Source organism: Actinocrispum sp. NPDC049592 (assembly GCF_040675465.1).
Lineage (GTDB): Bacteria > Actinomycetota > Actinomycetes > Mycobacteriales > Pseudonocardiaceae > Kibdelosporangium.
Genome location: NZ_JBFAPA010000033.1, coordinates 1 through 53,335, shown reverse-complemented (window position 1 = coordinate 53,335; position 53,335 = coordinate 1). Strand labels below are relative to the sequence as shown.

51 protein-coding genes and 1 pseudogene are annotated in these 53,335 nt (G+C 68.9%); 32 read left to right on the top strand and 20 right to left on the bottom strand.

Annotation, left to right across the window (positions count from 1 at the left end):
* Positions 1-608 (top strand): DUF222 domain-containing protein (locus AB0J95_RS50180; protein WP_364773746.1); only part of this gene is annotated, 608 nt, incomplete at its 5' end.
* 228 nt (positions 609-836) lie between these two features.
* Here AB0J95_RS50180 and AB0J95_RS50175 read toward each other — a convergent pair.
* The gene (locus AB0J95_RS50175; protein WP_364773745.1) at positions 837-1,226 is read right to left on the bottom strand and encodes a nuclear transport factor 2 family protein; all 390 of its coding nucleotides are present in this window, start codon (positions 1,224-1,226) and stop codon (positions 837-839) included.
* Positions 1,227-1,310: 84 nt separating this feature from the next.
* On the opposite strand from AB0J95_RS50175, the gene AB0J95_RS50170 reads away from it, so the two are divergent.
* From AB0J95_RS50170 to AB0J95_RS50160, 3 genes are all read left to right on the top strand, one after another.
* Positions 1,311-1,841 carry a helix-turn-helix domain-containing protein gene (locus AB0J95_RS50170; RefSeq protein ID WP_364773743.1) on the top strand — a complete coding sequence of 177 codons (531 nt, stop codon included), beginning with the start codon at positions 1,311-1,313 and terminating at the stop codon, positions 1,839-1,841.
* Between the two features lie 110 nt (positions 1,842-1,951).
* Positions 1,952-2,890, top strand: a complete 939-nt coding sequence (locus AB0J95_RS50165; RefSeq protein WP_364773742.1) for a hypothetical protein — start codon at positions 1,952-1,954, stop codon at positions 2,888-2,890.
* A 136-nt stretch (positions 2,891-3,026) separates the two neighbouring features.
* Positions 3,027-3,608 carry an NAD(P)H-dependent oxidoreductase gene (locus tag AB0J95_RS50160; RefSeq protein ID WP_364773740.1) on the top strand — a complete coding sequence of 194 codons (582 nt, stop codon included), beginning with the start codon at positions 3,027-3,029 and terminating at the stop codon, positions 3,606-3,608.
* On the opposite strand, the gene AB0J95_RS50155 is transcribed toward AB0J95_RS50160, so the two are convergent.
* On the bottom strand, positions 3,605-3,961 hold the full coding sequence (locus AB0J95_RS50155; RefSeq protein ID WP_364773739.1) for a DUF1844 domain-containing protein: 357 nt from the start codon (positions 3,959-3,961) through the stop codon (positions 3,605-3,607). The two genes, AB0J95_RS50160 and AB0J95_RS50155, sit on opposite strands and share 4 nt — an antisense overlap.
* Before the next feature lie 305 nt (positions 3,962-4,266).
* Between AB0J95_RS50155 and infC the strand changes: the two genes are divergently transcribed.
* The 5 genes from infC to AB0J95_RS50130 all read left to right on the top strand — a co-directional run bounded on the left by infC (position 4,267) and on the right by AB0J95_RS50130 (position 9,537).
* Complete coding sequence (gene infC / locus AB0J95_RS50150; RefSeq protein ID WP_364773754.1) at positions 4,267-4,845, top strand: translation initiation factor IF-3; 579 nt, start codon at positions 4,267-4,269, stop codon at positions 4,843-4,845.
* A 72-nt stretch (positions 4,846-4,917) separates the two neighbouring features.
* A complete protein-coding gene (gene rpmI / locus AB0J95_RS50145; RefSeq protein WP_364773737.1) occupies positions 4,918-5,112 on the top strand; it encodes a 50S ribosomal protein L35 in 195 nt (64 codons plus the stop codon).
* 59 nt (positions 5,113-5,171) lie between these two features.
* Entirely contained in the window at positions 5,172-5,543 is a 372-nt protein-coding gene (rplT, locus tag AB0J95_RS50140) for a 50S ribosomal protein L20 (protein ID WP_033389397.1), read from the top strand.
* Positions 5,544-5,572: 29 nt separating this feature from the next.
* Entirely contained in the window at positions 5,573-6,349 is a 777-nt protein-coding gene (locus tag AB0J95_RS50135; protein WP_364773735.1) for an RNA methyltransferase, read from the top strand.
* A gap of 38 nt (positions 6,350-6,387) precedes the next feature.
* On the top strand, positions 6,388-9,537 hold the full coding sequence (locus tag AB0J95_RS50130; RefSeq protein WP_364773734.1) for a S8 family serine peptidase: 3,150 nt from the start codon (positions 6,388-6,390) through the stop codon (positions 9,535-9,537).
* Here AB0J95_RS50130 and AB0J95_RS50125 read toward each other — a convergent pair.
* The 3 genes from AB0J95_RS50125 to AB0J95_RS50115 form a co-directional block, all read right to left on the bottom strand.
* Positions 9,531-10,922 (bottom strand): heme peroxidase family protein, encoded by a 1,392-nt coding sequence (locus tag AB0J95_RS50125; protein WP_364773732.1) that lies wholly within the window; start codon positions 10,920-10,922, stop codon positions 9,531-9,533. The two genes, AB0J95_RS50130 and AB0J95_RS50125, sit on opposite strands and share 7 nt — an antisense overlap.
* Before the next feature lie 313 nt (positions 10,923-11,235).
* Entirely contained in the window at positions 11,236-14,022 is a 2,787-nt protein-coding gene (locus AB0J95_RS50120) for a hypothetical protein (protein ID WP_364773730.1), read from the bottom strand.
* Positions 14,019-15,788, bottom strand: a complete 1,770-nt coding sequence (locus AB0J95_RS50115; protein WP_364773728.1) for an HSP90 family protein — start codon at positions 15,786-15,788, stop codon at positions 14,019-14,021. Before AB0J95_RS50115 ends, AB0J95_RS50120 begins: the two co-directional genes overlap by 4 nt.
* A gap of 233 nt (positions 15,789-16,021) precedes the next feature.
* On the opposite strand from AB0J95_RS50115, the gene pheS reads away from it, so the two are divergent.
* Both pheS and pheT read left to right on the top strand, forming a co-directional pair.
* On the top strand, positions 16,022-17,092 hold the full coding sequence (pheS, locus tag AB0J95_RS50110; protein ID WP_364773727.1) for a phenylalanine--tRNA ligase subunit alpha: 1,071 nt from the start codon (positions 16,022-16,024) through the stop codon (positions 17,090-17,092).
* Entirely contained in the window at positions 17,089-19,596 is a 2,508-nt protein-coding gene (pheT, locus tag AB0J95_RS50105; RefSeq protein WP_364773725.1) for a phenylalanine--tRNA ligase subunit beta, read from the top strand. The genes pheS and pheT overlap by 4 nt, the downstream gene beginning before the upstream one ends.
* A 1,195-nt stretch (positions 19,597-20,791) precedes the next feature.
* On the opposite strand, the gene AB0J95_RS50100 is transcribed toward pheT, so the two are convergent.
* The 7 genes from AB0J95_RS50100 to AB0J95_RS50070 form a co-directional block, all read right to left on the bottom strand.
* Positions 20,792-21,601: an LLM class flavin-dependent oxidoreductase gene (locus AB0J95_RS50100; RefSeq protein WP_364773724.1), complete on the bottom strand. Its 810-nt coding sequence runs from the start codon at positions 21,599-21,601 to the stop codon at positions 20,792-20,794.
* Between the two features lie 122 nt (positions 21,602-21,723).
* Positions 21,724-22,413 (bottom strand): DNA alkylation repair protein, encoded by a 690-nt coding sequence (locus AB0J95_RS50095; RefSeq protein ID WP_364773722.1) that lies wholly within the window; start codon positions 22,411-22,413, stop codon positions 21,724-21,726.
* A 39-nt stretch (positions 22,414-22,452) separates the two neighbouring features.
* Positions 22,453-22,986 (bottom strand): hypothetical protein, encoded by a 534-nt coding sequence (locus tag AB0J95_RS50090; RefSeq protein WP_364773721.1) that lies wholly within the window; start codon positions 22,984-22,986, stop codon positions 22,453-22,455.
* A complete protein-coding gene (locus tag AB0J95_RS50085; protein ID WP_364773719.1) occupies positions 22,983-24,281 on the bottom strand; it encodes a hypothetical protein in 1,299 nt (432 codons plus the stop codon). Before AB0J95_RS50085 ends, AB0J95_RS50090 begins: the two co-directional genes overlap by 4 nt.
* Entirely contained in the window at positions 24,278-25,063 is a 786-nt protein-coding gene (locus AB0J95_RS50080; RefSeq protein ID WP_364773718.1) for an ABC transporter ATP-binding protein, read from the bottom strand. The genes AB0J95_RS50085 and AB0J95_RS50080 overlap by 4 nt, the downstream gene beginning before the upstream one ends.
* Before the next feature lie 11 nt (positions 25,064-25,074).
* Complete coding sequence (locus AB0J95_RS50075) at positions 25,075-25,836, bottom strand: zf-HC2 domain-containing protein (RefSeq protein WP_364773716.1); 762 nt, start codon at positions 25,834-25,836, stop codon at positions 25,075-25,077.
* A complete protein-coding gene (locus AB0J95_RS50070; RefSeq protein WP_364773715.1) occupies positions 25,833-26,360 on the bottom strand; it encodes an RNA polymerase sigma factor in 528 nt (175 codons plus the stop codon). Before AB0J95_RS50070 ends, AB0J95_RS50075 begins: the two co-directional genes overlap by 4 nt.
* Before the next feature lie 143 nt (positions 26,361-26,503).
* Between AB0J95_RS50070 and AB0J95_RS50065 the strand changes: the two genes are divergently transcribed.
* Entirely contained in the window at positions 26,504-27,292 is a 789-nt protein-coding gene (locus AB0J95_RS50065; protein ID WP_364773714.1) for an alpha/beta hydrolase, read from the top strand.
* 314 nt (positions 27,293-27,606) lie between these two features.
* Here the strand turns inward: AB0J95_RS50065 and AB0J95_RS50060 are convergent, their stop codons facing one another.
* The 4 genes and pseudogenes from AB0J95_RS50060 to AB0J95_RS50045 all read right to left on the bottom strand — a co-directional run bounded on the left by AB0J95_RS50060 (position 27,607) and on the right by AB0J95_RS50045 (position 31,391).
* The gene (locus AB0J95_RS50060; protein WP_364773713.1) at positions 27,607-27,801 is read right to left on the bottom strand and encodes a hypothetical protein; all 195 of its coding nucleotides are present in this window, start codon (positions 27,799-27,801) and stop codon (positions 27,607-27,609) included.
* A 1,217-nt stretch (positions 27,802-29,018) separates the two neighbouring features.
* Positions 29,019-29,705, bottom strand: a pseudogene (locus AB0J95_RS50055) (IS5 family transposase).
* Positions 29,706-29,722: 17 nt separating this feature from the next.
* Positions 29,723-30,463, bottom strand: coding sequence for a class I SAM-dependent methyltransferase (locus AB0J95_RS50050; RefSeq protein ID WP_364773712.1), 741 nt, complete (start codon positions 30,461-30,463; stop codon positions 29,723-29,725).
* 40 nt (positions 30,464-30,503) lie between these two features.
* On the bottom strand, positions 30,504-31,391 hold the full coding sequence (locus AB0J95_RS50045; protein WP_364773711.1) for an RNA polymerase subunit sigma-70: 888 nt from the start codon (positions 31,389-31,391) through the stop codon (positions 30,504-30,506).
* Between the two features lie 39 nt (positions 31,392-31,430).
* Between AB0J95_RS50045 and AB0J95_RS50040 the strand changes: the two genes are divergently transcribed.
* The 13 genes from AB0J95_RS50040 to argH all read left to right on the top strand — a co-directional run bounded on the left by AB0J95_RS50040 (position 31,431) and on the right by argH (position 44,586).
* The gene (locus AB0J95_RS50040) at positions 31,431-32,465 is read left to right on the top strand and encodes an amidohydrolase family protein (protein WP_364773710.1); all 1,035 of its coding nucleotides are present in this window, start codon (positions 31,431-31,433) and stop codon (positions 32,463-32,465) included.
* Between the two features lie 65 nt (positions 32,466-32,530).
* Positions 32,531-33,529, top strand: a complete 999-nt coding sequence (locus tag AB0J95_RS50035; RefSeq protein WP_364773708.1) for a hypothetical protein — start codon at positions 32,531-32,533, stop codon at positions 33,527-33,529.
* A 114-nt stretch (positions 33,530-33,643) separates the two neighbouring features.
* On the top strand, positions 33,644-34,876 hold the full coding sequence (locus tag AB0J95_RS50030) for a glycosyl hydrolase family 8 (RefSeq protein WP_364773707.1): 1,233 nt from the start codon (positions 33,644-33,646) through the stop codon (positions 34,874-34,876).
* A gap of 114 nt (positions 34,877-34,990) precedes the next feature.
* Positions 34,991-35,509 (top strand): DinB family protein, encoded by a 519-nt coding sequence (locus tag AB0J95_RS50025; protein WP_364773705.1) that lies wholly within the window; start codon positions 34,991-34,993, stop codon positions 35,507-35,509.
* An 80-nt stretch (positions 35,510-35,589) separates the two neighbouring features.
* On the top strand, positions 35,590-36,231 hold the full coding sequence (locus AB0J95_RS50020) for a hypothetical protein (RefSeq protein ID WP_364773704.1): 642 nt from the start codon (positions 35,590-35,592) through the stop codon (positions 36,229-36,231).
* A gap of 63 nt (positions 36,232-36,294) precedes the next feature.
* A complete protein-coding gene (gene argC, locus AB0J95_RS50015; RefSeq protein ID WP_364773702.1) occupies positions 36,295-37,323 on the top strand; it encodes an N-acetyl-gamma-glutamyl-phosphate reductase in 1,029 nt (342 codons plus the stop codon).
* The gene (argJ, locus tag AB0J95_RS50010) at positions 37,323-38,486 is read left to right on the top strand and encodes a bifunctional glutamate N-acetyltransferase/amino-acid acetyltransferase ArgJ (RefSeq protein WP_364773752.1); all 1,164 of its coding nucleotides are present in this window, start codon (positions 37,323-37,325) and stop codon (positions 38,484-38,486) included. The genes argC and argJ overlap by 1 nt, the downstream gene beginning before the upstream one ends.
* Positions 38,483-39,403, top strand: a complete 921-nt coding sequence (argB, locus tag AB0J95_RS50005; protein ID WP_364773701.1) for an acetylglutamate kinase — start codon at positions 38,483-38,485, stop codon at positions 39,401-39,403. Before argJ ends, argB begins: the two co-directional genes overlap by 4 nt.
* A gap of 26 nt (positions 39,404-39,429) precedes the next feature.
* Entirely contained in the window at positions 39,430-40,560 is a 1,131-nt protein-coding gene (locus AB0J95_RS50000; RefSeq protein WP_364773751.1) for an acetylornithine transaminase, read from the top strand.
* A complete protein-coding gene (gene argF / locus AB0J95_RS49995) occupies positions 40,554-41,474 on the top strand; it encodes an ornithine carbamoyltransferase (protein ID WP_364773749.1) in 921 nt (306 codons plus the stop codon). The genes AB0J95_RS50000 and argF overlap by 7 nt, the downstream gene beginning before the upstream one ends.
* The gene (locus tag AB0J95_RS49990) at positions 41,471-41,980 is read left to right on the top strand and encodes an arginine repressor (protein ID WP_364773700.1); all 510 of its coding nucleotides are present in this window, start codon (positions 41,471-41,473) and stop codon (positions 41,978-41,980) included. The genes argF and AB0J95_RS49990 overlap by 4 nt, the downstream gene beginning before the upstream one ends.
* Entirely contained in the window at positions 41,973-43,169 is a 1,197-nt protein-coding gene (locus AB0J95_RS49985) for an argininosuccinate synthase (RefSeq protein ID WP_364773699.1), read from the top strand. The genes AB0J95_RS49990 and AB0J95_RS49985 overlap by 8 nt, the downstream gene beginning before the upstream one ends.
* A 16-nt stretch (positions 43,170-43,185) precedes the next feature.
* Positions 43,186-44,586: an argininosuccinate lyase gene (gene argH, locus AB0J95_RS49980; RefSeq protein WP_364773697.1), complete on the top strand. Its 1,401-nt coding sequence runs from the start codon at positions 43,186-43,188 to the stop codon at positions 44,584-44,586.
* Here argH and dhaL read toward each other — a convergent pair.
* The 4 genes from dhaL to AB0J95_RS49960 form a co-directional block, all read right to left on the bottom strand.
* Positions 44,576-45,184: a dihydroxyacetone kinase subunit DhaL gene (dhaL, locus tag AB0J95_RS49975; RefSeq protein ID WP_364773748.1), complete on the bottom strand. Its 609-nt coding sequence runs from the start codon at positions 45,182-45,184 to the stop codon at positions 44,576-44,578. The genes argH and dhaL overlap by 11 nt on opposite strands.
* A gap of 68 nt (positions 45,185-45,252) precedes the next feature.
* Complete coding sequence (dhaK, locus tag AB0J95_RS49970; RefSeq protein WP_364773695.1) at positions 45,253-46,251, bottom strand: dihydroxyacetone kinase subunit DhaK; 999 nt, start codon at positions 46,249-46,251, stop codon at positions 45,253-45,255.
* A complete protein-coding gene (locus AB0J95_RS49965) occupies positions 46,251-46,988 on the bottom strand; it encodes an aquaporin (RefSeq protein ID WP_364773694.1) in 738 nt (245 codons plus the stop codon). The genes dhaK and AB0J95_RS49965 overlap by 1 nt, the downstream gene beginning before the upstream one ends.
* A gap of 123 nt (positions 46,989-47,111) precedes the next feature.
* Positions 47,112-47,882: an IclR family transcriptional regulator gene (locus AB0J95_RS49960; RefSeq protein WP_364773693.1), complete on the bottom strand. Its 771-nt coding sequence runs from the start codon at positions 47,880-47,882 to the stop codon at positions 47,112-47,114.
* A 54-nt stretch (positions 47,883-47,936) separates the two neighbouring features.
* Here AB0J95_RS49960 and AB0J95_RS49955 point away from each other — a divergent pair, with 54 nt between their 5' ends.
* The 7 genes from AB0J95_RS49955 to tyrS all read left to right on the top strand — a co-directional run bounded on the left by AB0J95_RS49955 (position 47,937) and on the right by tyrS (position 52,900).
* Positions 47,937-48,326 (top strand): hypothetical protein, encoded by a 390-nt coding sequence (locus AB0J95_RS49955; RefSeq protein ID WP_364773691.1) that lies wholly within the window; start codon positions 47,937-47,939, stop codon positions 48,324-48,326.
* Entirely contained in the window at positions 48,310-48,579 is a 270-nt protein-coding gene (locus tag AB0J95_RS49950; RefSeq protein ID WP_364773690.1) for an HPr family phosphocarrier protein, read from the top strand. The genes AB0J95_RS49955 and AB0J95_RS49950 overlap by 17 nt, the downstream gene beginning before the upstream one ends.
* 61 nt (positions 48,580-48,640) lie before the next feature.
* The gene (locus AB0J95_RS49945; protein WP_364773689.1) at positions 48,641-49,228 is read left to right on the top strand and encodes a VOC family protein; all 588 of its coding nucleotides are present in this window, start codon (positions 48,641-48,643) and stop codon (positions 49,226-49,228) included.
* Positions 49,225-49,839, top strand: a complete 615-nt coding sequence (locus AB0J95_RS49940; RefSeq protein WP_364773688.1) for a DNA-3-methyladenine glycosylase — start codon at positions 49,225-49,227, stop codon at positions 49,837-49,839. Before AB0J95_RS49945 ends, AB0J95_RS49940 begins: the two co-directional genes overlap by 4 nt.
* 98 nt (positions 49,840-49,937) lie before the next feature.
* A complete protein-coding gene (locus AB0J95_RS49935; RefSeq protein WP_364773686.1) occupies positions 49,938-50,939 on the top strand; it encodes a cytochrome P450 in 1,002 nt (333 codons plus the stop codon).
* Positions 50,936-51,580, top strand: coding sequence for an epimerase (locus AB0J95_RS49930; protein ID WP_364773685.1), 645 nt, complete (start codon positions 50,936-50,938; stop codon positions 51,578-51,580). The genes AB0J95_RS49935 and AB0J95_RS49930 overlap by 4 nt, the downstream gene beginning before the upstream one ends.
* A 45-nt stretch (positions 51,581-51,625) precedes the next feature.
* Positions 51,626-52,900 carry a tyrosine--tRNA ligase gene (tyrS, locus tag AB0J95_RS49925; RefSeq protein WP_364773683.1) on the top strand — a complete coding sequence of 425 codons (1,275 nt, stop codon included), beginning with the start codon at positions 51,626-51,628 and terminating at the stop codon, positions 52,898-52,900.
* Positions 52,901-53,335 lie beyond the last annotated feature (435 nt).

Below are 53,335 nucleotides of genomic sequence, written 5' to 3'. Positions count from 1 at the left end.
AGCAGCGTCCCACCGACTGTGCCGACGACCGGAGTCAGGCTGAGCGCACCGCTGATGCGTTCGTGGAGACCTTGCGGATGGCCGCCCAGTGCCCTTCCAAGCCCACGAAGAACGGGCTGCGCACCCCTGTGGCCATCACGATCTCCTATGACGATCTGCTCAAGGACCTCGATGACCGCATCCTTGTCGGCCCGGACACCTACCTCACCGCCCGCGAGGCCCGGCGCATCGCGTGCGACAGCCACGTGTTCCCGGCCGTGCTGGGCAGCAAGTCTGAGCCCCTGGACATCGGTGTCAGTTCGTACACCGTCCCTGCCCACATCCGCCGCGCCTTGATCCTCCGGGATGGTGGCTGCGCCTTCCCCAGTTGCGGAGTACCCGCCAGTGCCTGCGACGGCCACCACATCATCCACTGGCGCAACCACGGACCCACCAAAATCGACAACCTCGTCCTGCTCTGCCCCCACCACCACCGACTAGTGCACCGCAGCGACTGGACCATCCAGATGCTCCAGCGCACCCCACAGTTCATCCCGCCCGCGTACATCGACCCGCACCGCCGCCCCAGAACCAACTCCGCCCGAAGACCCATACCCACCGCCGCCTGACCCCAGAGCCAGCAGGCGACCGGGCGCGACCCTCAACCCCGCGCCCCTGCCGAGGCCGCCGACGGGACCCATGTCAAACCGAACCGCGCCCCAACCCCGCGCGCCGAAAGACCCCGGTCGAACCGCCAACATCCCGGGGTGCCCCAGGACTTGAGCCGGGCGCGCCGCCGTGACCCGGCCACCCCGCAGGGCCGGAATCCCGGGGCCCAGCCAAAGCGCGAGCGGGGATCAAACGCCGGCGGCGACGAGTTTCATGGTGTCCTGGTACTCCCGCCACAGCACGGCTTTCCCGTCCCGCACCTTCAACACCCCGATGAACCGCGCAGAGTCCTGTTCCCCGGTGATGTTCGACCGCGCCACCAACTCGTACTCCACCACGATCACGTTGGGATCCGCGGTCTCGTGCAGCTCCAGGATGTTGCACGCCTCGAAGGTCACCGGCAGCGCCGCGCGTCCCGCGACCGCGATCTCGCGGAACGTCTGGCCACCTTCCACCCTCTTGGGCCTTCCCGGCCTGGCGAAGGGGTTCTCCACCACGAGGTCGTCGGACCACATGTCGTCCGAGGCGCCGTCCACCCAGTAGCTCCGCATCTTCTCGAACACCTCACGTGCGGACATCGCCATCCTCCCAGTTAAGATGAGTGCTGACTCACTTTCGGGCAAAGATAATGAGTCTCCACTCATGTTGTCAATGGAGGGGATATGCGGGCTGATGCCCAGCGCAACCGGGCGCGGATCCTGGCCGCGGCCGAGGAGGTGGTCGCTGAGATGGGGGTGGGGGCGTCCACTGAGGAGGTGGCGCGGCGGGCCGGCGTTGCCATCGGCACCGTGTTCCGGCACTTCCCGACCAAGGACGACCTGCTGACCGCCATCATGAAGCAGCTCGCCCTGCGGTTCGCCGAGGAGGTGGAAAGCCTTGCGCGGCAGGGGGATCCCGAGGCGATCTACACCTTCTTCGCCAACGTCGTGGCGCAGGCCGCCGCGAAGCGGACGGTTGTCGAACTGTTGGATGTGGACATTCAGGTGGGCGGCCAGCTGCAGCTCATGCGGGAGGCGATCGGCACTCTCCTGGTGAACGCCCAGCGCGGCAACACTGTCCGGCCCGGGGTCCAGCTCGATGAGGTGATGGCACTGCTGACCGCCACCAGTCATGCCGCGCTGCGCGGTGGCTGGTCCGATGATCTCCGTCGGCGCACGCTCGCCATCGTTTTCGCAGGCCTGCGGCCAGATTGAAAAATTCTTGGCTTCCGCTGAACCGCCCTCCGGCAGCGCTCGTGTTGTGGGTGAGCAACCACGGCCCCGCAGACAGCTAGGGGGTCTCAGCGGGAGAAAGGAACGTAGTCATGGCATCACGTGTGCGGCACGTCATCGCCGGCGCGGTCGCGATGGGCGCGATGCTCGTCACCGCGGCGTGTGGGGCCAGCCCCGCTACAACCAATGCGGCGAACCAGCGGGCGATCGAGCCCGCGGCCGCGCCGACGGGAACGATCTCCATTGACGACGCGCCGCCCGCGGCCGGTGGGGCTCAAGGCAACAACAACGGACTGAAGACCGCCGAAGCCGGTGCGCTCGGCACCATCGTGACCGACGCGCAGGGCATGACCCTGTACCGGTTCGACGGTGACAAGAGCCAGCCGCCGACCTCCGGCTGCACCGGCGCCTGCCTCGACGCGTGGCCTGCGGCCACCCTGACCGACGACGCTCAGCTCGAAGGCGTTGAGAAGAAGGCGATCGGTTTCATCGACCGCCCGGACGGCATCCGCCAGCTCACCATCAACAACTGGCCGATGTACAAGTACGCCAAGGACACCAAGCCCGGTGACGTCACCGGTGAGGCCGTCGGCGGCAAGTGGTGGGCCGCCGCCCCGAACGGCACCCGGGCCAAGGACAAGGTCAAGCCGGCCGCTGCCGGTCAGACGATCATCCGTGCCATGGACGTCAAGCCGTTCGGCAAGATCGCGACCGATGACAAGGGCATGACGCTGTACCGCTTCGACAAGGACACGGTCAACCCGTCGGTGTCGAACTGCGACGCGAAGTGCCTGGAGACGTGGCCGATCGTCAAGGCCGAGGACAACATCGTGGTCGAGGGCATCGACAAGGCGCTCGTCGGCTCGATCACCCGGCCGGACGGTCAGAAGCAGCTGACCCTCGGCGGTTGGGCGATGTACACCTACATCAAGGACGTCAAGCCCTGTGACACCAAGGGTGAGGGCGTGGGCGGTGTCTGGTTCGTGGCCTCGCCGGACGGCAAGAAGGCCAAGGACAAGATCGCCAAGTAACCACAGGTCATGTGGCTCGGCGCTGGCCTCCCCTCCTGCGCCTCACCGGCGCCGGGCCACAGTTGTTGGGTCCGACCCCCAACTCACACAAGGGCCCCGCGAGCGACGCTCGCGGGGCCCTTATCCTTTGTGGACGATGAAACAGGTCCACGTCGTCTACGCGCACCCGAGCCCGCGCGGTTTCACTCGCGAGGTTCTCGACGCGTTCCTGGCCGGGCTCACCGAAGCCGGCCACACCGCCACCGTCTCGGACCTCTACGCCATGGACTTCCGCGCGGACCTGACGGCCGAGGAGTACGAACGCGAGTCCGGCCACCGCCCCGACGCGCCCATCCCCGATGACGTCGCCGCCGAACACGCCAGGCTCAACGCGGCCGATGTGTGGGCGTTCGTCTACCCGGTCTGGTGGTCCGACTGCCCGGCCCGGCTCAAGGGCTGGTTCGACCGGGTCTGGACCGTCGGCGTCGCCTACAAACCCCTGACTCTCCGCAAAGCCACCCAGGCCCTCGTACTGTGCACGGCCGGTTACAGCGTCGAGCAACTCGAAGCCGACGGCTTCCACACGGCGATGAAGACCGTCATGATCAACGACCGCATCGGGGCACGCGCCGAGCGGAGCGAGTTCGTCGTGTTCGGCGGTTCGGTCGATCGGCCGAGCCGGCCGTCGACCAGGGCGGCCCACCTGGCCCGGGTCGCCCAGCTGGCGCGGGAGCTCTAGTAGACCGGGCCGGTGTACTTCTCGCCGGGGCCCTGGCCGGGCTCGTCGGGCACCACGGACCCCTCCCGGAACGCCTTCTGCAGCGACTGCAGGCCGTCGCGGATCGGCCCGGCGTGCGGGCCCAGGTACTCCACCGAGGCGGTGACCAGGCCGGCCAGCGCGGTGATCAGCCTGCGGGCCTCGTCCAGGTCACGGCGCGGGCTCTCGTCCGGGTCGGGGTCGGCCAGGCCGAGGCGCTCGGCCGCGGCGGACATCAGCATCACGGCGGCGCGGCTGATCACCTCGACGCTGGGAATGTCGGCCAGGTCACGCGCGTTGAAGTCGTCGGGGTCGGAAAAGACGGGGTCAGTCACGGTCTGGTACCCTTCCACGTGCGACCAGCCCCTGTGCGAACGGGGGCGGCAAGTGGAGCCCCGCTCCCACCCGAGTCACCGCCAGAGGTGTCCGGGTCCGGTCAATCGCGGCACCTGGCCTGGCCAGGGGGCCGCGCTCGGCGCGGCAGCGCCGTGGATCGGTGTAGGCAGCGGGCCCCGTGACGTCTGGAACCAGACGGCCGGGGCCTGACGCGTTTACTGGGGCCACCGCCGGCCGCCGCGTCGCCGCAGCTGAACAAAGGCACAGACGCGTAAGAACAGCGAGCTCGGAAAGAGGAGGCACCATCAGCTCCGAGTCACGTATCAACGACCGCATCCGGGTGCCGGAGGTCCGACTCGTCGGACCGAACGGCGAGCAGGTGGGGATTGTCCGTATCGAGGACGCGCTCCGCCTCGCCCAGGAGGCGGATCTCGACCTCGTCGAGGTCGCCCCGCAGGCCCGCCCGCCTGTCTGCAAGCTCATGGACTACGGCAGGTTCAAGTACGAGAGCGCGCAGAAGGCCCGCGAGTCCCGGCGCAACCAGGTCCTCACGGTGATCAAGGAGCAGAAGCTCCGGCCGAAGATCGACTCCCACGACTACGAGACCAAGAAGCGGGCAGTCGTCAAGTTCCTCGAGCACGGGAACAAGGTCAAGGTCACCATCATGTTCCGCGGCCGGGAGCAGTCCCGTCCGGAGCTGGGGTACCGGTTGCTGCAGCGGTTGGCCGACGACGTGGCCGAGTTGGGGGTCATCGAGTCCTCACCGAAGCAGGACGGCCGCAACATGATCATGGTGCTGGCGCCCCACAAGAACGCCAAGCCGCGGGGCAAGGCGAGCTCTCCGGACGCCCCGGAGACGCCGGACTCTGACGCTGCCGAGTAGCGCAGGGGCCCCGTTAGACAGACTGCCGACCGCCCGCCGTTAGCGCGGGCGGCGGCACGAGATGAGGACGACATGCCGAAGAACAAGACGCACAAGGGCACTGCCAAGCGCATCCGGGTGACCGGTGGCGGCAAGCTGAAGCGCGAGCGCGCCGGTCACCGGCACATTCTGGAGAAGAAGTCCAGCAAGAAGACGCGCAGCCTCGAGGGCATCACGGACGTGGCGGCCAACGACGCGAACCGCGTGAAGCGCCTGCTCGGCATCTGAGCGACTTCCCCCAGACCACCCGGCGGCTCGCCGCCCCTAGAGAGTGACAGGATGGACCCGTGGCACGCGTCAAGCGGGCAGTGAACGCCCAAAAGAAGCGCCGCACGACCCTTGAGCTGGCCAGCGGCTACCGCGGTCAGCGTTCGCGGTTGTACCGCAAGGCCAAGGAGCAGGTGCTCCACTCGCTGAACTACGCCTACCGGGACCGCCGTGCCCGCAAGGGTGACTTCCGGCAGCTCTGGATCACCCGCATCAACGCCGCGGCGCGCCAGAACGGCATGACCTACAACCGCTTCATCCAGGGCCTGAAGGTCGCGGGTGTCGAGGTCGACCGCAAGATCCTCGCCGAGCTCGCGGTGAGCGACCCGGCCGCGTTCACCGCGCTGGTCGAGGTGTCCCGCGCGAACGTTCCGGCGCAGGAGAAGGCCTGAGCGAGCGTTATTCACAACGACCCGGGGCGGTGCAGCTCTTCACCGAGCGCACGCCCCGGGTCGCTGCTGCGCGGCAGTTGACCAAGCGGGCCGGGCGGGAACGCGCCGGCCGGTTCCTCGCCGAGGGCGCGCAGGCGGTCCGTGAGGCCGTCCGGTACGGCCAGGTGCACGAGATCTTCGTGACCCAGCAGGCCGCCGAGCGGAACGCCGACCTGCTGTCCACTGTGGACGCTCTGGTGTCGGTGGTGACCGACAAGGCCGCCGACAGCCTCTCGGAAACCGTGACACCGCAAGGCATCGTCGCGGTGTGCGAGCTGCTCGACGTCTCGCTCGAAGAGGCCCTCGCCGCGCCCAAGCTGGTGACTGTCCTGGTTGGAGTGTCCGACCCCGGCAACGCCGGCACGGTCACCCGAGTTTCTGACGCCGCCGGCGCCTCAGCGGTGATCTTCGCGGGCGACACCGTCGACCCGCACAACGGCAAGTGCGTCCGCGCCTCCACCGGCAGTGTCTTCCACCTGCCGTTGGCTCGCGCGCGCAACACGACTGCCGTTTTTGACGCCTGCCGGGCCGCCGGTCTGCGCTTGGTAGCCGCGGACGGCTATGCCACGACCGATCTCTACGCCGCCGATCTGTCCCAGCCAACGGCATGGGTGTTCGGTAGCGAGGCACGCGGCCTGCCCAGCGAGATCCTTGACGCCGTGGACGAAGCCGTGCAGGTTCCCATCTATGGCAAGGCGGAGAGCCTGAATCTGGCCACAGCGGCGGCTGTTTGCCTGTACGCCAGTGGCTATCAGTTGAATTCATGATCTAGCCGCGCCGGTAGTCAACCCCTACCGTGGGTGATGTGCGAACCCTGCTCGCTGTCGGTCTGATCTTCACACTGGTTCCGGCCTTGCCCGCCGCGGCGCGGGTGGACCCGGCCCAGCACGCGATCACCCTGATCACGGGCGACCGGGTGGTGGTCAACGGCGGACAAGTGGCGCCGCTGCCGACTCAGGGCCGCACGGGAATCGCCTACCACACCTACGAACTCGCAGGTCACACGTATGTCGTCCCGATGGACGCGGCGGGTCTGGTGGCGTCCGGCCGCCTCGATCACAGGCTGTTCGACATCACCGCGTTGCAGGAGTTCGGCTACGGCCAGACCGCCGACATCCCGCTGCTCGTCGACAACGGCAAGGCGCGGACATCGGCTATCCGTGCGCCGAAAGGCCAGGCCTGGGCGTCGATCAAGGCGAGCACCGGGAAGGTGTGGCTGGACGGCAAGCGTAGGATCGACCTGGCCGAGAGCGTCCCGCAGATCGGGGCACCGGCCGCCTGGCAGGCGGGCTACACAGGCAAAGGCGTGACGGTCGCGGTGTTGGACACCGGGATCGACGGCACGCACCCCGACTTCGCCGGGCGGATCGCGGACACCCGCAGTTTCGTGTCCGAAAAGGACACTGACGACAAGATTGGCCACGGCACCCACGTGGCTTCGACGATCGCCGGCGCCGGGAGCAAATACCGTGGCGTGGCCCCGGATGCGACCCTGGTGGTGGGCAAGGTCTGTGAGGAGGACGGCTGCCCGGAGAGCGCCATCCTGGCCGGGATGGAGTGGGCGGCCCGCGAGAAGCGCGCGCAGGTGATCAACCTGAGCCTGGGCGGGCCGAACACCGAGGACGTCGACCCGCTCGAAGCCGCGATCGACAAGCTCACCGCCGAGACTGGCGCGTTGTTCGTCGTCGCCGCGGGCAACCAGGCGTTCAAACCCGAGTCGGTGTCCTCGCCGAGTACCGCGGATGCCGCGCTTTCCGTTGGCGCCGTGGACAAGAAGGACAACGAGGAGGCGTACTCCAACCTCGGCCCGCGCTTCTCCGACGGCGCCATCAAACCGGAGATCGCCGCACCGGGCACGAGCATCGTCGCCGCCCGCGCCACCCACAGCGACCTGCCCAAAGTCGACGGCATCTACACCAAACTGAGCGGCACCTCGATGGCCACACCGCACGTCGCCGGTGCTGCCGCACTCCTCGCCCAGCGTCAACCTGCTTGGCGTGCAACGGAACTCAAGTCTGCGCTGGTCTCCGCGGCCAAGCCGACCGCGAAAGGCGATGTGTTCGCCGAAGGCGCGGGCCGGGTCGACGTCGCCCGCGCGATCAAACAGGATGTCTTCGCCACGAACACCGTGAACCTCGGCCTGCAGCGCTGGCCGCACGACGATGACAAACCAGTCGGCGGCACGATCACCTACCGCAACGCCGGATCCGCGCCGGTCACGTTGTCCCTGTCGGTGACCGGGAGCGCGTTCTCGTTGCAACAGAACGAGATCACCGTCCCGGCGAACGGCGAAGCCGCCGCCACTGTCACTGCGGACACTCGCACAGGACCTGACGGCCGTCTGACTACACGTGTCGTCGCGACTTCCGGTGATCTCAAGCTCGTCACACCAGTCACGGTCAACAAAGAGGTCGAGAGCTACGACCTCAAAGTGACTCAGATCGGCCGCGACGGCAAGCTCTCACCGATCGTGGCGACCATGGTGCTCGGCATGGACTCGCTGGCCGCGGACACCCCGTACGATCCTGATGGCGTTGTGACTCTTCGCCGCCCCAAAGGAAAGTACATTGTGGATGGACTGTTGCCCGCCAAGGACAGCCTGAGCCACATCACCCAACCGCTGCTCGTCCTCGACCACGACACTTCCATTGTCTTGGATGCGCGCGAAGCCAAGCCGATTCACCCTGCTGTGAACGGGGTCGGCGGCGAGTACGCGCTGCAGGACGTTGGCCTGGTCCGGTTCTGGGACACGCCGTCCGGGCGGGCCGGGTTCCTCAGCGGGATCCAGGAGTTCGGCATGGACGCGCCCGCAAGTGCCTTCCACACCGCGCAGATCGGCCCGCCGATCCCGGAAAATGACCTGCGGGCCTGGGTGAATGTGAAGATCGCCGAACCGGGCGCCAAACACCAGTTCATCGACAGCCCGTACGTCTACCACCTGTTCTGGGGCTTCACCGGGACTTACCCGAACGGGTTCGCGCCCGTGGTCGAACAGTCCGACTTCGCCGCGGTGCGTCAGCACTACGACGCCATGAGCGCGGGGAAGTTCGGGATCGTGTGGTCGTTCGGGTCCACGGCCGAGGTGCAGCGCCGGGTCGGAGTCCCGCTCACGGTCACGCTCCCGTTTGAGCGTACTGAGTACTACCAGGCGCAAGGCCGGACCTGGTTGCAGAGCTTCGGGCAGGCCGTGAAACCGTTGTCGTTCCCCGACTTGAGCAACGTCGAGGAGAACACGCCGCAGATGCTCGCCGCCGGGTCGACTTCGGTGCGGCACTGGAACCGGGGTGTGTTCGGGCCTTCGTTCGCGCCCGCGGGTTCGCCTGACCAGTACAGCGCGGTCCGGCTGGACGACAAGATCATCATCCACGCACCGGGCTACTCCGACGGCGCCACCGACCGGCTGGGTTACCCGCTGGCGACCAAGTCCAGCCGGATCGCGTTGTACCGCAACGGTCAGCTCGTCGCCGACCGCAAGGACCTGTTCGACGACGTCTTCGCGGACCAGCCCGCCGAGCAGGCCACCTATCGCGCTGAGGTCGACCTGACCTTGGACGACACCAAGCTGCCGCTGTCCAGCTTCACGCACACCGCCTGGACCTTTGCCTCGGCGAGAACACCTGAGCGGCAAGCACTTCCGTTGATGACGGCGAGCATCTCGCCCAACCTGGACGGCCAGAACTCGGCCAAGGCCAACACTCTGTTCGTGATCCCGGTTCGCCTGCAACGCAATCCGGGCAGCACGCCGTCGAAGGTCACCGAAGTGACGGTGGAGTCCTCGTTCGACGACGGCGTGACCTGGCGCGATGTCCCCGTCTTCGCGGGAGACGAAATCTGGTACGGCCTCGAGACCAACTCGGCCGCACCAGGTTTCGCCTCCCTGCGGGTGACCGCAACCGATCAGGCGGGCAACAAGGTCGAGCAGACCTTCGTGCACGCCTACCGGATCGGTCACTGACGACGGCTGGCCGGGTCCACGCGGGCAAAGGTGAGCAGGTCGACCATCTTGAAGTCGCCCGTAGTGCGGCTCGGCAGCGTCGGCGTCCAGTTCGGTTGTGCGGCGAGGTAGGACTGCGAGTCCAGCTGCAGCAGGCCGATGAACACCTCGCCGACGATGCGCGCGCCGGCCCCAGCCAGGCTCAACCCGTCGCCGAGCACCTGGGCCTCTTTGAGCACGTAGTACCAAAGTGGCGTGCTGGCGTCGAAGCCGGCACCGAGCGGCTTCAACTCGGGGAAGCTGTCCGGGCCGAGCACCGGGATGCCCATCTGCCGCGCGATGTTCTGCCCGGACGGCAGCGACCAGGTCACGTGCCGGAGCAGATTCCGTTGCGGCAGCGCCGTTGGCGGGTCACCACTCGCGATGGCGCCGAGGGGCAGGTTGAACAGGGGAGTGGAGATGTGCGTGTCGATCCGCTTGTTGGGCTTGACCTGACCGTCGCCGAAGTCGAAGAACGTCTGCCAGCCAATGAACCGGCGTCTGGCGCGGGCCCGGCCACGCAGGTCCACCGGGTCGGCCTGGCCCTCGCCCGCCGGGTCGAAGATGAACCCGAAGAACGGGCCGCCGTTGTCCCCGGCCAGGTTCGCGCGGTAGGACGGGCGGACCATGCTGTGCCCGAACCGGTATGCCGCGCCCTGGAACTCCACCGGCATGAAGAACTGGCCGGGCGCGGGCCGGTAGAACCGGCGGCCGTGCTTGAGGATGTCCTGCGTCAGCCCGAAGCCGATGATCTGCGGCAGGAACTCGTGGACGATGATCCACTGGTAGTGCCAGGTGACGATCCGCTTGGCCTCGTTGAAGACGTCGTCCTCGGGCACTCGCTGCGATCGCACGAGGTCGACGACCCTGTTGTGGAACAACAGGAACGCGACCTGCAGCCCGGCGATGATCAGGTTCTCGTCGTTGCGCGGGTCGGCGATGATCGCCACCTTGTCCGCGCGGCGGGGCAGGTCCTCGAACTGGCCGCCGCTCTCCACCAGGAACTTCTTGCGGTCGGCGGGACTGTACAGCTCCGGGTTGGCGATGGGCCCGTTGCCGTACACCGAGTCGAGCGACAAAGTGGGAAACCGGGTGTTCGGCGAGCTTTCCGGCGGGGTCGGCACCCCCAGCCGTGAATTCATGTCGAATGTGAAGTCGTGGTCGACGAATTGGCCGAAAAACGTGGTCCCCGCCGTATGGAACGGGTTGTCGAGATTACCGGGCGACAGCTCCGGATTCGTGATGAGCCGGACCGGCCCCTCCTGCAGAGGGTCCTTCGCGTCCATCAACCCGCCGGGTCTGCCCAGCTCACGCAGGGCGTCCATGACCCGTTGCGTGGGTTGCGCGAACGGCGGGAGCTGGAACATCCGACCAAAGAAACGTGGGTTTGTCCCCGCGGTCTCCTCCGCGAACGACGTTCCCGGCAACGCTACTGCTGCGGCGCCTCCCGTGACACCACCGATGAATCCTCGTCGGCTCAACTGTGCAGGGTTGTGGTTCACGCGAGAATTGTCCCGTTTGGGACAATGCGTGCCAGTGACGAACAACGCCTAGGACTAGTGCCGATCCCCTAGGCCGTTCAGCCGCGCCGGGAACCTGAGCTGGGCAGCCATAGCCACGTCGGTGCATGCGGTCACCCGCACGCCCAGACTGTCACGGAAGCCATGCCGCAGCAGGGAATCAGTCCCGCAACCGGGCAGTGAGAGCACGGGCGGTGGTGTCCTGGTGGATCACCTTTCCCTGGGCTTCCAGGGACTTGCCGAGGATGTCGAGGACGCGGGCGACGATGCTCTGTGGCGTGTCGGGGGTCAGCAGGGGAATGGTTTCGCGGGCGAGGTTCTCCGCTTTGGCCGGGGCTTTGAGGGCCAGGTGGGCGCGGGCGGCGCGGACCATCAGGAAGATCTGCCAGTCGGGTTCGTCGATGCCGGCGACGAGCTCAGCCGCGTTCATGTTGTCCGCCAAGGACTCCGCGTGGCGACCCTGCTGTGCGTAGGTGTAGCCCCGCAGCTCCAGGACCTCCGCGGAGAGGCGCGCGGTGAGGTCGCCTTCGCCCTCCGGTACGTGGGACATCGCGCGCGCCAGGTGGGAGAGCGCCGTGGGCTGGTCGGTGTCGGCGATCGCGGCGGCTGCTTTCACCCAGGCGTGCAAGGCCTCGGTGGGCAGGCCCGCGAGTTCCCACAGTTCCGCGGAACGGCGGTGGCAGCGTTCGGCTTCGGCGACATCGTCCAGCGAGTAGTTGATCGCGCCCAGGCCCGTCCACACCATCGCCTGTGAACTGGCCGGAGCCGCGGTGATGTGCGAAAGCATCGCGGTGAAATGCTTCTTGGCCTCGCCGTACTCGCCCAGCTCGCCGCACACGGTCGCCAGCCGGTAGCGGACCGGCATCACCCGGTCCACATCGGACGGATCCAGCAGCCGCAACGCCTCCTCCAGCGCCTCGGCCGCCTCGACCAGCCGCGAATGCGCCAGATACCCCGAGGACAACAGGTAACAGGCCCGCGCGATGTCCGTCGCCGTTCCCTCCGCGCGACACACCGCCACGGTGTCGACGAGATCCGCCAGATGCGCGCCGGACCGGTCGAGGTTGTCCACAATGGTCATCCGGTGCAGCAGCACATCCGGCAGCCACGGCCCCGGGTGCGGTCGCGCGAACGAGACCAGTTCCGCCGCCACCGCAAGGGAAAGCTCGACATCCCCACGCACCTCGGCGATCGCCGCCCGCGCCCGCAGGCCGTGGAACCGGTCACCCGGCCGAAGCCCCGGCATGGCCAGCACCCGCGCCAGCAGGCTCTCGGCCGCGCCCAGATTCCGTTGGCGCCCTTCGTGATCCGCCATCTCCAGCAGGATCGAGGGCACCCGGTCGGGATCGGTCTCCTCGGCCAGATGCAACGCGTCGGCCAGCAACTCGCCCGCCCGCACGTGCTCGTGCCGTTGGTCCAGCAGTTCACACAGGATCAGCCGGACGAGAATGCGCCCGGTCGACGACGAGTACTTCTCGGCCGACTCCAACGCCCGTTCGGCCAGCTCGATCCCGCCGTCGAGGTCCCCGGCTTCGGCGGTGAGCACCCCGAGCCGGGCCGAGAACCGCGCCGCCTGGTCGTCCTCGCCCGCCTCGACCAGGCGGTGCACCGCGGCGGCGAGCTTGTCCCGGACATCGGCGGACCGCGCCTCGAACACGATGATCCGCCGCGCCGCGATCCGGGCGGCGAGATTGGCCGGCAGCAACGGATCCAGGTCCGCGGGCAGCGACCTCAGCAGCCGGTACCCGGTCAGGAAGTCGTTCTCCTCGTACGCCAGGTGCGCCTGGTAGGCCAGTTCCACCGGATCCGCGCTGACCGGTGAGGGCTCACCGGAGACGACCGGGTTGGGCACCGCGAGCGGCACACGCACGGTGTCGGGGGCGTCCAGAATGGACTGAATGCGCTCGGACTGGCGCCGGGTCCCGTTGCGCCGGTCGAACTCCACGGCGAGGTCACGGGCGGTGGTCTCGAGCCGGGTGCGAAGCTCCAGAGCGGAGACGGTCTCGGTGGCACCGCTGGGCAACGGGACGGTCAGCGGGACGCGCTCGGGGGAGTCGAGCCGGGACAGCAGCAGAGCGGCGCTGGCGGCGAAGTTCATCGTGCCGATCGGGCTGGTCGCGTGGTGCACCTGGTCCAGATGTCTTCGCAGCAGCTCCATCCCGCGCGGCACGTTCCCGGTCACCGCGCAGAACTCCAGGTGCAGGCCCACATAGCCTTGCCCGGCCTGCTCCCGCGACCGCCGGTACGCGGTCAGGTGCGCGTCCCGGGCGCGGTCGATCTCACCCAATGCGGTCAACGCGGGCAGCAGCGCGGTGAGCACCCCCTGCGGCTGCGTGCTGCACGTGAACGACCCGGCCAGCGCGGGTTCGGCGTGCCGCAGCGCCTCCTCGTACCGGCCGCGCGACACCAGGTGCTCGACCTGTTCCTCGACCACACACCCCGCGCAGTCGCTCATGTCGTCGCGCTCGGTGGCGATGAACCGGGCGAACATCTCGTCCGCCAGCTCGAAATCACCGATGTGGGCGGCGGTCAGCACCCGTTGGCCGTACACCGGTTGCAGCGAGTACCCGAGCCGCTTGTACCGCGACTCCAGGTCGTCCAGCACCGACGAGATCTGCTCGAGGCTGAACCGGGGATCGCGGCGCAGCCCGACCGGCACCCACTTGTACGCCCAGTTCAGACTGTGCAGCTCGTTCTCGCTGAACACCGAGATGTCCCGCTGCTCGGCGGTCCGGCACCAGGCGATCGGCGCCAGGATCAGGTCGTAGCGGTTGAGCCAGTAGCAGGAGTCGATCAACGCGATCCGGCAGGTCGCGGCCAGCATGTCGTGACCGGCGGCGTCGGCGGCCCGGGCGGCGCGCTCCAGCGCCTCGTGCCGGGGCATGCCGGTGGGCATCGCGATGGCCTCGTTGAACAGCTCCTCGGCACGCGCCCGGTCGTCGGTCATCCGCGGACCGCCCGGTCGAGCAGGTCGAGGAACGAGCGGTTCAGCGCGGCGGTGTCCTTGGGGCGCATGGGCCGCCGCGACTGCAGCAACGCGTGCACGTACAAGGACTCCACGGTCAGCTCCGCCAATGCCCGGTCGGTCAGCTCGGACAGCCTACGCACCAGCGGGTTGCGGGTGTTCAGCACCAGCTGCTGGCCCGCCTGCGAGACCGGGCCGGTCAGCTGGCCGAGCAGCTCCGCCCACAGCGGGTCGGCGTCCTCGCTGATCCGGGAGGCGTCCTGCTGGCGTTCCCGGTCGGCGTCGGTGATCAGCAGCGCGGGCAGCGAGACCGGGTCGAACTCCCGGGCCACCGCCTCGCAGTCGTGCCGCTCCAGCACCGCCCTGGCCAGGTCGAGGCTGCGGCGCAGGTCCTGTTCGGCCTGCGGGGCGGGCTCGTCCATGCTGGCCAGCAGCTCGTTCGGCGCCACCCGCCGGGCCGCGGTCGGGCCGTGCACCTCCACCAGGCGCTTCAACAGTTCCGCGTCGTAGGCGTACCCCGCGTTGAGCAGCCCCAGTCCTTGCGCCTGGGCGACCGGCGCGAACTGGCGGAACTCGTCGACGTCCGGCGTGTACAGGATCGTCGAGTGCCTGCGGCGGAACTGTTTGAGCGTGGTGTTGCCGTCGGTCGTCTCGAACGGCAGCCAGTGCTCAACGAGCCGCAGCAGCTCGTCGTCCACCAACGCCACCGACTTCATCCCCAGCTGGTGCTTGGCCAGCAACGCCGACGCGCGCTCGGGATCGGTGGCGCCCAGCCGGATCAGCCAGTCCTTGATCACGCCGCCCAGCTCGTCGCGGATCGCCAGCAGGGTCTCGTCCTGGTAGAGCGCCTCTCGACTCGCGGTGGGCCGCAGCGCGGAGGAATTCACCGCACAGCGCACGAAATACGCCCAATCCGGCAACAAACCCTCGACCGAGTCGCCAACGAGCATCCGCTTGAGGTAGATGCGGTGCGCCTGGCGGGTGCCGGGGTGCGCGGAGTCGGCCATCACGAACGCGGCCCCGGTCAGCCCGACCGCGGGCACGTCCAGCGGCAGCACCTCGAACGGCTTGAAGCCGAACGTCCGCTCGCAGTACCGGCTCATCCGCTCGCGGTAGGCCTCGCCCGGCTCGTCCGCGCGCTGCCAGGGCAGGCCCGGCAGGGTGAGGCGTTCGTCACCGATGTGCACCTCGGCCGGCAGCAGCTCGCCGAACTCCCGGGCCAGCGCGGCGACCATCTCGTGAGTCAGCCAGTGTCCAGCATCTGGACGCGGCACCAGCGTGACCGTCGTGCCGATCTCGGCCCGCGCGTCCTCGTCGGTGACCACCTCGTAGGTGCCGTCGCTCTGCGCCACCCAGCGCACCGCGGGACCGCCCTTTGCGGACCGGCTCACCAGGTGGATCTGGTCGGCGACCAGGAAACAGGACAACAAGCCGACGCCGAACTGGCCAAGAAAGTCCTGCCGCGCGAAGCCGAGCTCGTCCCGCTTGGACGTCCGGCCGAGCGTCGAGAGCAGCGTGTGCACCTCGTCCTCGGTCAGCCCGATCCCATTGTCCGAGACGCGCAGGGTGCCGTCCCCGGTCCGGTCGGACGGCTCGATGACGATCCGGGCGGCCACCTCGCCCCGCGCGGTGATCGCGTCGACGGCGTTCTGCAGCAGCTCACGGACGTACACGCGCGGGCTGGAGTACAGATGCTGGCTCAGCAGCTCGATGACGCCGCGCAGATCGACGCCGAAGGAACGGGACATGACTACCGGCTGACCTCGACAAGTTCACTGGAAAACCGCTCGACCTTGAGTTGCGTCACTCTATCGGGCGAGTAGCCGGACCGTTACCCGGAGAGCGGCAGGCAGCCCTAATGAGTTGCGTGAGGTGAGGGTCGCCTACGATCGTTGGGCTACCGGCGCGCTCTTCAACTCCATGTGGAGCCTGTGCCGGTCAAAGCCACACTCTCGCGGACCCGAGGAGATGTCCAGCACCGATGTCCGGAGCCAACGACCCGTACGACCCCAAAGAGGTCGCGGCCCTCGCGCCGGAGACCCTGCAGCAGGCGGTCGACAAGGCGAAGGCCGAGTTCGCCGCAGCTGACAGCCTCGAGGCGCTCGCCGGGGTGAAACCGGCCCACCTGGGCGACAAGTCGCCGCTGCTGGTCGCCCGCCGCGAGATCGGCGCGCTGCCGCCCAAGGCCCGCTCCGAGGCGGGCAAGCGGGTGAACGAGGCGCAGGCGCTGGTGAAGGCGGCCTTTGACGAGCGGCGCGCTCAGCTCGAGATCGAGCGCGACGAACGCGTCCTGCTCGAGGAGACGGTGGACGTGACGCTGCCGTGGGACCGCGTTCCCGACGGCGCCCGCCACCCGGTCACCACGCTGTCGGAGCTGATCGCGGACGTGTTCGTGGGCATGGGCTACGAGGTGGCCGAGGGCCCCGAGCTCGAGGCCGAGTGGTTCAACTTCGACGCGCTGAACTTCCTGCCCGACCACCCGGCCCGGACCATGTCCGACACGTTCTACATCGCGCCGGCCGACTCCGGCCTGCTGCTGCGCACCCACACCTCACCGGTGCAGGTCCGCTCGATGCTGGAGCGTGAGCTGCCGGTGTACGTGGTCTGCCCGGGCCGCACCTTCCGCACCGACGAGATGGACGCCACCCACCTGCCGGTGTTCCACCAGGTCGAGGGCCTCGCGGTGGACAAGGGCATCACCATGGGGCACCTGAAGGGCACGCTCGACGCGTTCGCCCGCGCGATGTTCGGCCCGGAGTCCAAGACCCGGTTCCGGCCGCACTTCTTCCCGTTCACCGAGCCGTCCGCCGAGGTGGACGTCTGGTTCCCGGAGAAGAAGGGCGGAGCGGGCTGGGTCGAGTGGGGCGGCTGCGGCATGGTCGACCCCAACGTGCTGCTCGCCTGCGGCATCGACCCGGAGGTCTACTCCGGCTTCGCGTTCGGCATGGGCATCGACCGGACGCTGCAGTTCCGCAACGGCATCCCGGACATGCGGGACATGGTCGAGGGCGACGTCCGCTTCACCACGGCGTTCGGAACGGAGGCGGAGTGAGGATCCCGCTGAGCTGGCTGCGCTCACACGTCGACCTGCCCGACTCGGTCACGCCGCAGCAGATCGCCGAGACCCTGATCGGGCTGGGCTTCGAGGTCGAGGACCTCAGCGCGCTCGACGACGTGACCGGCCCGCTGGTGGTCGGCCGCGTGGTGGCGATCGAGGAGCTGACCGAGTTCAAGAAGCCGATCCGGTACGTCCAGGTCGACGTGGGCGACTCGGAGGACGACGACGAGGACGCCACCTCGCTGCCCGAGACCCGGGGCGTGGTCTGCGGCGCCACCAACTTCACCGAGGGCGACCTGGTCGTCGTCGCGCTGCCGGGCGCGGTGCTGCCCGGCGGGTTCGCCATCGCCGCGCGCAAGACATACGGCCACACCAGCAACGGCATGATCTGCTCGGCCCGTGAGCTGGGCCTGGGCGACGACCACGCGGGCATCCTGGTGCTGCCCAGCGGCGAGGCCAGCCCCGGCGACGACGCCGCGCCGCTGCTCGGCCTGGACGACACCGTGATCGAGCTGGACATCACACCCGACCGCGGCTACGCGATGTCGATCCGCGGCCTGGCCCGAGAGCTGGCCTGCGCGTACGAGACCACGCTGATGGACCCGGCGGCGCTCGCCGTGCCGGGCGCCGAGGGCGAGGCGCACGGCGTGCACATCGAGGACCAGCACGGCTGCCCCCGGTTCGTGGCGCGCCGGGTGACCGGCCTGGACCCGACCTCGCCGACGCCGTGGTTCATGCGTCGCCGACTGATGCTGGCCGGGATCCGCAGCATCTCGCTGGCCGTCGACGTGACGAACTACGTCATGCTCGAGACCGGCCAGCCGATGCACGCGTTCGACACCTCGTCGATCAAGGGCGGCCTGGTGGTGCGCCGCGCCAAGCCGGGCGAGAAGTTGTCCACTTTGGACGACGTTGAGCGCGCGCTCGACCCGGACGACATCGTGATCTGCGACGACACCGGCCCGATCTCGCTGGCCGGTGTGATGGGCGGCGCGAGCACGGAGGTCCGCGGCGACAGCACGGACATCCTGCTGGAGGCGGCCGTCTGGGACCCGCCGTCGATCGGGCGGGCCGTGCGCAGGCACAAGCTGCCCAGCGAGGCCTCCAAGCGGTTCGAGCGGGCCGTGGACCCCGCGCTGGCCCCGGCCGCCGCCGAGCGGGCCGCGCAGCTGCTGCGTGAGCACGGTGAGGCGCGGATCCAGCCGGGCCGGACCGACGTCGGGCGGCCCGAGCTGCCCGGGCCGGTGCTGATGGCGATGGACCTGCCGGACCGCGTCGCCGGGGTGAACTACGCCCGTGGCGTGACCGCGCACCGGTTGAGCCAGATCGGCTGCAACATCGAGGTGGGCGTGACCGACACCGGCCGTCCCGCGGTGATCGCGACCCCGCCGACCTGGCGCCCGGACCTGACCCGGCCCGCGGACCTGGTCGAGGAGGTGCTGCGGCTGGAGGGGTACCACACGATCCCGTCGGTGCTGCCCTCCGCACCGGCCGGCCGTGGCCTGACCGCCTCGCAGCGCCGCCGCCGTGCGGTGTCCCGGACGCTGGCGCAGCACGGTTACGTTGAGGTGCTGCCGTTCCCGTTCGTGCTTTCGTCCACTTGGGACGCTTTCGGGCTGGCCGAGGACGACATCCGGCGCAACACCGTGAAGGTGCTCAACCCGCTGGACGCCGACCGCGCCGAGATGACCACGACCCTGCTGCCCGGTCTGCTGGAGGCGTTGGCGCGCAACGTTTCCCGCGGCATGCGCGATGTGGCGCTGTTCCACATCGGACAGGTCGTGCTGCCCAGGGCGCAGCAGGTGCCGGTGCCCGCGGTGGCGGTGAACCAGCGGCCGACCGACGCCGAGATCGCCACGTTGAACGCGGCCATCCCGAACCAGCCGGTGCACGTGGCGGCCGTGCTGACCGGCAACCGCCAGCGCGACGGCTGGTGGGGCAAGGGCGAGCCGGCCACCTGGGCGGACGCCATCCAGGCGGCGCGTTCGGTCGCCGAGGCGGCGGGCGTCGAGGTGACCATCCAGGCGGGCGACCTCCTGCCGTGGCACCCCGGTCGGTGCGCGGAGCTGCGGGTGGGCGACTTCCCGGTGGGGCACGCGGGTGAGCTGCACCCCAAGGTGATCGAGGCCCTGGGGCTGCCCAAGCGCACCTGCGCGATGGAGCTCGACCTCGACCTCCTCCCCCTGGTCCAGCGGCGCCCCGCCCCCCAGGTCTCGCCGTACCCCCCAGTCCTGCTCGACGTGGCCATCGTCATCGACGCCAGCGTCCCGGTCGCCGAAGTGTCAGCGGCCCTCCAAGCAGGCGGCGGCGACCTCCTGGAGGAATCGCACCTGTTCGACGTCTACACCGGCGAACAGATCGGCGAAGGCAAACGCTCCCTGGCCTACTCCCTCCGTTTCCGCGCCCCCGACCGCACTTTGACGGTCGAGGAAGCCACCGCCGCCAAGGAAGCCGCCGTAACCCTCCTCACCGACCGCTTCGGCGCCATCCTCCGCTAGAACCCAGACGGAAAGAGGCCGTGGGCTCGGAATCCCGACCCACGGCCTCTCCCATTTCCAGAATCCAAGCAGCATCCCCGCTCGGCGTGCACGTTGTCTGCCCATTGCCGAACTGCGCGGGACGTGCCACTACAGCGGCAGCTTGGCAGGCCGCGACGGCGATTTGGATCGTGTCGTTGGGCGGGCAACCGGCGGTTCGCCGAGCCAGACCGCGGCTGGTCGTGATGTCGCGCCTTGGTTTGCCGTCGTTGGGCGGCTTGCGTTGGCGTCGTTGGGGCGGCTTGGCAGGGGGCCGAGGCCTTGCAGGGCCCCGGGCATCCTCAGGCGGCTTGGCAGCGAGCCGAAGCTGCGGCTTGGCTGCTGCGGCTTGGCTGCTGCCGCTGGGACGACCTGCGGGGCCATGGTGCTTGCCGAGTCTGCCGGTGCTGCGGAGTGGGCCGGTGCTTGCGGAGGCCGATCATGCGGTCGAGCAGCGGCCAGCAGCTGATGCCGCGGCCTAGCCTGCCCCTGCCCCTGCCCCTGCCCCTGCCCCTGCCCCTGCCCCTGCCCCTGCCCCTGTCGTCCCCGTCGCCGGGGCGCCCCGGTGCGGGGGTGCGGGGGCGTCGGGGTGCCGGAGTGCCGGAGTGCCGGAGTGCCGGAGTGCCGGAGTGCCGGTCGAGTTTGCCGGTTCCAGATGGCTGTGGGGACGTTGCTGGTGCGGCTGTTGGGCGACTGATCGGTCCGGATTCTGATCTGCAGCTGATCCGCATGCCGGATCTCAGCGTCCACAGTTCGGGCGGATGTCCTGCTATCTGCGGGGCGGGCCGTAGGTACTCGGCGATGTTGTGGCCCAATCCGCCGAGCCGACGGAGAGCAGGGCGCGTCTCCAGCACCGCCGGCTGCTGACTCATCCGGATTCTGTTCTGTGGCTTCGGGTCCGTGCCTCTGCCCGGATTTCTAGCTGTTCGTGGTGGGCGCGTGGCAGGCGACCGATGTGTTGGGGCCATCGGTTTCTGAGTGGACGGTCCGGATTCTGATCTGGGTCTTGAATATCGACGTCACTGGCGGGCGGATGCCCGGCTTGGTGGAGTGGCAGCGGCTGAGCGCTGTTGTGGGGATTTGATCTGTTGGTGTTGGGCCTGTCGGTGCCACGTGGTGGCACTGGCGGTTGATATGAGGCACTCGGCAGCTGGGGCTGCCGAGTGCCCTCGTTGGGTTAGGAGATGATGTCGGCGAGGTACGGGATTTGGGTGGGGTTGGGGCTCCAGCAGTAGAGGATCACTTCGTCGGCGCCCAGGTCGGTGAAGGTCTGGATGGCGTCGCGGATGTGGGTTTCGGTCGTGACCAGGCGTTCGACGACTGTGGGGCCGTAGTCGCCGTAGTAGGAGCAGATGTTGCGCGCTGCTTCGTCCTTTGTGGACTCCAGTGCGGTGTTCACCTGGGCGACCAGGCGGGGTTCGCCGGTGCGGTCGTTGTCGTTCCAGAACTTCTCGAAGGAACGGTAGATGTGGTCGGTGAAGTCCGGGGGAGCGGCGCTGATCACGCCGTCGCCGAAGCGGGCGGCGCGGCGCAGCGCGGCCGGGCGGAAGGCGCCGAACAGCAGCTCGGGGCCCTTGGTGCGCGGGCCGATGCGGTCACCGGACCAGATGTCGCGCATGGTGGCCAGCTGCTCGTCGAACCGGGCGGCGCGGGTGGCGTGGTCGAACCCGGTGACCTCGAAGTCGTCCGGGCGGATGCCGACACCCATGCCGAGGGTGAAGCGGCCGCCGGAGATGCGGTCGAGGGTCGCGGCCTGCTTGGCGAGCAGGACGGTCTCCCGGGCCGGGGCGAGCAGGATCTCGGTCTGCACCCGGATGCGGCTGGTCGCGCCCGCGATGGCGGCGAGCGTGATCAGCGGTTCCGGGTTGTGGTAGACGATCCGGTCCGCGAGGGCGAGCGTGCTGAACGGGCCCGCGTCGGCATGCTGAGCCCAGGTGAGCAGGGCGTCGATGTCGTCGAGCGGGAGGCCGAGGCCGACTTTCGTCACTGAGAACTCCTTGTGGAGGGCGTGCGGATACTGCGCCGCCCCTCCGCCACCGGTGACGACCGGCGCGCCTCCCCATCTACGGCATCCATCCGGGGGAGAGCGATCTCGGAGTACCTCAGACACTACACGTACTTGGTCGCCTCCCGCCGTGACAAAGGCGACAGTCCCGGATGCGCGTCCACGAACGCCCGCACCCACCCGGGCTCCACTTTGGAGTACTCCCGCAACGCCCAGCCGATCCCCTTGCGCAGGAAGAACCCCTTCTCGTCGATGTTCGCCTCGATGGTCTCGGTGAGCAGATCGGTGTCGGTGTCCAGCTTGGCCCCGACCTGGCAGATGATCGACGTCCGCCGCCGCCACGGGTCCTCGTCGACCGACCACTCGCGCATCAGCTTGGTCAGCTTCGGCCGCTCGGCCCGGAGTAACGGCCCGATCCGCCGGATCGCCACCTCATCGACGTAGTCCCACCACGCCCCCGTCACGATCATCTCCTCGTACAGCGGAACCAGCGAAGAGTCCTGCCATCGCCCGTACGCCTTCCACCCCGTCAGATCCACGGCCAGATACCGCTCCTCCCGGAACTGCGCCGCCCGCCACAACTCCAGCGCCGTATCCACCAAGCCACCCACATCCGCCAACGGGAACTCCGCGAACACCCGCTTGGCCAGCCCGCTCCGCTCCGGCTTGGCCACGCCGAGATACGGCATGTCCGACTTCATGTACCGCTGCATGTCCGGCGCCTTCACCGGATCCGCCAGCTCCCGCAGCCCCGTCCGAGCCGCCGCCACCAGCGCACTGTCCACCTTGCTCATACCGGGGACCATACGACCACCCACCGACAGTTCCGGGTTTCAGCTGGTCCGGGGCCCAAAATGGGGGTAGGCGAGCAGGCCTGCGGCGGCCAGGACGGCGGCCGTGAGAGTCGCGGGCAGGCTGGCTGCGGGTTCGCGCAGCCACGAGACGATCTCGCTGGGAACGGGCAGGATGACCGACCAGACGGTCATCACGAGAGGCGGCGCCCAGGCGAGGTGACGCCCGAACAGGACGGCGCCGAGCGCGGCGAGGCCAGTGAGACCGGCGCAGTCACGCACGATGACCGGGGTGACGCCCATATCCGTGGCGATGATCAGGCTCGACATCACCAACGCGATCGCGATGATGTGCAAGGCGCGCCGGACCGGCCAGTTCAAGGCGGCCGTGCGGTCCAGGTCGAGGTCCTGACCGCCGAGCCCGCCCGCCGCCGCACCGACACCCAGCCCGGCGGTGAGGATCAGCAGACGGACGTCCGCCAGGTCAAGAGCCCAGAAACCCAGGCTGGCCAAGACCATGACGGCCAACGCCACTGGGATCTTGCGCGAACGTACATACAGCGCAAGGAATCTCATCCCGAGCACGACCCATCGCGCAGTTCGGCCACCTTGGCGGGCTGTTCGGCGGCGGGCAAGGCGCGCAGAGCGTTCCAAGTGGACTCGGCCAACGGCTGCAAGGTGCCGTCCTGATCGCGATAGGGCAGCCGGAACGAACCCTCCAGCCACGACACCACCGCCGTGCGGTTGGCGTACACCTGCAGCGTCTGGGCCCAACTGTCGCACGACGCGTCCGGCCCGATCAGGATCCTGTCCCTGGGACGGCTGGCGAACTGCCAGTCGTCGAAGCTGACCAACACCACCCCAGGTTTCCGTGGATGCGGTCCACGCGCATTGAAAGCAGTCGTGTCCTCCTCGACAGCCGTTGGCGCGCCTGGGATTTTCGCCAGCATGGTCAACGCTTCGCGTGCGGGTCCGACGATCGACCCCAGCGAGTCCTGGTGCACCCGCGTCACGCAGACCCTTGGCGAGTCGTCCGCGCAGACCAGGGCGACCGCCTCGGGGTCCGTACGCAGAACGCCGGCCCTGTCGTTGGGGAACAACGGAAGCGCGATGGCGAACGCGGCCAGGGCAGGCAGCAGCGCCAGCTCCTTGCGTTTCGTGGCCGCGTACAAGGAGAACCCGGTCACGCCGAGACCGAGGAACCAAATGCCCTGCAACAGGTTCACCTGCGTGGTCACCGCGCTGAAGGCCGCGTGCGGGGTCCCGAGGTTGGGGGACAACAGCGCAATCGCTTGCGACACGGTCCCGTGCAGGTTCGACTGGTCATCCGGCGTGCCCATCAGCAGGATCAGGCCCGCCAGCCCCAAAGCGGCCACGGCCGGAGGCGTCACGATCGACGGCACCGCCCGGCCCACGCCCATGCCCAGCAGCGCGGCGGCGACCGTCGACAGGATCCCTACCAGCGCAACCGGAACCCAGCTCAGTGGGAAGTAGTCGGTGTTGAACGCGACCTGGACGCCACCCACGAAGAAGATCGCCAGGTACGCGGTGATCTGACCGAGAGCCATGGCGCTGACCAGCGGAAGCACTCGTTGCCACGCGGGCCGCGGTGTGCTGGCGGCTAGTTCATCCATTGTGGATCGAGCGTCTCGGCGACCTTGCCAGGCGCCGATTCCCAGCGCCAGCGGCCATGTCTCCAGCAGCAGCCACCGTTGCCACAGCGCGAGAGTCGTCCACTCCGAGGTCCACGCGCTCGTGCCCTTCCACCACGGCCCGCTCAACGAGTAGAACATCCCCAGGCTGACCACGACGGTGAGCAGGGCCGCCCAGAGCGCCGCCGACCGGCGCAGTTCGATCCGCAGCACCCTCATCGCGACCGCCCCAGGATCGCCGAGTACCCGCGTTCGGCCGGGCTGTCACCGGGGTGGGACCCGTCGCCAGCGGCCGCCAGCTCGGCCGGAGTTCCCTGGAACACAACACGTCCCTCGTTCATCAACACCACATCGCCGCACGCCGTGGCCACGTCCTCGACCAGATGCGTCGACACCACAACGCATGTGTCGCCCGCAAGCGACCGCAGGAGGCTGCGGAACTGCATGCGCTGTGCGGGATCCAGCCCAACGGTGGGTTCATCGAGCAACAGGATCCGGGGGTCGTTGACGATCGCCTGCGCGATCCCGGCCCGTCGCACCATCCCACCGGACAACGTCTTCAGCCGATCGTCCGCGCGTGACGTCAGGTCGGCGCGGTCGATCGCCCGCTGCACGGCGCCCGGGATCTCGGCCTTGGGCATCTCCTTGAGCCAGGCCATGTACTCCACGAACTCGCGCACGGTGAACCGCGGATAGAACCCGAACTGCTGTGGCAGATAACCGATCTCCCGCCGCAACGCCTTCAGCCCGCGCCCACCCGGACTCCGCCCGAGCAAGGTCAACTCACCACCCACGGGCTTCAGAACCGTTGCCAGGGCCCGGATCAGCGTCGTCTTCCCGGCCCCGTTCGGCCCGAGGATGCCGTGTACACCCGTGTCGAGCTTGAGGTCGAGGCCGTTCACGGCCATTCGCCGGCCGGCCTTCACCCGCAGGTCCTCGGTGTGGATCTGCCAGGCGTACGTCGTCGGCGCGGTCTCCGCCGCCCCCACCACCCGTGCCATCTCGTCTCCCCTTATCCCAGTCGCGCGTAGGCGTCGGCCCGAACGGCCAGCACCACCGCGCCAACGACTACGACCACGCCCCAGAACGGCAGGCTGACCGGTTGCAGCACAACCGGAAGCGCGTCCCGCACAAGGCTCGGTCCCACCACGGACAACGCCCAGACGGCCGCCAGCCCGCCTGCCGCCCGCCCCATGCCGAGCCACCCGCCGAGCACCAACGTGCCGACGCTGAAAGCCAAGCAGGGCAACAACCACAACGCCGGTGACACGTTCCCGGGCAGCCCGGCCAGGACCAGCACCGGGATCACCACCACGAGAACCGAGACCGTGCGCCGGAGTACCAGGTACAGCCCGGCTCTCGGCGTGGAGGAGATCAACTCATATGCCGGATCCAGGCCTCGCGCACCAGCGGCCGCCACGCCCAGGACCGGCGCGATCGGCGCCAGCAGGAGCACAAGCGACGGCCCGACCTGGGCGAACATGTCCAGCACGGTTGCCAGGATCGCGACCAGAACCGTCATTCCCAGCCACGGCAACGCATTCGTCGCGAACCAGGTGGACAGTCGGCGGTGTTCGGCCGGTTCCGTGTCCGGCTGCACGTTCGCCCACACGCCCGCCAGCAGTTCGGTGAGGTTGTCGCTGTTCTCGGCCAGCAGTTTTCTGCAGTCCGCGCAGGTCTCCAGGTGCGTTTCCAGAGCCCACAGCTGGTCCGCAGGTATTTCCGTATCCCCGCGGGCATACCTGCGGACCAGCTCCCCCGACAGGTGGTTCATGACAGCGCCTCCCGCAACAACAACCGTGCCCGTCTGGCGCGCGTTTTCACTGTTCCCTCCGGAACTCCCAGCAGGACCGAGGTCTCCCGGACCGACAACCCGTCGAGCACCATGGCCTGCAACACGTCCCGCAGCTCCGGTGCCAGCGTGTCCAGCGCGGCACCGAGTTCGTGCCCGACCGTGCCGGCCAGCGCCTCTTCCTCGGCGGCAGGCGCATTCCTCGTCGGCTCCGGCCGCACTTCGGCCTGGCGGGCCTGTTTCCGGAACACATCGACCAGGCGGTGCGATGCGATCGTCCACAACCACCCGACCGCACTACCGTCCACAGCGGCCCCGGCGAACCCGCTCGCCGCGCGCCAGACCGCGAGGTACGTCTCCTGCATGACCTCGGCGACCACCTGGTCGTCCGCGCACCGGCGGCGGAGTCTCACCGCGAGCCAGGGTGACGTCCGGCGGTACAGCTCGGCGAAGGCCGCACGATCCCCGCGGGAGATCCTGCGCACCAGTTCGGCCTCGTCGGTCACGTCCAGCTAGACGACCGGGGGCGCCGATCGGTTCTCGGTGGGCTCACAAAGTTCATCATCGCAGGTCAGATGGGGTGAATCCGGTTTTTGTCGGTGGTCGGGAGTACAAGTATGAGCATCGGCAATCGTGCTTGGAGGACCACATGCAGACGGTGACATCGATCGACGCCACCCCGATAGCGTTCGACGCCCTCGGTCAGGGACCGCCGGTGATCCTGGTCCACGGCGCGTTCAGCGACCGGACCACCACCGCCGCCCTGGCCGAGGTGCTCGCGCCGGACTTCACCGTGATCGCTTACGACCGCCGCGGCCGGGGCGGCAGCGGTGACCGGCCCGGCTCCACGGTCCGAGCCGAGATCGAGGACCTGGAGGCGGTGATCCGGCACGTCGGCGGGGCGGCGATGGTGTTCGGGCACTCCTCCGGCGCGATCCTGGCCCTGGAGGCGGCTGCTGCCCTGACCGGGGTTGAGAAGGTGGCCGCCTATGAGCCGCCGTTCGTGCTGGACGGGCAGCGCCCGCGTCCGGCCGATGACCTCATCGACCGGGTCCGCGCCTTACTCGCCGACGGCAACCGAAGCGACGCGGCCGCACTGTTCCTGACCGAGGGCGCGAACGCCTCCGCGGCCGACGTCGACGCCCTGCGAGCCACCTCGGAATGGAGCTGGTACACCGATCTCGCGCACACCCTGCCGTACGACCTCGCCTTGTGCGGCCCGGGCCTCCGCCTGCCCGCTGTCCGATACGCCACGATCAAGGCGCCCACCCTGTTGATCAGCGGCGGGGACAGCCCAGGCTGGTTCCGGGCCACCGCACGGGCCACCGCCGAGAGCATCCCCGGCGGTCAGCACACGACGCTCGACGGCCGCGATCACGGCGTCCTGCTGCGGCCGGACACGTTAGGCCCGGTGCTCGCGGACTTCTTCAAGTTATGAAGCCGCGAGGCTGAGCACCTCCTTGATGATCGACGGTTCTGCTCAACCAGGCGCGGCTTTGGTTGGTGGGGCTGCGTTGGGGGAGCGACGGTGGGGTGTTCTCGTATCGGGTCGAGCCGATCGAGCGCGAGCTGCTCAGCCGGGCTAGCAAGGGCGGCTTGCTGGCGCTGGACTTCCCCATCAGACCGCGGCGGCCGTAATCGGTGACGGGGCAAGGTGATCAGGCACGTTGCGAGGTGTGGATAGGCACGTTGCGACGTGTGGACAGGCACGTTAGGAGGTGTGGATAGGCACGCAGGGGGCTTGGGTGGAGGCTAGGTCCGAGGCTGCTCCTCGAACGCGCGCGGCAGCGCCACGAACGTCGTGGTGGCCGACAGGCCCGACCGCGTCGCCCAGTCGTCCTCGGTGCCGGGCAGCAGTCCCAGTAAGTGACCGGTGCGGTCGCGCGTGCCGTTCCTCCTTGTGCTCAGCAGAGCCGGGGCAGGTGGCCCGCCATGACGGCCGGTCATGCGGGAACTCGTGCCCCCATACGTCGAGTTCGCAGTGCATTCCTTTGCCCTGCAACAGACCAGGCCATGTGCCGGGTGGAATCCAACGCGCCTGTGGTGTCCTCCCACTGGCCCTGCCCGGCGACTAGCAGCGTCGACAGCCGTGACTGCAGACACGTTAGGAGGGATGGATAGCCGCCCAGGGCTTGGGCGGAGGCTAGGTCCAAGGCTGCTCAGGCAGGTTGAGGGCACTGACGGCGCGGCCGGGCGTGTGCCGACGCTGATCGGCGGGTGGATCACCCAGCCGGACGGGGCCGCGCAGAACGTGATCGTGGGGAATGACCTTGGCCAGGCACTGGCCTGTAAGGCATTGGAGCCAGGGAGGATGGCGGCGATGGCCGGTTCGGCTTGGTAATGGGCGGCTCGGTTGGCTCAGCGCATCCGAGGGTGCAGGTCCTGCGGGGCAGCCTGGTTGGCCTGCGGCGGGCGGGCTGGCGGCTCGCGGCTGGCTAGGGGCGGTTGGCGGCCTGCGGCTGGCGGCTGGCGGCCTGCGGCTGGCGGCTGGCGGTTGGCGGGCTGGCGGGCTGGCGGGCGGCGGTTGGCGGCCTGCGGTTGGCGGCCTGCGGCTGGCGGCTGGCGGTTGGCGGGCTGGCGGGCTGGCGGGCGGCGGTTGGCGGCCTGCGGTTGGCGGGCTGGCGGGCGGCGGTTGGCGGCCTGCGGTTGGCGGGCTGGCGGCCTGCGGTTGGCGGGCTGGTGGGCGGCGGTTGGCGGCCTGCGGCTGGTGGGCGGCGGTTGGCAGGCGGCGGGTGGCTAGGTCTCGGAATGGCTTGAGCCGGTCGCAGCTTTTCCGACCTCGTGCGCTTCTTGTTGCGCTGGACGTCGAGGACGGCGGACGACCGCCAAGCCAACTTTGGCCGCGTGCCGGGCGTTCGGGCCGACACGAGCCACCCGGATGTTTTCCAGCAGCGGTAACAGGTGCGGGGTCGCTCGTGGTGTCGAGGGCTGGGCGTGGCTGGAACTGTGCTGCGGAGGCCGTGTGCGGTGTGGATCGTCCAGACTCGTCGGGGCGCCGATCCGCGCGGCCTGCTCGGGCAGCCCACGGTGCTGCGACGCCGTCCGCCGCTCGTAAGGCTGGAGGCGGCGAGGCGGGTCTTGAAGGGATAGGTGGAGTGGCCTGCAAGTCATCGCAGCCATAGCACGAGGGCAGCGATGGTCAGTTCGGCCTGGTAGTAGGCGGTTCACTTGGCGTAGCGCGTGGCCAGATCCCGGAATTGCTCGAGCCGGTTGAAACACCGCTCGACGACGTTGCGTCGCTTGTGGATCTAGGCGTTTAAGTCCGTGGGCGACCGCCGCTGGAGCCTTTGGCGCCCTGGCCCGGCACGGGCCACCCGGATGCTGCGGCACCAGTTGCGGGGTGTCCCCGGCCTGGCAGGGGTGAGGATCACCCGTATCGGCAGTCCGCGGCCGTCCACCGCGAGGTGGACCTTCGTGCTCAGTCCGCCTCGGGACCGGCGGAGGGTGCTCTCCGTCGACCGCGGAGGTCCTCGATCGCCTCGCTGCAGCCCTCTTTGCCCGGGCGCCAGCGGCATGCTGGTGCGCCTGGACCATAGTGGAGTCCACGGTCACGATCCACTTCGGATCGCCGACCGAGTCGTCCTTGACGATCACGTGGTCCAGGATCTTCTGCCAAGTCCCATCCTTGGTCCACAACCGCAGCCGTTCGTGCGCGGTCTTCCCTGGCCCGTACCGTTCGGGCAGGTCACGCTACGGCGCACCGGTACGCGGCTTCCATGAGATCGCGTTGATCACCTGCCGGTGATACCGCCACCGCCGTTCACCACCCGAGATCGGCGCAACAACGGCTCGGTCACCGGCCACGCCCGATCCGTCAACTCACCCCGGCCACCATGATCAAGGAATAGCAGACACCCAGCTCAACCACTTACCGGACAGTGCTTACCGGAAGGGCTGGTTTTCGGTAGACGGAAATGTGGGTTTGGCTTCGCGAGGTGAAAGGGGAGTGGTGCCAGTCGGTCCAGCGTTCGTGCAGGGTCAGGCCGGCGAGGCGGGCCATCAGGTCCAGTTCGGCAGGCCACAGGTATCGGTGTGGGGAGGCGAAGGTCTTGAGTTCGCCGTCCATCACCCAGTAGTGGTGTGAGATCGCGATCTGCGCCGCGGTGTCGTATTCCTCGAAGCCCAGGTGGGTAGGCGTTCTGGTGAAGACTCGGATGCTCTCGCCGGGTGGCAGCCGCTGGAGGGCGGGGATGTAGTTCTCGATGACGAAAACTCCTCCCGGTTCGAGGTGGGCGGCGGCGTTGCGGAAGCAGTCGACCTGCGCGTCTTGGCTGGTCAGGTTCGTGATTGTGTTGCGTACCAAGTAGACGAGGCGGAACTGGCCTTCCACCCTGGTGGTGGCGAAGTCTCCGACGGTCACGTCGACGGTGTCCGCCGGGATCTCGTTGACCATGGCCTGCGACAGTTCGATTCCGTGCACGGGCACACCGCGGCGGGCCAGCGGGACCGCGACCCGCCCGGTTCCGATGCCCAGTTCCAAGGCCCTGCCGTCGCCGGCCAGCCGGGCGAGGAAGTCCACCGCGGGATCCAGCACGGCGGGCGTGAACAACTCCGGCCACAGCCGCGAATACCGTGGCGCGATCCAGTCATCAAAGAACGTCTGCGACACAAGGAAAGAGTCGCACCAACAGCGAGCGCAGGCGAGCCGATTACCCCGGCAGAGACGAAGGGAGCCCGTAGCGCGAGAAGTCAGCGGTCAGGAATGCCGTGACCTGGGTGATCTTGGTGCCGTCGATGGTCAGCACGTCCAGGCCGCCCGGGGTGTAAAGCCCGTTGTCCCACATATAGGTCGCGAAGGCCAGCTGACCGTTGGCCTCCGTGGAAAGGAAGCGCCATCGACAGGTAAGCGGGCCGCGCAGGAGGAACGCGCGGATCTCCGCGTGGCCGGTGTACCACTCGGGCAGCGGAGGCATGGCGTACTTGGCGTCCGACGCCAGCATGCCGATGATCGCCTCGAGGTCACCGGTCTCCCAGGCGTGCGTGTACTTGGCGGCGAGTTTGCGGACGTCGACCTTGGCGAGCGCGGATTGCTGGGTCACGGCGGGCAGGTGCGGGCCGACGGCACGACGGGCGCGTTGGAGGGCGCTGTTGACGGCGGGAATGGTGGTGTCCAGCAACGAGGCCACCTCGCTGGCGGAGAACTCCAGCACCTCGCGCAGCACCAGGACGGCGCGTTGCAGGGCGGACAAGTGGTGCAGTGCGGCCATGAACGCCAGCTCGACACTCTCCCGGGTGACGTAGCTGGACGACGGGTCCGAGGGATAGGGCTCCAGCCACAGTGGATCGTCGCTGGTGACGTCCATCGGCAGCGCACGGCGATCCCGGCGTTCCAGCAACGTCAGGCACCGGTTCGTGGCGATCTTGTACAGCCACGCACGGACCGAACGCCGGTCGAACCGGGCGAAGCCGCGCCACGCCCGCACTAGGGTCTCCTGCAGCACGTCCTCGGCGTCCTGAACCGATCCCAGCATCCGGTAGCAGTGCGCCTGCAACTCACCGCGGTACGGCGCCACCAGTTGCTCGAAGTCCACCGACACGCCAGTCAGGGTACGTTGGCCTCAAGGGGGTGAAGGGGAATGCGCATTCGCGGCTACGCCCTGCCACAGGGCGAGTTCGTCGATCTCTACGCCGATGGCGACCAGTGGACCACCGACCCGGTCCCCGGCGCCGAGGTGACCGCGGAGGGGTGGCTGCTGCCGGGCCTGGTCGACGCGCACACGCACCCAGGCGCGGAGAAACCCGGCGACCGGCTGGATCTCGCCATCCTCAAGGACGACCTGCGCCTGCATGTCGACGCCGGTGTCACGCTGATCCGGTCACCGGGTCTCGCGGACGACCCGCCGGACTGGTTCGGCACCGACCCCGACCTGCCCAGGGCCTGGCACGCCGGGCCGTGGATCGCCCAGGCCGGGCAGTTCTTCGACGGCTGGGGCCGCCGCGTCGACCACGCCGACATGCCCGAACAAGCAGCTGCCCAGGCACAGCAGACCGGGTGGGCCAAGATCATCGCGGACTGGGGTGTCGGCGACGAACCCGTGCCGGAGCACGTGATGAAGGCCGTGGCCGAAGCCGTGCACGCGGTCGGCGGCAGGCTCGCCGTCCACACCCAGCACTCGGGTGGCAGCGCGGCGGCGGTGGCGGCCGGAGTGGATTCGGTGGAGCACGGCATGTGCATGGACGCGGGCCTGCTCAACGACATGGCCACGAAGGGAATGGCCTTCACCCCAACGCTGTCCGTCCTGCTGAGCGGCTTGCCGCGGATCCAGGAAAGGGCGGAGGGCCCGCGCAAGGACTGGGCCCTCACCGGCGTGACGGCGCACCCGCGCCTGGTGGCGGCCGCGGCCGAAGCGGGCGTGACCCTGTTGGCCGGCACCGACTCCCGCCCGCACGGCCGGGTCGCCGACGAGGTGAAAGCCATGGCCGACGCCGGGGTGAGCCCGCACCAGGCCCTGGGCGCGGCCTCCTGGACCGCCCGGGCATTCCTTGGCCTGCAAGGACTGGAGCCCGGCGCACCGGCCGACGCGGTGGTCTACGAGCAGGACCCGCGCACCGACCTCGACCAGCTCAACCGCCCGCTGGCGGTCATCCTGCGCGGCCGGCGGGTGCGCTGAGCCCGTTACGTTTCGCCGTACCCGGCGATTAAGGAGCGAAGACTCCCGACCGAGACAAGGCCACGATGACAAAGCCCGACGCGCCAGCCAAGACGCCCAAGGACTTCGGGTTCGACGGCACCCCGGCGCTCCAGTCCATGTGGGACAAGGTCTGCGACCCGGACGCCACGGTCACGTTCAGCGCCATCGCGAACATCCGGCGGACGGCCACATCGGACGAGAACCCGGAGCTGCACGCCGAGGCCAAGATCCTCGAACGGGCCATGCGCGCGAAGTTCGAACAGCAGACCGGCGCCATCGAGAACAGCTACTACTGCACCAATGTCGTCGGCGGCGCCGCGGCGGTGCGGACACAGGGCGGCTACGAGCTGCACATCGTGATGAACAGCGACGACGCCGAACTGGTCGCGCTGGAGACCGAGTGCATGCGGCTGGTCGGCCAGGCAACGGACACGTTGACCGGCAAACAGCTCAAGCTGCTCGTCGAGGCGTTGTACTCCGCGGTGACCCGTGTGCTGCGCGCGGCGGACCTCGGTGACCAGAGCCCGGACCGCGCCGAGGCGGTCGCCACCGCGCGAACCGAGGTCGAGCAGGCCGCGGCCCGGGTCGGTGCGGCCGTTCAGCGGCTGGCTCGGTTCGTGTACTTCCAGGGCGCGCTGGCCGGAATGTTGATCACGGTCGTGCTCATCGCGGGTGTCGGGCTGGCCGGAAACGCCTGGTGGACCGGGCTTATCAACGTTCCGGCGCTGGTCGGTGCGTCGCTGTTCGGCGCCCTCGGCGCGCTGGTCAGCATCTTCCAGCGAATGTCCAAGGGCGATCTGGTGCTCGACTTCAGCACCACCACCCGGCAGTTGCGCTACCTCGGCGCGCTGCGGCCGTTCGTCGGCGCCATCTTCGGTGCCATCGCTCAGTTCGGGCTGGTCAACGGGCTGCTCGGGACGTCGGTCGGCACCACGTTCGGGTTCTTCGCACTGATCGGGTTCGCGGCTGGGTTCAGCGAACGATTCGCCACGGACATGGTGGAGCGGGCCGGAAAGGTCATCGCCAGCACCCAGACGAAGTAATAGTAAAGAAACTTTCCTAATAGTCTTGCGGAGCAACCTCACTCCGTGCGACGCTCGGTGCACTCGCCGCCAGCAAGTGCAGTGACCGAGCGTTTCCGCACGAGCGAGGAGAACATGAGGAAATCCCTGCGAGTCCTGGCTGTGGCGACCGGGTTGATCGCCGGTCTGGTCACCAGTCCTGCCGGTGCGGTCCCGGCCAGCGCGAAGGATCCGGTGCGGGTGCTGGCATCGGCCTATGTGCCCGGCACGATCCGGCCCTCCGTGCCGCAGGCCACTCAGGACGCGGCCCTGATGAAGTACTGGAACTTCTGGAAGGCGAACTTCCTGTCCACGAAGTGCGGCTCGGGCACGTATGCCGTGCTGTCCAAGGACGCAGACCACGCTTATGTGGCCGAGGGCGAGGGCTATGGCATGACCATCGCGGCCATGATGGCCGACAAGGACAGCCAGGCGAAGGCGATCTTCGACGGGATCCTGAAGTTCGTCAAGGCGCATCCGTCGGTGAACAACAAGGACCTGCACGCCGCGGAACAGAACGCGAACTGCAAGAGTGTCAACGGAAGCGACTCGGCGACCGACGGTGACCTGGAGATCGCCTACGGCCTGCTGATCGCCGACAAGGTCTGGGGTTCCTCGGGTTCGGTCAACTACAAGGCCGAGGCCGTCCGGATCATCAACGCCATCAAGAAGAGCGAAGTCAGCTCCAGCACCAAGTTCATGCTGCTGGGCGACTGGGGCAACGACGGGAAGTACAAGACGGCGTCCCGGTCCTCGGACTGGATGCCCGGCCACTTCCGCGCGTTCCAGACGGCGACCGGCGACTCGGCCTGGGGCACGATCCGCACCACGCACGAGAACGCGGTCACCTCGCTGCAGCAGCAGTACGCGCCGAACACCGGCCTGCTGCCGGACTTCGTGATCAACACCAACAGCACGCCGAAGCCGGCCGGCGCCAACTTCCTGGAAGGCAAGTACGACGGCGCCTACAGCTGGAACGCCTGCCGTGACCCGTGGCGGCTCGGTGCCGACGCGATCACGGTTCAGGGCAGTGCGGCGCTGGCCCAGGTGCGCAAGATGAACACCTGGATCCAGTCCTACACCGGCGGTGACCCGGCCAAGATCACCTCCGGCTGGACGCTGGCCGGCAAGAAGACCGAGTCCGGCGAGCACCCGTGCTTCACCGCGCCGTTCGCGGTCGCGGCGATGACCGACCCGGGCAGCCAGGCCTGGCTGGACAAGCTGTTCAACAAGATCAACAGCTTCAGCCCGGACAGCACCGACTACTACGGCACCGGCATCACCCTGCAGGTGCTGATCATCCTCTCGGGCAACTTCGTCGCTCCCTAGGACCGGTGTCCGCGGAAGGTCCTGTTCGCAGGGCAAGAGGGCAGGACCGGACACCAAAGGGCCTCCCGCGCAGCTTCAGGCACTGCGCGGGAGGCATCCACCTATCGTTGCACCATGACCTGGACCGTTCCGGAGCTCGTCCGCGTCGACGAGCCGCACATCGCCGACGAACGCACCATGCTGGACGGCTGGCTGGACTGGCACCGGGCCACGCTGGTCCGCAAGTGCGCCGGCCTGACCGCCGAGGAGCTGGCCCGGCGCTCGGTGCCGCCGTCCACTTTGTCGCTCCAGGGCCTGATCCGGCACATGACCGACGTGGAGCGGATGTGGTTCCGCAAACGGTTCCTCGGCGAGGACATCGACCTGCTCTACGTGACCGAGGACGACGACACGGCCGACCTGCTCCAGATCGATCCCGCCACCGCCGAAGCCGAGTTCACCGCCCTGGTCGACGAGTGGAACGCGGTCCGGACGGGCATCGCCGGCGCCTGCCTGGACGACCTGTTCACCCACGAACGCGGCGGTCAGCGGTCGCTGCGCTGGATCTACATCCACCTGATCGAGGAGTACGCCCGGCACAACGGGCACGCGGACATGCTGCGCGAGTGCATCGACGGTGTGACCGGCGACTGATGCGCGTCAGGGACGCGTTAACAACCCCTGGCCCAGCACACTTCCGGCCTACTATCGAGGTATCGGGCTGGGGGGACGGGATGGCAGAGGGTGGGGTAGGCAGATCGCTCCGGCTGGGCGCGCTCGCCGGGTTGGTCGTGCTGCCGATGGTGATGCTCCTCGTCGTGGCCATGGTCGGCTGGGACGAGTCGGTCGACGGACCGCTCGCTGACAGTGTGCTCGGTATGGCCGTCGTCGGGCTGCCTGCCGGTGCGCTGATCGGCGGCGCCATGTGGGGCTTCGACCGGCTGTGCCGCTCAAGAGACGAAAAGCCGCGGCCGATCGAGCCGCCGACGCCACGACATGTCGACCTGGTCTGGTTGAAGCCGGTCGAACGGTGTGAGGAGTCGGCGCGCGCGGTGGCGCGGCTGCTCGGCACGCTGCCCGGCTCGGCGGCCGCCGACTGGCTGACCAAGATCGCGAAGACGATGACCACCAAACTCGCCGAGATCCAGATGCTCGCGGACGCGGGCCAGGCCGTGGTGCCGGTCTTCACCAAGCGTGACGTCGCCCGTGCCCGGGCGCACCCGCTGTATGCCCAGCTGGAGCGGGCCGCGGACGAGTTCGCCGACGTCGCCGACCAGGTCGGCCGTGCGATGGTCGAGCTGCACACCCCGCCTGAGCTGGACCTGATCCGCGCCCAGCTCGAGGTGCTCACCCAGCAGTTGCCGCTGCTCAGGTGAACCTCACCCCGAACGAGCGAATCTTCTTTGAGTGAGCTTGCATGATCGTGCATAATCATTCGCATGACGGTCAGGGTCGCGGTGGCGGGTGCCAGTGGGTACGCGGGCGGGGAGCTGTTGCGCCTGTTACTGGGGCACCCGGAGGTGGAGATCGGGGCGTTGACGGCGGGGCAGAGCGCGGGCATGACGCTCGGGCAGTACCAGCCGCATCTGCTCCCGCTCGCCGACCGCGTCCTCGGTGACACCACGGCCGCCCAGCTCGGTGGCCACGATGTCGTCTTCCTCGCCCTGCCGCACGGCAAGTCCGCCAAGATCGCCGCCGAACTGGGTGAGGACACCCTGGTCATCGACTGTGGCGCCGACCACCGGCTGGAGCACCCGGAGGCCTGGAAGCGCTGGTACGGCAGTGACCACGCGGGCACGTGGCCCTACGGTCTGCCCGAACTGCCTGGCGGCCGGGACGCGCTGAAGAACACCAGGCGGGTCGCCGTCCCCGGCTGCTACCCGACCGTCTCGTCCCTCGCGCTGGCCCCCGCCGTGGCCGCTGACCTGGTCGAACCCGAGGTCGTGATCGTGGCGGTGTCCGGGACGTCCGGCGCGGGCAAGTCGCTCAAGCCGCACCTGCTGGGCTCCGAGGTGATGGGCTCGCTGAGCGCATATGGGGTCGGCGGGACGCATAGGCATACCCCCGAGATCATCCAGAACCTGACCAAGGCCGCCGGTGCCCCGGTCAACGTCTCATTCACGCCAGTCCTGGCGCCCCTGCCGCGTGGCATCCTGGCCACCTGCAGCGCGAACCTGAAGCCCGGACGGACCATCGACGACGTGCTCGCGACCTACACCAAGGCCTACGCCGACGAGCCGTTCGTCCACCTTCTGCCCACCGGCAGCTGGCCGACCACCGGCGCTGTGCTGGCGTCGAACGCGGTCCAGCTGCAGGTCACCGTCGACGAGGACGTGAACCGGCTCGTCGTGGTGGCCGCCATCGACAACCTGACCAAGGGCACCGCCGGCGCGGCCGTGCAGTGCATGAACATCGCCGTCGGCCTGCCGGAGACCACCGGCCTCTCGACCGTGGGAGTGGCACCGTGATCGACCGTGACAAGGGAGTCGCCGAGCCGCTCGGCTTCCGGGCCGCCGGGGTCGCCGCCGGGATCAAGGAGAGCGGCGCGCTGGACCTGGCGCTCGTGGTGAACGACGGACCCGGCCAGGCGGCCGCGGGCGTGTTCACCACGAACAAGGTCAAGGCCGCGCCGGTGTTGTGGTCCCAGCAGGTGCTCAAGGAGCGCCGGCTGCGCGCGGTCGTGCTGAACTCCGGTGGCGCCAACGCCTGCACCGGCCCGGAAGGCTTCCAGGACACGCACGCGACCGCCGAGAAGGTCGCTGAAGTGCTGGAGTGCGGCGCCATCGAGGTCGCGGTCTGCTCGACCGGGTTGATCGGCGAGCGCCTGCCGATGGAGCGGGTTCTGTCCGGTGTGGACACCGCGAAAGCCGCTCTGGCCAAGGATTCCCTGAACGCGGCGACAGCGGTGATGACAACCGACACGCACCCCAAGCAGGCGTGGGCGCAGCACGCGGGCGGCTGGTCGGTCGGCGGGTTCGTGAAGGGCGCCGGCATGCTCGCGCCGAACATGGCCACGATGCTGAGCGTGATCACCACCGACGCCGACATCGACGGTGACACCCTCGACAAAGCCTTGCGCCAGGCCACGAACAAGACCTTCGACCGGCTCGACGTCGACGGCGGCACGTCCACCAACGACACCGTGCTGGTGCTGGCGTCGGGCGCGTCAGGACAGAAACCGTCCTATGAGGACTTCCTCGCGGTACTCACCGAGGTGAGCGCGGACCTGGTGAAGCAGCTGCAGGGCGACGCCGAGGGCGTGACCAAGGAGATCGCGATCACCGTGAAGGGCGCGGTCACCGAGGACGACGCCGTGCTGATCGGCCGGATCGTGGCCGAGGACAACCTGGTCAAGACCGCGTTGTTCGGCAGCGACCCGAACTGGGGCCGGATCGCGATGGCGCTGGGCCGCGCGCCCGCCGAGATCGACCCGGACCTGCTGTCGATCATCATCAACGGCGTTCGCGTGATGGACAAGGGAACCCGCGGCGAGGACCGGTCCAACGCGGACCTGTCCGGCCGCGAGATCACCGTCGTGATCGACCTCGCGCTGGGCCAGTCCGAGGCGACGATCCTCACCACTGACCTCTCGCACGGGTATGTCGAAGAGAACAGCGCCTATTCCTCATGAACGCCGAAGAACTGCTTGCAGGTTCGAGCATCAGCGCTGTCGCCGGCCACAAAGCGGCCGTCCTGATCGAGGCTTTGCCGTGGCTGCAGGAGTTCCACGGTGCGCTCGTCGTGGTCAAGTACGGCGGCAACGCCATGATCGACGCGGACCTGAAGAAGGCTTTCGCGCAGGACATGGTGTTCCTGCGGACGGTGGGCATCAAACCCGTTGTGGTGCACGGCGGTGGCCCGCAGATCGGCGCGATGCTGGACCGGCTCGGCATCGAGAGCGAGTTCCGCGGCGGCCTGCGGGTGACCACGCCCGAGGCGATGGACGTCGTGCGGATGGTGCTCGTCGGCCAGGTCGGCCGGGAACTCGTCGGCCTGATCAACGCGCACGGCCCGTACGCGGTCGGCCTGTCCGGTGAGGACGCGCACCTGTTCACCGCCGAACGCCGGAGCCTGGATGTGGACGGAGAGACCGTCGACCTTGGCCTAGTAGGCGATGTCGTCACGGTGAACCCAGCGGCCGTGCAGGACATTGTTGCGGCGGGCCGTATCCCGGTGGTGTCCACAGTGGCCCCGGACGCGGACGGCGTGGTGCACAACGTGAACGCCGACACCGCGGCGGCCGCGCTCGCGGTGGCGTTGAACGCGCAGAAGCTTGTCGTCCTCACGGACGTCGAAGGGTTGTACAAGAACTGGCCGGACCGCTCGTCCCTGGTGTCGCGGATCGACGCCGACGAACTGGCGAAGATCCTGCCCGGCCTGGCCAGCGGCATGGTGCCGAAGATGGAGGCGTGCCTGCGTGCGGTCCGGGGCGGGGTCCCGAGCGCGCACGTGATCGACGGCCGCCTCGCGCACTCCGTGCTGCTGGAAGTCTTCACGAGCAAAGGTGTCGGCACCATGGTGCTGCCAGAAGAAGGTGATTCCGAGTGAGCATTCAGCAGCGGTGGGAAGCCGCGATGATGAACAACTACGGCACCCCCAAGCTGGCGCTGGAGCGAGGCGAGGGCGCCTACGTCTGGGATACCGACGGCAACCGGTACCTGGACCTGGTCAGCGGCATCGCGGTGAACGCGCTCGGCCACGCCCACCCGGCGATCGTCGCCGCGGTCACCGAGCAGATCGGCAAGCTGGCGCACACGTCCAACCTGTACATCAACAAGCCCGCGCTCGAGCTCGCCGAGCGCCTGCTGGACCTGGCCGGACTCACCGGCAAGGTGTTGTTCACCAACTCCGGTGCGGAGGCCGTGGAGACCGCGCTGAAGCTGTCCCGGCGCACCGGCCGCAGCAAACTCGTTGCCACCACAGGGGGTTTCCACGGCCGTACGATGGGCGCGCTGACCCTGACCGGCCAGGAACCCAAGCGCACGCCGTTCCAGCCGCTGCTCCCCGGCGTCACGCACATTCCTTACGGTGACGTGAAAGCCCTTGAGGACGCCATCGACGACGAGACGGCCGCGTTCATCGTCGAACCCGTGCAGGGCGAGCAGGGCGTTGTCGTGCCGCCCGAGGGATACCTTCAGGCCGCACGGGAAATCACGACCAAGCACGGCGCTTTGCTGATCCTGGACGAGGTTCAGACGGGTCTCGGGCGGCTCGGCTCGTGGTTCGCCTTCCAGCAGGTCGGCGTCGTGCCGGACATCTTCACCCTCGCCAAGGGCCTGGGCGCGGGTCTGCCGATGGGCGCCTGCATCGCCGTGGGTGACAACGCGAACCTGTTCGTGCCCGGCCACCACGGCACGACGTTCGGCGGGAACCCCGTGGTCGCCGCGGCCGCGTTGGCGATGATCAACGCGATCGCGTCCGAAGGCCTGGTGGAGCACACCGCCGCGGTCGGCAAGGAGATCGTGGCGGGCGTGGAGAACCTGGGGCACCCGAACATCGCGGGGGTCCGCGGTGCCGGGCTGCTGATCGGGATCATGTTGCGGGGCAAGAAGTCCGCCGATGTGGCCGCCGCCGCGGAGAAGACCGGCTACCTGATCAACCCGATCCAGCCCGAGGTGATCCGGCTGGCGCCGCCGCTGATCCTGACGCACGACGACGCCGCTCGGTTCGTCGCCGACCTGCCCAGCGCCCTGGAGGGATCATGAGGCACTTCCTGCGGGACGACGACCTGCGGCCGGACGAGCTGGCCGAGGTGCTCGACCTGGCCGACGAGCTGAAGAGCGACCCGTTGGGGCGCAAGCCGTTGGCCGGTCCGAAGAGCATCGCGGTGCTGTTCGAGAAGAACTCCACCCGCACCCGGCTGTCGTTCGAGGTCGGCATCGCCCAGCTGGGCGGGCAGCCGATCATCGTGGACGGCCGGATGATGCAGCTCGGCCGGGAAGAGACCATTGAGGACACGTCGCGGGTGCTGTCCCGGTACGTGCACGCGGTGGTGTGGCGGACCTACGCGCAGAAGCGGATCGACGCGATGGCCTCGGTCTCGAAGGTGCCCGTGGTCAACGCGCTGACCGACGAGTTCCACCCCTGCCAGGTGCTCGCCGACCTGCAGACCATCCGTGAGCGCAAGGGAAAGCTCGCCGGTCTCACGCTGACGTACCTCGGTGACGGCGCGAACAACATGGCGCATTCGCTGATGCTGGGCGGGGTCAACGCCGGCATGCACGTCCGAGTCGTTTCGCCGGAAGGGTTCCAGCCCGCGCAGGAGTTCGTCACCGACGCCAAGAAACGGGCCGTGGACACCGGCGGCAGCGTGACCATCCTGACCGACCCGCACGAGGCCGTCGACGGCGCCGACGCGTTGTCCACCGACGCCTGGACCTCGATGGGCCAGGAGAACGACGGCAAGGACCGGATCACCCCGTTCCGCCGCCTTCAGGTCAACGCCGCGCTGCTGGAGCGGGCCGCGCCGGACGCGATCGTGCTGCACTGCCTGCCCGCGCACCGCGGCTGGGAGATCACCGACGAGGTGATCGACGGCCCCGCCAGCGTGGTGTGGGATGAGGCGGAGAATCGTTTGCACGCCCAAAAGGCTCTCCTCACTTGGTTGCTGGCCCAATGACGAGCGCTGGAACGCGAGTGGCCCGGCAGGCGAGGATCGTCGAGCTGGTGTCCACCATGGCCATCCGCAGCCAGACCGAGCTGGCGAAGATCCTGGCGGCCGAGGGCGTGGACGTCACCCAGGCGACCCTGTCCCGTGACCTGGACGAGCTCGGCGCGGTCAAGCTCCGCGGCGCCGACGGCGGTACGCCGGTGTACGTGATCCCGGAGGACGGTTCGCCGGTCCGCGGGGTCCAGGGCGGCACCACCCGGCTGACCAGGCTGCTGGGTGAGGTGCTCGTCTCGGCCGACTCGTCGGCCAACCTGACTGTCCTGCGCACGCCTCCCGGTGCGGCGCAGTTCCTGGCTAGCGCGATCGACCGAGCGGCTTTGCACGAAGTGGTCGGCACGATCGCGGGCGACGACACGATCATGGTCATCGCGCGCGAGCCACTCACCGGGTCCGAATTGGCCGACCGTTTCACCACGATGGCCGGATTGAAGAAGGAGAACACCGAAGATGACTGAGAGGATCGTCCTGGCCTACTCCGGCGGGCTGGACACTTCCGTGGCGATCGGCTGGATCGCCGAGGAGACCGGTGCGGAGATCGTCGCCGTCGCCGTCGACCTCGGCCAGGGCGGCGAGGACCTGGACACCATCCGCAAGCGGGCCATCGACTGTGGCGCCGTCGAGGCCGTCGTGGCCGACGCGCGTGACGAGTTCGCCGACGGCTACTGCCTGCCCGCGCTGCAGGCCAACGCGCTCTACATGGACCGCTACCCGCTGGTCTCGGCGCTGTCCCGGCCGGTCATCGTGAAGCACCTCGCCGAGGCCGCCAAGTACCACGGCGCCACCACGGTCGCGCACGGCTGCACCGGCAAGGGCAACGACCAGGTCCGGTTCGAGGTCGGCATCGGCGCGCTGGCACCCGACCTCAAGGTGCTCGCCCCGGTCCGCGACTACGCCTGGACCCGGGAGAAGGCCATCGTCTGGGCCGAGGAGCGCAACCTCCCGATCGACGTGTCGAAGAAGTCGCCGTACTCGATCGACCAGAACGTGTGGGGCCGCGCGGTGGAGACCGGCTTCCTCGAGGACATCTGGAACGCGCCGATCGAGGACGTCTACTCCTACACCGCCAACCCGGCCGAGCCGCGCGACGCCGACGAGGTCGTGATCACCTTCGACAAGGGCGTCCCGGTCGCCATCGACGGCGAGACCGTGACCGTCCTGCAGGCCATCCAGATCATGAACAGCCGCGCGGGTGCCCAGGGCGTCGGCCGGCTGGACATGGTGGAGGACCGGCTGGTCGGCATCAAGTCCCGTGAGGTCTACGAGGCCCCGGGCGCGATCGCGCTGATCACCGCGCACCAGGAGCTGGAGAACGTCACCGTCGAGCGCGACCTGGCCCGGTTCAAGCGGCAGGTCGAGCAGCGCTGGGGCGAGCTGGTGTACGACGGCCTGTGGTTCTCCCCGCTGAAGGACGCGCTGGACACGTTCATCGCCAAGACCCAGGAGCACGTCTCCGGCGACGTCCGGATGACCCTGCACGGCGGCCGCGCGGTGGTCACCGGCCGGCGCAGCGAGCAGTCGCTGTACGACTTCAACCTGGCGACCTACGACGAGGGCGACTCGTTCGACCAGTCGCTGGCCAAGGGCTTCGTCCAGCTCTGGGGCCTGCCCTCGAAGATCGCCGCCAAGCGCGACCAGCAGCACTGAGACAAGGAGACAGTTCGTGAGTTCGTTGTGGGGCGGACGGTTCGCCTCTGGCCCGGCTGACGCGATGGCGGCGCTCTCGGCGTCGACGCACTTCGACTGGCGCCTTGCCAGGCACGACATCGCGGGGTCACGTGCGCACGCCCGCGTGCTGCACAAGGCGCACCTGCTGACCGACGACGAGCTCGAAGGCATGCTCAAGGCGTTGGACGCGCTGGAGGCCGACGTGGTCTCCGGCGTGTTCACGCCGACGGTCGCCGACGAGGACGTGCACACCGCGCTGGAGCGTGGCCTGATCGAGCGGGCCGGGCCGGAGCTGGGCGGCAAGCTGCGGGCCGGGCGGTCGCGCAACGACCAGGTGGCCACGTTGTTCCGGATGTGGCTGCGGGACGCGGCCCGCCGGGTCGCCGCCGGCACCCTCGACGTCATCGATGCCCTTGTCGCGCAAGCAACTCAGCACTCAACCGCGGTCATGCCCGGCCGTACGCACCTGCAGCACGCGCAGCCCGTCTTGCTGGCGCACCACCTGTTGGCGCACGCGCAGTCGTTGACCCGGGACATCGAGCGGCTGCGTGACTGGGACGCCCGCGCGTCGCTTTCCCCTTACGGCTCAGGCGCTCTGGCCGGGTCGTCGCTCGGCCTGGATCCGGCGGCGGTCGCCAAGGACCTCGGGTTCGACGGCCCGGTGGAGAACTCCATCGACGGCACGGCCTCCCGGGACTTCGCCGCCGAGATCGCGTTCGTGCTGGCCATGCTCGGGGTGAACCTGTCCCGCGTGGCCGAGGAAGTGATCATCTGGACGACGGCCGAGTTCTCCTACGCGGTGCTCGACGACGCCTGGGCCACCGGCAGCTCGATCATGCCGCAGAAGAAGAATCCGGACGTGGCCGAGCTGACCCGCGGCAAGTCGGGACGGTTGATCGGCAACCTGACCGGGCTGCTGGCCACGCTCAAGGCCCAGCCGCTGGCCTACAACCGGGACCTGCAGGAGGACAAGGAGCCGCTGTTCGACTCGGTCGAGCAGCTGGAGCTGCTGCTGCCCGCGATCGCCGGGATGATCGGCACGCTCAGGTTCGACGAGGCCCGCATGGCCGCGTTGGCTCCGGCGGGCTTCACGTTGGCCACCGACATCGCGGAATGGCTGGTGCGGCAAGGGGTTCCGTTCCGGATCGCGCACGAGGCCGCCGGTGGGTGTGTGCGGGCGGCGGAGTCGCGGGGCATCGGCCTGAACGAGCTGACCGACGACGAGCTCGCCGCGATCAACCCGCGGCTCACCTCGGATGTTCGCGAGGTGCTGACCGTCGCCGGGTCGATCGCCTCGCGCGACGCGTACGGCGGAACCGCACCGGACCAGGTGGCCGAACAGCGCGAACGGCTGGTCGCACGGCTGAACGGCCACCGGGTGTGGCTTACCGCGTGACGCCGGCCAGCGCCTCGAAGATCAACGCCGTCGAGGTGGCCCCCGGGTCCTGGTGGCCCATGCTGCGTACCCCGAGGTAGGAGGCCCGCCCCTTCCTGGCCTGCAACGGGATGGTGGAAACGGCGCCCTCCTCCGCCGCTTTGGCGGCTGCGGCGGCCGCCGACGGGAGGTCGCCGTGGTGCAGGACAGCGTCCTCGAACGCGGTGCACGCCGGGGCCAGCGCGTCCAGCATGGTCTTGTCGCCGAGCGTGGCCGCGCCCAGCTGGGTGACGGCGGCCGTCGCCGCGTACAGGGCGGCGGCCAGCTGCTTGGGTGTCACGGCAGGCTCGGTCAGCAGCTTGCCCGCGGCTCGGAAAGCCGTGCCGTACAGCGGTCCCGACGCGCCGCCGACGCTCGACATCAGCGTGGTGCCGGTCGTCACCAGCACCTCACCCACGGTCCGCGGATGCTTGTCGCCGAGGGCCTCGAGCACGGCGGTGAAGCCGCGGCACAGGTTGGTGCCGTGGTCGGCGTCCCCGATGGCGGCGTCCAGCTGGATCAGCTGGTCTCGATGCTCGTCGACCGCGACGGCGATGGCGCGGATCCACGCCTCGGCCATGGCGATGTCCACCAGGTCCTCCTTGACACGGGCAGCCGGACCGTCATCATGCCTGATGAGCGCGGCCATCAGCACCCCCACCGCAGGGCGGGTGTGGCGACCGGCGCGGCCCACAGGTCGAGCATCTCGGTGTCGGCGTGGCAGAGACTGATCGACACGCCCGCCATGTCCAGGCTGGTGACGTAGTTGCCGACCAGGTTCGCGGCGATCGGCACCTCGTGGCGGGACAGGATGGCCGCGACCTCGGCGGCCATGATGTACAGCTCGATGAGCGGAGTCCCGCCCAGCCCGTTGACCAGCACGATCGCCTGTTCGCCCGGCTCCGGTGACCGGTCGGCGAGGATGGCGCCCAGCGCGATCTCGGCCAGCTCACGCGCGGAGCGCAGTTTCTCCCGGCTGCGGCCGGGCTCGCCGTGGATGCCGACGCCGATCTCGATCTCGTCGCCGGGCAGCTCGAACCCGGGACGGCCCGCGGCGGGGGTGGTGCACGCGGTGAGCGCGATGGCGAACGACCGCGACGCGGCGTTCACCCGTTCGGCCAGCTCGGCGACCTTGTCCAGGTCCGCGCCTCGCTCGGCCAGCGCCCCGGCGATCTTCTCGACGAACACCGTCGCCCCGGTACCCCGCCGGCCCGCTGTCCAGGTGGAGTCGCGCACCGCCACGTCGTCGTTGACCAGGACGGTCCGCACGCCGATGCCTTCGTCGGTGGCGATGTCCGCGGCGAGCTGGAAGTTCATCACGTCGCCGGTGTAGTTCTTGACCACGAACAGGACGCCGTTGCCGCTGTCGACCGCTCGTGCCGCGGCCAGGATCTGGTCGGGGACCGGCGAGGTGAAGATCTCGCCGGGACAGGCCGCGTCGAGCATGCCGGGCCCGACGAACCCGCCGTGCAGCGGCTCGTGACCGGAGCCGCCGCCGGACACCAGGGCGGTCTTGCCCGGTCTTGGCGCGTCCGCGCGGACGATCGTCTTGTTCGCAGCGTCCACCCGCAGTTCGGGGTGCATCGCGGCGATCCCGGCGAGTGCGTCGGACAGCACCGATTCGGGCGTGTTGATCAGTTTCTTCATCACCGCACTGCTCCCTCTGCCGGCACGGTTGGACGGGTTGCGGCGATCAGGCGGTAGCAGGCGCCCGCCGCGAGGCCACCGACGATCTCGGCCACCAGGTACACCGGCATCTGTCCCCAGTGGACTGTCCCGCCGAACAGCTGCTCGACGACCATGGGACCGAAGGTGCGTGCGGGGTTGATCGATGCGCCGGTCGCGGGCGCCACCGGGATGATGATCGCGAACACGGCCAGGCCGATGGCCAGCCCGGCGAAGCCCTGCGGCGCCCGCCGGTCGATCGCGCCGAACACCACTAGGACAAGCAGGAACGTGCCGATCAGTTCCGCGGCGAACGCCTGGCCGCCGCCGACGTCCGCACCGTACGCGGCGACACCCAGCCCGGTGTCGACGGCTTTCTGCCCGAGCACGCCGACAATGGCCAGCGCGCCCAGCGTCGCCCCGGCCAGTTGCGCGGCCAGGTAGCCGGGTACCTGGCGCCACGGCATGCGCCCGGTCGCGGCGAGCGCGATCGTGACCGCCGGGTTGATCTGACAGCCGGAAATGTGCCCGATCGTGTACACCAACGCGATCACGGCCATGCCGAACGCGAACGAGATGACGCCGAGCTGCGCCATGGTGAACGGGGCGTTGCCGCCCACGATCAGGGTCGCCGGAACGGAGCCGACGCCGATGAAGACCAGGGTTGCCGTGCCGAGCGTCTCGGCCAGCAGGACTTGGGGGAAGCTGTTTTCCGCCATGGGGCCCGTCCACGACTGCGTGGACGGCTCACCTCCTCAACAGGAGACCGAATTAGTGAACGACGGTCGGTAATGCTGAATGAGAGGAAGGTAGGCGTGGCCCAGGTCACTGTCAAGGGGCGGTCACGCGGTCAGGTGGGCGACCGGCGCGCGACCCGCGCCAAGCTCGCGTGACAACTGCCTGGCCACCTCCCGCACCTTGACCGCGAGCTCCTGGCCTTGTCCGCCGCTCAGCAGGCGTTCGACCGGGCCGACCACACCGATCGCGCCGGCCAGTCCGGAGCGGTCGAACACCGGCGCGGCGATGCCCGCGTCACCCAGCGTGGACTCCTGGTCCTCGCGGGCGTAGCCGGTCTCGCGCACCTCCGCCAGCTGGCTTGCCAGCACCGCCGGGTCGGTGACGCTCCGCCCGGTCAGCGGCTCCAGCCCCCTGGCCAGCAGTTCGTCCTGCAGGGCGGGCTGGAAGGCCACGATCGCCTTGCCCAGCGCGCACGTGTGCCACGGGATGCTGGCCCCCACCTCGAGGATCTGCACCGCACCCTCCGGGCGGAACGCGTGGTGCACAACCAGGACGTGGTCGTCGGTCAGCACGCCGACCCACACGGCCTCGTTGGCCCTGGACGCCAGCAGGTCCGCCCAGGTCAGCGACCGCATGCGCAGCTCGTGGGTCTCCAGGAACGCGTTGCCGAGGCTGAGCACCCCCGGGCCGAGCACGTACCGCCCGGTCTGCCGGTCCTGGCTGACCAGCCCCTCGGCCTCCAGGGTGCGCAGCAACGCGTGCACGGTCGGCTTGGCCACCCCGACCCGTTCGGCGAGCTCGGCCAGGCCCAGCCGGGGGCCGCCGGCGGCCAGCAGGCGCAGGAGCTGGACCGCACGCTGTACGGACTGAACCACGGCGACCTCGATTCGGTATTGCTGAACAGCAGTCAGGATGGCAGTATCGCATTCATGCAACCCGTGGGAATCGTACTCGTTTCGCACAGCCCGCAGCTGGCAGCCGGTCTTTCCGGCCTGCTCGACCAGCTGGGAGTTCCCGCAGGTGCCGTCGTCACCGCGGCCGGGACGGCCGACGGCTCGATCGGCACCAGCTATGACGCCACCGTCCTGGCCCTCAAGAAGGCCGACCACGGCCGCGGGGTCATCGTCCTGCCGGATCTCGGCAGCTCGGTGCTGACCAGCCGGGCGGTGCTGGACGACCACCCGCGCCCCGATGTGGTCCTCGTGGACGCCCCCTTCGTCGAGGGAGCAGTCGCCGCCGCCGTCACCGCGGCCACCGGCGCGGACCTCGACACCGTCGCCGACGCCGCGAGGAGAGCCCGCCATGTCGCCAAACTCTGACACCGCCGAAGCGCGCATCGTCCTGCCCGCCCACCTGCACGCGCGACCGGCCGGGGCGCTGGCCAGGGCCGCGGCCGGGTTCGAGAGCGACGTCGAGATCAGCCACCAGGACAGGACCGTCAACCCCGTCGGCATCCTGGCGGTGATGAGCCTCGGCGCCACCGCGGGCGCCACGGTCACCGTTCGCGCCCAAGGGGCCGACGCCCACCAGGCCGTCACCGAGCTCGCGGCCCTTCTCCGGACGATCGACTGACACCCGGCCGCGCGCCGCGGAGCCGCCGGATGGCATCGTGGTGACGGCGAAAGGGGACGCAGTGATCGACCACCTCGTCTACGCGACGCCCGACCTGGGCATCGTGGACCGGTTAGGCATCGCGGTCGGCCCGGGTGGTCAGCACCTGGGCCTGGGCACGCGCAACTTCCTGGCCGGGCTGGGCGGCGGCGCGTACCTCGAGGTGATCGGCCCGGACCCGGACCAGCCCGAACCGGCCCAGCCGCGGCCGTTCGGGATCGACGGTCTGACCGAACCCCGGCTGGTCGGCTGGGCGGCCGGGGTTTCCGGCATCGTGGACGTCGTTGCCCGTGCGCAGGCTCAGGGATACGACCCCGGGCCGGTGATGTCGATGTCCCGGCAACGCCCGGACGGGGTTCTGCTGGAGTGGCAGCTCACGCCGCCGGCTACCGGATTGCTGCCGTTCCTGATCGACTGGGGCACGAGCCCGCATCCGTCCAAGGACGCCGTGCAGGGCGCCACTCTGGTGTCGTTCCGTGGTTTCCACCCATCGCCTGACGAGGTCCACAAAGGACTTTCCGCGCTCGGCGAGGAGCTGGCGGTCGCAGCCGGGGAACTCGCCTTGGAAGCCGTGATCCAGACGTCCGGCGGCGAAGTGGTTCTCCGGTGAGGCAACTGACGCGCGAGGAACTGGCCATCGATCCGGTTGACGCGGCGAAGCTCCTGCTCGGCTGCGTGATCGAAACCTCGTCGCCGCAAGGGCCCGTGGCCGTGCGCCTGGTCGAGGTCGAGGCGTACCGCGGCGGCGACGACCCCGCATCCCATTGCTACCGCGGCAAAACCCCGCGCAACGAGGTCATGTTCGGGCCGGCCGGGCACCTCTACGTCTACTTCGTCTACGGCATGCACTTCTGCGCGAACATCGTGTGCCTCACCGACGGCGTGCCCGGCGCGGTCCTGCTGCGAGCCGGTGAAGTCGTTGAGGGACTTGACCTTGCCCGCGTCCGCCGCCCCGCCGCCCGCAACACCCACGACCTCGCCCGCGGTCCCGCCCGGCTGACCGGAGTCCTGGGCATCGACCGCGCCCAGAACGGCGTCGACCTGACCGCCCCGGACGCCGAAGTCCGGATCTACAAGAGCGATCCCGCGGGCGAGATCTTCGCCGGCCCGCGGGTCGGCGTCGCGGTGGCGATGGACATCCCTTGGCGGTTCTGGATCGACTCGCCCGCGGTCAGCGCCTACCGCCGTGGCGGCAAGCGCCGCCAGCCCGCTGTGTCCTGAGCCACACTGGACGCGGTTGATCACTCCTGGATAGATGTCCGGCGCACCGAGTTCCGTCCCGGCGGTGTCCCCGTGGCACCGGCGGGTTGAATAGACCGGTGGCAGTCGAACAGATCCAGCTCCCCGACGGTTCCCAGGCATGGCACGTCACCGGCTACGAGAACGTGCGCGCCGGCCTGGCCGATCCCAGACTGTCCCTCAGCAAGAACAACTCCACCGGCGGCTACACGGGTTTCTCGCTGCCGCCCGCGCTGGACGCGAACCTGCTCAACCTCGACCCGCCGGACCACACGCGCCTGCGCCGCCTGGTCGCGGGCGCGTTCACGGCCAAGCGCGTCGCCGGAATGCGCGACAAGGTCCAGGCCACGGCGAACCGCCTGCTGGACGGACTGCCCAACGAAGTCGACCTGATGGCCACCTATGCGGCACCGCTGCCGGTGATCACCATCGGCGACCTGCTCGGCGTCCCCGCCGACCGGCTGGCCGACTTCCGCGGCTGGACGAACACGCTGATCACGCAGGGCTCGGGGATGCGCGACGCGGTGCAGAGCATGTGCCGCTTCATCGTCGGCCTGATCGCGCAGAAACGCGCCTGGCCGGAGGACGACCTGATCTCCGCGATGATCGCCGCCCGGGACGGCGCCGACCAGCTCAGCGAGGACGAGCTGCTGTCGCTGACGTTCCTGATCCTGTGGGCCGGCTACGAGAACTCGGTCCACCTGATCGGCAACAGCGTGCACCACATCCTGACCCACGGCACCAGCCACGACGTCGACGAACTGCTCCGCGTGGCCAACCCGAACCTGCACGCGATCCGGCGGTTCGCGGTGGAGGACTTCGAGATCGGGCACGTGAAGATCCACAAAGGACAGACCGTGCTGCTGGACATCCAGGCCGCCAACGAACAGTCGCGGCAGCACCTCAGCTTCGGCGTCGGCATCCACCACTGCCTCGGCGCGCCACTGGCCCGGCTCGAGCTCGAGGTCGCGGTCGACACGTTGTTCGCGCGGTTCCCGGACGTCCGGATGGGCACGCCACGCTGGCGCGAGTCGTTCCGCAGCCGGGGACTGGCCGAGTTGCCGGTTAGGCTCGTGCCGTGAAGGTGATCGTGTTCGGCGCGAGCGGCATGGTGGGGTACGGCGTCCTGCGGGAATGCCTGGTGGACCCGGAGGTGACCCAGGTGCTCGCGGTCGGCCGCCGTCCGCTGGGCCGGGAGCACGAGAAGCTGACCGAGGCGGTCGTGCCGGACCTGACCGACCTGTCCACAGTCGACTTCACCGGCTACGACGCCTGCTTCTTCTGCCTGGGCGTGAGCTCGGCGGGGATGTCCGAGGCGGACTACCGGCACATCACCTACGACTTCACCCTGGCCGCGGGCCGCAAGCTCGCCGAGGTCAACCCGGACGCGACGTTCACGTACGTCTCCGGCATGGGCACCGACCCGAACGGCCGCCAGATGTGGTCCCGGGTAAAAGGCAGGACCGAGAACGACCTGCTCGCGTTGCCGTTGCACGCCTACATGTTCCGGCCCGGCTACATCCAGCCGATGTACGGCGCCACCTCGCGGACCACCCTGTACCGGGTGCTCTACAAGGTGCTGGTCCCGCTGTACCCGCTGGTCAAGCGGATCGCCCCGGGTGCGGTGACGACCACCGAGCAGATTGGCCTGGCCATGCTGCGGGTGGCCAAGAACGGCAGTCCGCAGAAGATCTTGGACCCGCGCGCGATCAACGCCCTCTAGATACCCGTGCGACAGCGGGGGCGCTGTCGTGGAAAATCGTTGGTCGTGAGTGAGCACATCCTTGACGAGCTGTCCTGGCGCGGCCTGATCGCGCACACCACCGACCTCGACGCCCTGCGCCGTGACCTCGACTCGGGCCCGCTCACCCTCTATTGCGGCTTCGACCCGACCGCGCCCAGCCTGCACGCCGGCAACCTGGTCCCGCTGCTGGGCCTGAGCCGCTTCCAGAAGGCCGGGCACCGGCCGATCGTGCTGGCCGGCGGCGCGACCGGGATGATCGGCGACCCGCGGGACACCGGTGAGCGCACGATGAACTCGCTGGACATCGTGGCCGAGTGGACCGAGCGGATCCGCGGCCAGCTGGAGCGGTTCGTGGAGTTCGACGGCTCGCCGACCGGCGCGCTGGTGGAGAACAACGCGACCTGGACGGCGAACGTGCCGGTCACGGACTTCCTGCGGGATGTGGGCAAGCACTTCTCGGTCAACGTGATGCTGGCCCGCGAGACCGTCAAGCGCAGGCTGGAGAGCGACGGGATCTCGTTCACCGAGTTCAGCTACCTGCTGCTGCAGTCGAACGACTACCTGCAGCTGTTCCGCAAGCACGGCTGCCGGCTGCAGATCGGCGGCGCGGACCAGTGGGGCAACATCCTCGGCGGCGTGGACCTGGTGCGCAAGGTCGACCGGGAGAGCGTGCACGCGTTGACGATGCCGCTGGTCACCGACGCCGAGGGGAACAAGTTCGGCAAGTCGACCGGGGGCGGCCGGGTCTGGCTCGACCCGGCGATGACCTCGCCGTACTCCTGGTACCAGTACTTCGTGAACGTCAGCGACGCGACGGCGTTGACCTACCTGCGGATGCTGACGTTCGTGTCCCGCGAGGAGATCGACGACCTCACCCGGCAGACCGAGGAGAAGCCCCAGCTCAGGGCCGCGCAGAAGCGCTTGGCCCAGGAGTTCACCGACCTGGTGCACGGCGAGAAGGAGACCCAGCAGGTGGTCGCCGCCTCGCAGGCGCTGTTCGGCCGCGGTGAGCTGCGCGAGCTGGACGCTCCCACGCTGGACGCGGCGATGGCGGAGGTGCCGACCGGCGAGGTGCGGCTGGCCGACCAGCCCACGATCGTCGAGCTGCTGGTGGCTTCCGGCCTGGCGCAGGGCAATGGGGCTGCTCGACGCACGGTCAGCGAAGGTGGTGCGTACGTGAACAACGAACGCATCACGTCGGACGAGTGGCGTCCAACGGCGGACTCGCTGCTGCACGGGCGCTGGCTGGTGGTCCGCAAGGGCAAGCGCAACACCGCGGGGGTGCGGGTCACCCCCTGAACGGGTCAATAGCACAGGCCGTCGGTCCCGTGGACCGGCGGCCTTTTGCTTGTTTCCGCAGGTCAGCGGCTTGTCAAAAGAAAAACCACAAACTTCTTGTGACGGGCGTCACACTTGATCCTCGACGAGGGTCCGATAGTGTGGTGGCAGCTCCGCTGGACGGTCGCTGACCTGCGGCTTTGTCTCCGGCTGGGGCCTGTGGGGTGCGATTTGACCTCACCAGACGAGCCGTGTAAATTTCTACGAGTCAGCGCGGAACGGGCCCGGCGAAACGGGAACGGAGCGCAAGACCCCAAACTTGCAGTACCAAGCCCCCTGAAGGCTGATTCGTCAGAATAAAGGGTGTGCGTGTGTTGTTTGAGAACTCAACAGTGTGTCGAACTATTAAAGCCAGTAGAGCTTTATGATGAACCCCTTTGTGGGTTCCTTTGAGAT

Coding starts and splice junctions, on each gene's coding strand:
- AB0J95_RS50175 (WP_364773745.1), bottom strand. CDS start 1,226: ATGTCCGCACGTGAGGTGTTCGAGAAGATGCGGAGCTACTGGGTGGAC.
- AB0J95_RS50170 (WP_364773743.1), top strand. CDS start 1,311: ATGCGGGCTGATGCCCAGCGCAACCGGGCGCGGATCCTGGCCGCGGCC.
- AB0J95_RS50165 (WP_364773742.1), top strand. CDS start 1,952: ATGGCATCACGTGTGCGGCACGTCATCGCCGGCGCGGTCGCGATGGGC.
- AB0J95_RS50160 (WP_364773740.1), top strand. CDS start 3,027: ATGAAACAGGTCCACGTCGTCTACGCGCACCCGAGCCCGCGCGGTTTC.
- rpmI (WP_364773737.1), top strand. CDS start 4,918: ATGCCGAAGAACAAGACGCACAAGGGCACTGCCAAGCGCATCCGGGTG.
- AB0J95_RS50125 (WP_364773732.1), bottom strand. CDS start 10,922: ATGTTCCAGCTCCCGCCGTTCGCGCAACCCACGCAACGGGTCATGGAC.
- AB0J95_RS50120 (WP_364773730.1), bottom strand. CDS start 14,022: ATGACCGACGACCGGGCGCGTGCCGAGGAGCTGTTCAACGAGGCCATC.
- AB0J95_RS50115 (WP_364773728.1), bottom strand. CDS start 15,788: ATGTCCCGTTCCTTCGGCGTCGATCTGCGCGGCGTCATCGAGCTGCTG.
- pheS (WP_364773727.1), top strand. CDS start 16,022: ATGTCCGGAGCCAACGACCCGTACGACCCCAAAGAGGTCGCGGCCCTC.
- AB0J95_RS50095 (WP_364773722.1), bottom strand. CDS start 22,413: ATGAGCAAGGTGGACAGTGCGCTGGTGGCGGCGGCTCGGACGGGGCTG.
- AB0J95_RS50090 (WP_364773721.1), bottom strand. CDS start 22,986: ATGAGATTCCTTGCGCTGTATGTACGTTCGCGCAAGATCCCAGTGGCG.
- AB0J95_RS50085 (WP_364773719.1), bottom strand. CDS start 24,281: ATGAGGGTGCTGCGGATCGAACTGCGCCGGTCGGCGGCGCTCTGGGCG.
- AB0J95_RS50080 (WP_364773718.1), bottom strand. CDS start 25,063: ATGGCACGGGTGGTGGGGGCGGCGGAGACCGCGCCGACGACGTACGCC.
- AB0J95_RS50075 (WP_364773716.1), bottom strand. CDS start 25,836: ATGAACCACCTGTCGGGGGAGCTGGTCCGCAGGTATGCCCGCGGGGAT.
- AB0J95_RS50065 (WP_364773714.1), top strand. CDS start 26,504: ATGCAGACGGTGACATCGATCGACGCCACCCCGATAGCGTTCGACGCC.
- AB0J95_RS50060 (WP_364773713.1), bottom strand. CDS start 27,801: ATGACCGGCCGTCATGGCGGGCCACCTGCCCCGGCTCTGCTGAGCACA.
- AB0J95_RS50040 (WP_364773710.1), top strand. CDS start 31,431: ATGCGCATTCGCGGCTACGCCCTGCCACAGGGCGAGTTCGTCGATCTC.
- AB0J95_RS50035 (WP_364773708.1), top strand. CDS start 32,531: ATGACAAAGCCCGACGCGCCAGCCAAGACGCCCAAGGACTTCGGGTTC.
- AB0J95_RS50030 (WP_364773707.1), top strand. CDS start 33,644: ATGAGGAAATCCCTGCGAGTCCTGGCTGTGGCGACCGGGTTGATCGCC.
- AB0J95_RS50025 (WP_364773705.1), top strand. CDS start 34,991: ATGACCTGGACCGTTCCGGAGCTCGTCCGCGTCGACGAGCCGCACATC.
- AB0J95_RS50020 (WP_364773704.1), top strand. CDS start 35,590: ATGGCAGAGGGTGGGGTAGGCAGATCGCTCCGGCTGGGCGCGCTCGCC.
- argC (WP_364773702.1), top strand. CDS start 36,295: ATGACGGTCAGGGTCGCGGTGGCGGGTGCCAGTGGGTACGCGGGCGGG.
- argB (WP_364773701.1), top strand. CDS start 38,483: ATGAACGCCGAAGAACTGCTTGCAGGTTCGAGCATCAGCGCTGTCGCC.
- AB0J95_RS50000 (WP_364773751.1), top strand. CDS start 39,430: ATGATGAACAACTACGGCACCCCCAAGCTGGCGCTGGAGCGAGGCGAG.
- AB0J95_RS49990 (WP_364773700.1), top strand. CDS start 41,471: ATGACGAGCGCTGGAACGCGAGTGGCCCGGCAGGCGAGGATCGTCGAG.
- AB0J95_RS49985 (WP_364773699.1), top strand. CDS start 41,973: ATGACTGAGAGGATCGTCCTGGCCTACTCCGGCGGGCTGGACACTTCC.
- dhaL (WP_364773748.1), bottom strand. CDS start 45,184: ATGGCCGAGGCGTGGATCCGCGCCATCGCCGTCGCGGTCGACGAGCAT.
- dhaK (WP_364773695.1), bottom strand. CDS start 46,251: ATGAAGAAACTGATCAACACGCCCGAATCGGTGCTGTCCGACGCACTC.
- AB0J95_RS49965 (WP_364773694.1), bottom strand. CDS start 46,988: ATGGCGGAAAACAGCTTCCCCCAAGTCCTGCTGGCCGAGACGCTCGGC.
- AB0J95_RS49955 (WP_364773691.1), top strand. CDS start 47,937: ATGCAACCCGTGGGAATCGTACTCGTTTCGCACAGCCCGCAGCTGGCA.
- AB0J95_RS49950 (WP_364773690.1), top strand. CDS start 48,310: ATGTCGCCAAACTCTGACACCGCCGAAGCGCGCATCGTCCTGCCCGCC.